We start from the raw sequence: 57,126 nt of genomic DNA on the forward strand, positions 1-57,126 counted from the left end.
TCTCATTTAATATGTTTCTTCCTTTGAGAGGGAAACGAAATCAAAATAATACTGATATTAAATCAGGTATTAAAGACGCTTGGAGTGGGAAATAGCTTCCTGCAATTTGACACGAGGTTTAACCCTTCAATTTCCTAATAGTCACATACTCAATCATCGCATTATAGTTGCATCTTTCGAGGAAAAGGGGAGCGGTAATCAAAAAGAGGTCTAAATGACCTCTTTTTTTGTTTAAAAACCACGTCCACATTCGTTAAACGGATATTATTTGTGGTTGCAACTTTTTCATTTCCAACATCACTTTTTTAGTAAAAGTTACAACCCTACATCACAAGGATTAGGAGAAATGTTGTCTATTGAATTTATATGGAAGATTTAATGTTGGTTTTTGTGGTTCGAGTTCAGTAGAGGTTTTTGTAAAATTTTCTTTGTCTATCAGTGAGCTAGAGGAGCTTAGTTTTTCCACGTAAATGCTTCGTAATTAGATAAAAATAGCCAGCCTTTTTCTCTTCTGTTTGTATATTTGATAAAATAATTTTAACATAAATGGAGATACAAAATAGTACAATAGACGATTTGGAATTCATACTTGATTTATACAGGTCTGCTACAGCATATCAAAAAGAAAGATTCATTGTTCATTGGCCGGAGTTTGATAGAGACATGGTTATAAATGAAATTGCCGAAAAAAGACAATGGAAGTTAATAATTGAAGGAGAAATAGTTTGTATTTGGGCGACTACTTTTTCTGACCCATTAATTTGGGTCGATAAAGACGCAGACCCATCTGTCTATGTCCATAGAATATCAACAAATCCTAATTGTCGCGGCAAGGCTTATGTTAAGCAAATTGTAGAATGGGCTAAATTATATGCAATTCAAAACAACAAAAAGTTTATCCGCTTGGATACGGTAGGCGAGAATCAGAAATTGATACAACATTACACTAGTTTTGGGTTCAATTTCTTAGGCCTTTCACAATTAACAAATACAGCGGATTTACCGATGCACTACCATAACGCAACGGTAAGTTTGTTTGAGTTAAGTGTCTAGCTATTTATATTTTTCACAAGTTATACCGATATCAAGTCAGGTATAATGAACGCTTGGAGGGTAAAGTAGATTCTTGCAATTTGACACTAAGTTCAACCCTTCAATTTCCAGATTTTGGCAAGTTCAAACAAAGAAAACGGCTGCAACATTCCACTTATTAAGGGAGCGCAAATCAAAAAGAGGTCATTTCGACCTCTTTTTTTGTTTAAAAACCCCTATTAATTTCTGTAAAGAGACATTTTTGGCTTTGGCGGGGTAATTTTTATTTACGTGCCAGTAAATAAAAACGAGGATTGATTGCGACCTATCTACAAAAATGCGCATCAAAAATACAGGCATTGGTTTTTATGATATATTTGGTGAAAATTTATTCTATAATATTTTTTTATAACTTCAATAAAGAAAATTTTAATCGTCAAATCAATGCATATTATCTCCATACTACTTATCGAAGACGAGCCGGATGTGGTCGATTTTGTTAAAAAGGGCTTGGGGGAAGAATCTTTCGAAGTGTCTGTGGCGCTAAATGGTAAAGATGGCCTTGAAATGGTATTAAACAACCCATATGACATCGTTTTGCTAGATATAATGATACCCGAAAAAAATGGGATAGAGGTTTGCAAGGAAATTAGAGAGCACGGAATTCAAACGCCTATACTATTTTTAACAGCATTAAATACGCCAGATAATATTGCCCTTGGGTTAAATTCGGGTGCGGACGATTACCTAGTTAAGCCTTTTAAGTTCAACGAACTGATAGCTCGTATAAACGCAATTTTAAGAAGAATTAATTTGGAAAAAATGGGTGATCAAAAGCCCCATATAAAATATTTTTTATCCAATTTAGTACTTGACGATGACGCTAAAAAGGTTACCCGAAATGGTATAGAAATTACACTTACTGCTACAGAATATCGATTGTTATTCACTCTTCTCAAAAATAAGGGCAAGGTCTTGTCAAGAATGGATCTGTTAGAAAATGCATGGGACATTAATTTCAATGTAGGAACGAATGTGGTAGACGTTTACATCAATTACCTTCGAAAAAAAATAGATACGGATTTTGAGCCAAAATTGATACATACGGCTGTAGGGATGGGCTATATTCTTAAAGAATCATGAGTAGCATACGTAAAATCACCATTCTGTTAATCATTTCAATAAGCCTGATTTTGTTTTTTTTGGGATCAAGCGTTTATTACTTTTTATCTAATTATTCATACGCAGATTTTTATAAGCGACTAGAGGCTAGAGTTAGTGTTGCAGAAAAACGCCATTTTGAATCCAATCAGAGATACGCCCAAGTATTAAAAAACATTAGGGAAGAGCATTTAGAATTACTAAGTGACGAAAAAGAATACATATTATATTGCCCTAACGCAGCTGCAATTAAACAATTAGCAGAGGCGAATTCACTTCCTATTAATTTCCTTAATTTAACTTATACGCAGCAATCTGTTAATTTTCAAAAAGAGGATGTTTTTTATTACGGAAAAAAGAGAGAAACGACGAAAGGTTTTTATTTCGTCATCGTTTCGGCAAAAAATTACTATAACACGCACCATTTAATTTTGCTGCGAAAAGTATTACTTGTGGGGGGCCTTATTTCAATTCTACTTATTATTTACCTGACCAATTTATTTTCAAAGAGATTTTTTGATCCAATAGATAATATAATTACTAAAGTAAATAGTATAAGTACAGATAATATACATTTACGATTAGATGATATTAAAAATACAGACGAAATCAAAAGGCTTACCACCACATTTAATAATCTTTTGAATAGAATAGAAATAGCTTTTGAAACCAACAAAAACTTTATTAGCAATGCTTCACACGAATTTGGTACGCCACTTACGGCTATTATTGGGGAGGCAGACGTGGCTTTATTGAAAGATAGAACTCCAGTAGAGTATAAGGAGGCCTTGCAAAAAATACTTAAACAATCAGAAAGGCTCAATAAAATAAGCCAATCCTTGCTTTTTTTAGCACAAATTGGGTACAAGAATAATAAATTCAACAATACCATTTTAAGGACGGACGAGTTGATATTGCAAGCCAATGAAATCATGAATCAACTAATTCCTAAAAATAATATAAAAATAGACTTTGAGTTGTTACCTGAAAATCCCAAAAAATTAAAAGTAATGGGGAATAAAGATTTGCTCATGTTAGCCATTACAAACATTATGACAAATGCCTGTAAATATTCGAGCAATAAACCAGTAATTGTAAGTTTGGCTTCCACAAACAATGAAATAGTCCTGATAATTAAAGACCAAGGAATTGGAATTCCTGAGTCAGAATTACCTTTTATATTTGACCCTTTCTTTCGGGCAAGTAATACGGCCGCATATGATGGCTATGGGATTGGGTTACCCCTAACCCAAAACATTATCAAAATTCACAAAGGCGAACTAATTATCAAATCTGTGCAACATAAGGGAGTTACTGTTCAAGTAAAATTACCTATAGCGGCATTCTAAGTCGCTAAAATTTCTGTCCCCCTTCAAGCCAGTTAGACCATTATCTACGACTACAATTTGGCTAGTTGCATGGCTCTATTGTGTCTAGGCTAAAAATCTAATCAAATTCTAATCTTAATCTTAATTGGCTCTAATAGCGTCAGCCTATACTTGTCGTATTATTTATTAATCGCGCAAGGCATGGACAAGAAAATACTAATTCCTATCGACTTTAGAATAGAGTCTTTAAATACGCTAAAGTATGCTCTCGAAGAGCGAAAGCAAGAAAAATCAACGATCATATTAATGTATTCAGAGCACATCAGCGATTCGATAACGGAACTATTGTTTTATGATTCAGCAAAAAAAATTAAGGCATTAGCAAGTTCAGAGTTCAATGATGCGATAGCTATCATTTTGAATACATACGAATCTAGTCTTCATGCCATTAAAATAGAACTTTTTAATGGTATGAATAAAAATGCCTTCTTAAATTTTTATACAGCACAACGAATAGATCTTATTTATTTACCCAAAGATTATCGCTTGAAACCTCATAAAAACGGTTTTGACGCAATTCCCCTTATAAAAAAATCGAAAGTTGAATATAAAGAAGTGGCCTGGGCAAGCGACCATGCTTCTGCGAGTAAAGATGAATTAAATCAATTATTTAAATAAACGAATATGAGCGAGTCAAAATTTCCAACAAGCCCATTGGGGCGAATAAAATTATTTTTTACTTTTTTTGATTCTCGATGGGAGGATTTGACGAAAGAAAATTGGTTAAATGTAGCTTATAAAGATTTGAGTGCCGGCTTAATCGTTGCCATGACAGCCATTCCGATGGCGATGGGTTTCGCTATGGCCATGGGAATGCGACCGGAACACGGCATTATAGCAGGGGCATTGGCGTGTGTAGTGGGCAGGACATTTGGCGGTTCAAAATACCAGGTTTACGGTCCTACTGCTGCTTTTATTCCGGTTATTGCAGCTTTAATAGCGAAGTACAGTGATCCAGCAAACGGTGGAACTTTTGAACAAGCGCATGGTTTCCTTGTTTTGGTATCCATTATCTCCGGAATTATCTTACTAATAATGGGTATATATGGCGTAGGTAAATATGCCAAACTTGTCCCAAATTCAATTATTGTTGGATTTACGGTGGGCATTGCGGTGGCTATTGCTGCGACAAACTTCAAAGATATTTTGGGGCTAGATAGCTTTAAAACATTGCTTGGTGATAGTTCTAGAAGTTTGAGTGAGCGAATTAATTTTATGTCGGAACACCTCCATTTAATTAATGTATGGTCAATATTATTAGGGCTAATAACGTTTATTTTAGCAAAATATCTCTTGAAAATATCTATTTATATCCCTGGCCCAGTAATTGCAATGGGCACAGCCACTTTACTGGCAGCCACGTTGTTAACAGATAAAAAAATCATTTTAGTTCGCGATTTATATGGATCTATCCCAAATAATTTCTTCAAAATACAAATGCCATTTTTGCCTGCTTTGAACGGAAGTGTAATACTTGACATTGTATATTTTGTGGTTGGCATTGTATTTGTATCAGGCGTAGAAAGTGTTTTATGTTCGTCGATGGCTGACCGATTAGCTAAAAATGATAGAACGCCATTTAACCCGGACAAAGAATTTTTTGGTCAAGGGTTAGTTCAAATCATCACACCCTTGGTACAAGGATTTCCGTGTACAGGCGCATTGGCCAGAACAGCAACAAGTATAAAAGCCGGTGCTACAACTCCTTTGGCAGGTTACTTTAAAGCTATCCTAAAACTCACCATGGCATTTTATTTGGCTCAATATTTGGAGTTAATTCCGATGGCTTGTATTGGTGGTATTTTGGTTTGGGTAGCTAGCAATATGATCAAACCATCTGAAATAAAAGAGATTAAACAGGCAGGAAAATTCGAATTTTCAATGATGATTTATACGGCAGTTATGGTACCAATGACGGACTTTTTAACTGGAGTACTTTCAGCATTGGTTATTTATTTTGTGGTGAAGTATGCTTTCAAAAAAGTAAAACCAGCCACTAGTAATTAATTTTATTGGGGGCTTTAAAATCAAATTGGTTTTTTAGCATCACAATATGAAAAACGGCTGCAACATTCCACCCTTCAAGGGGGCCCCTCTGGGCAAGCCATCCGTCAACTGACGGATGGCTTTTTCTTTGTCCATCAGTCAGCTTGGGGAGTTACATCTTTTGATTTTTCCATCATGACTTTTTTAGAAATTAGGCTAAAAAAAATATCGTTCAGCGTTTAATTATAAAGTTTCTTAGATTAGAAATATGAAATTAATTAATTGTAAGTACTTTAGTAATCAAAACAAATACCTATACAATGCTCATTGGTGTATTAAAAGAAACAAAAGACTTTGAGAACAGGGTTGCAATGACCCCCGATATTGTTAAACAGCTCGTTAAAAAGGGATTTTCTATTCAAGTTGAGTCAGGGGCAGGAAATGCATCTTCCTTTGCAGATCAAGATTATTTACATGCCGGGGCGCAGGTTGTTTCCAACAAAGATGTCTTTAGTGCAACGATTTTTTTGAAAGTGAATATTTTTACGCTTGATGAAATACAACAAATACAACCAGAAAGTATTTGTATCTCCTTCATGTATGCCTATACACAACCATTAATTTTGAAGGCTTTACTGGAGAAAAAAATAAGTGCTTTTGCCATGGATGCTGTTCCCAGAATTTCAAGGGCGCAAAAAATGGATGCCTTGAGTTCTCAGGCAAATTTGGCTGGCTACAAAGCCGTATTATTAGGCGCCAATGCATTAACAAAAATATTTCCATTGATGATGACTGCAGCGGGAACAATCACACCAGCTAAAGTTTTGATATTCGGTGCTGGAGTAGCGGGCTTACAAGCTATTGCAACAGGAAAACGTTTAGGCGCCATCGTGGAAGTGAGTGATGTTAGGCCTGAAACAAAGGAACAAGTTGAATCATTGGGGGGGCGTTTTTTAAGTGTCGAAGGTGCAGATGCCGTGAAAGTAGAGGGAGGATATGCGAGTGAAATTTCGGCTGAATTTTTAGCAAAGCAAAAAGAACTGATTGAAGATAAAATTAAAGATGCAGATTTGGTGATCACCACGGCGCTTGTCATAGGCAAAAAAGCACCTATTCTAATTACAGAGGAGATGGTAAAGTCGATGAAAACAGGCGCTGTCATTGTTGATTTGGCCGTCGAATCTGGCGGAAATTGTAGCTTATCTGAATTTAGTAAAACGGTCGAGAAACATAGTGTGACCATCATTGGCGAAGCCAATTTACCTTCGTTGTTATCCACCAATGCAAGCCAATTATATGCGACTAATATTAGTGCCTTATTACTTCATTTAGCCAATAACGAAACTTTTCATTGGGATATGGAAGAAGAAATTACGTCAGGTGCTTTAATTACGCATCAAGGCAATTTAGTACATGCCTTCACAAAACAAATTGTAAATTTTTAAAGGATATTTTTTATGAATATTGAATCATTAATTATATTACTCTACGTGCTTGTTCTGGCAAGTTATCTAGGGTTTGAATTAATTGCCAAAGTTCCCCCTACGTTACACACACCGTTAATGTCAGGTTCTAATGCTATTTCAGGAATTACCATTGTAGGTGCTTTATTGGCTTGTAATGAGCTTGGGTACACTACATTGAGTAAATGGCTAGGTATGTTAGCCTTGGTACTTGCCGTCATAAATGTAGTGGGCGGGTACGCAGTTACAGATCGGATGTTAAAAATGTTTAAGAAAAAATAATGATTTTAATTCAAGTTTTATATCTAATAGCTTCTGTATTATTCATCATTGGTATCAAGATGATGAATAAAACGAAAGAGGCACGCTCGGGTAATTTAGTCTCATCTGTTGGGATGCTTATTGCCATAATAGCAACATTACTGCAAATTAATATCGTATCCATCACGGAAATATTGGCTTGTATGGCAATAGGCTCAGCGATTGGTTTATATTATGCATACAAAGTTGAGATGACCAAAATCCCAGAAATGGTTAGTTTATTTAATGGTTTTGGGGGATTGGCATCGGTGGCTGTAGCTGTTTCTGATTTTTGGCTTAAAACAAATGTTACCATGGTACAAATGGGGATCATCATAACCATTAGTATTGTTTTAAGCGTATTTATAGGGGCAATTACGTTTACCGGATCAATGGTTGCATTTTTAAAGCTAAATGGAAAGGTAACGGGCAACCCTATCACCTTTAAAGGACAGCATTTAATTAATTTAATTTTATTGCTTGTTTTCATTGGTGCCTCTATTTTTGCCGTAGTGAATCAACTAGATACGTCCATTATAATTGTTTTAACAGCTATTTCATTACTACTTGGCGTATTAACCGTTTTGCCCATTGGAGGAGCAGATATGCCCGTGGTAATTTCCTTGCTTAATTCATATTCAGGTATGGCAGCGTGTGCTACAGGCTTTATATTGAATAATAATGTATTGATTGTAGCGGGCTCCTTGGTAGGTGCGTCTGGAATTATACTTACACAAATTATGTGTAAGGCCATGAATCGGTCATTGATCAATGTTTTACTAGGTGGGTTTGGACAGACAATTACTAAATTAGAGGCCGATGGCCCAGAAATTATTGTCAAAGAAGTAGGTGTAGAAGAAGCCGCGATGTTATTTGATGGGGCGTCTTCTGTCATTGTTGTTCCAGGATATGGTATGGCCGTAGCACAGGCGCAGCACGTAGTTCGTGAACTGTATGAATTGTGTGAAAAAAGAAATATTGACTTCAAATTTGCCATCCATCCCGTAGCAGGCAGAATGCCAGGTCATATGAATGTATTATTGGCCGAAGCCAATATATCCTATGATAAACTTGTTGAAATGGATCAGATCAATGATGAGTTTTCAAATACAGATTTAGTATTTGTTGTAGGCGCAAATGATGTGGTTAATCCTGCAGCGCAGACCAATCCAAAGAGCCCTATTTATGGAATGCCTATTTTAAATGCAAGTAAAGCAAGAACAGTCATCGTAAGTAAGAGAAGTATGGGGAAAGGATATGCAGGAGTGGAAAATGAATTATTTGGTTACCCTAATTGCTTAATGTTATTTGGAGATGCCAAACAGACAATTGCGAAACTAGTGATGGAGCTTAAAGAACTTTAGTGCCCTTTAGATTAATCGTTTATCCATAACGGCTCGGATCCGGGCAGTTATGGGCATAAAATTCGACATCCCGCTGCGAACAAACGCCCGGATAATCACCTTTTAAGTCTTGCATATCACGAATCAATTGGAAATGCAGATGTGGCGGCCATCCCCCATTTTCATTCGAATTACCCAGGTGGCAAAGCTTTTGTCCAGCACTTATCGGTAATCCTATTTCTAGTTGGCTTAAATCACCCATCGACAGGTGCCCATATAAACTGTAGATATTTTCCGCCGGGTGATGTAAAATGATCGTTGGCCCATAATTACCAGCCCCATGATTCACCTGAAAACTATGCACTACACCATCTAATGGCGCAAAAACAGGGGTTCCTGCTTTCGTCCAAAAATCCATGCCTAGGTGAATGTTCCTAAAATCAGCTGAAGATGTTGCGAAATTATCGAAAGTCTCATAGATGACCCGGTGTTCTAGATAGCCGCCAAAACCAATCTTATCACCAATCTTCGCTTCGATGTACGCGTTAAATGCGGAGGCATTCCCATAGATTGATGGAAGTAAGTCCAAATTCGTAGCACTTAAATCAAGTGCGACACAAGTGCTATCAGATAGGGCTTTCCCAAAAAGTCGGTCAATCATGCGGGTATAAATATCTCATATGTACCTATTTTCTTATGCTCCATATTTCATGGATGGGATCTCCTTTACTTGATAAGCCGGAGTGTTCCCAATCACCATCTTTTAATGCATAATTGAATTTTAAACGAAGGCCTACGCGCGTCTCGTCTTTCGAAAAGAACTCAATACGCTCGGCATATTCACCTTGTTGGGTCGTGTAGGTGCCACCCCCAGTTCCCAGGAATTGTTTTGTATCGGTATCGTATGCGATCCATTGAAATCGAGTTCCCGATAAAATTTTCATCGTTTTTCTGGCTACGCTGGTGTCGCGTTTTTGCACTTTACCATCCGTGATTCTTCCCGACATCAGCCATGCGCCTTGAAGTACACCAGGCTTGCCGTCATCGATTCTTCTAAATTTTTTCTTGCTGCCTACGATGGAGAGGGAATCATGTGTAATGGCTATTTTAAAGCTGACCTCTGTGCCAACGAGCGCAGCATTATCCGTGTGAAATTCTCGTTTTTCGGTCATGACGTCCCCATTTAACTTCCATGTTCCACCATTGGCATGGATAAACTTGCCGTTACTTGCATTGTATATGGTCAATACCTGATAGCCATCGGCAAAAATGACAACACTTTTTAGCGTGTCTCCACGTTCAGAAATTGATTTGGATTCCCACGCGCCTAACGGGCTTTGGGCATGAACGCCGATCGACAAGGCGGCGCAGATCATTAGTAGTATGATTTTTTTCATTGTCTTTAAGTTAGGGGATTGAATGTTCCCAATAATTTTTCAAATATATAGCTTGGAATTTGTGAAACACGGGAATTCCGAAAAATTATATTGGCTTGTTCATTTTTCGGAATCTGTTTGTATTATTGCCCTAGACACAGAAAATGTCGTTCAAATGACGCTATCATTTCTGAAATAAATTCGTGTAGACCTATCATATTTGTAAATGGAATTTGGTGCAAGATTAAAAGAGCTAAGAACACGGTTGAATATCTCGCAAAAAGAACTTTCCGAGCAGACGGGTTTAACCCTCAGAACGATTCAACGAATCGAGAATAATGAGGTAAAACCAAGTCTTTATTCCGTAAAAGTTCTGGGGGAAGTATTGCAGGCCGACTTATCTCCATTCGTTAAGCCATCCGAAGCCAAGCCCTATGAGTTTAATCTAACCCTTAAAATCACAGATATGAATCAATTCTTACATGACTTAACGGTATTGTTTAAAACACATTGGAAAACGATCTTCCTTATTGTTTTGTTTATTTGGTTATTTACGAGTTACACAGATATCAAATCGGGCATTATGGACGGGTGGAATGGAAAGTAGTTTGGGGCCTTTATTTCGCCACCAAAAACTTATTCACATCCAACCAGTGAACAAACGCATCAAACCATTTATTACTTGTTCTATTCGGATTACCTAAACCAAAGCCGTGCCCTCCGTTTTGATATAAATGAAACTCTACAGGTCTACCCGCTTTAAACCAAGATTCAATCACCCCAAATTGAGAGTTAAACAAGAAATCATCTGAGGCGATGGCATTAAACATCGGGGGAGCATTTTTAGGCACTTTTACGGGCCCCATCCCCCCATATATCGGACCAATAAATGCGAGCGTCATCGTTTTTGAATGTAAGGTAGCGTGCATCGTTAAACCCGCTCCAGCAGAGAATCCAATCATGCCAATGCGTTCCTTATCCACGCCCCAGGCTGCGGCATTTTTTAGGATCATCGCATAGGCCGCCTCAGCATCTGCGAGCTGGTTGGTTAAATCCATTTGAGCCATTGGATTGGTATTCTTTGCCGTGCTATCTGATTTTTGAGGAGCTGGGCGTGGGCGGTTCATCCAAGCGGTAAAATCAACTAATTTTTCTGGGGTTGGGAATAAGCGGTATTTTAGGACGAAAGCGGTAATTCCTTTTTTGGCAAGGGCTTCGGCCACTTCCCAACCTTCATTTCCCATGGAAAGCCAACGGTACCCCCCGCCTGGAGCAACGATAACAGCGGCGCCATTTGCCTTACCCTTTTCTGGAAAGAAGGGCGTTAATGTGGCAGTTGATATATTGCGGGCCATCGGATCTCCCCACTGGCGAAACCACGTTTCCGGCGCAGACTGGTCCTTTACGGAGCCCGTATTTAGGGGAATGGCATTGGGTTCTTTGGGAGTTTCAAGCGGATAAATGGTTCCATCTTGAGCGATAGCAGTAAATGCCAGACAGGCGATAAGGGCAAAAAATAGCGATTTCATCGATTTTGTCAGGTTTAGATTATCAAGATAAATACTTTATCGGGTAAGTTTTGTCATTATTTATCAGGCAATGATCTAAAACTTGATAATTAGTTGGGCGACGTAGTTAACAAGGAATTTAATGTCTAATTTGCCCCTGCAATGAACCAGGTAAAAATCCACACGAAAAAAGAGCTATTAGCGGCACTCTCTAAAAACAGCGAGATGATTAAGTCGTATGGGGTGAAAAGTCTTGGAATTTTTGGATCATTCAGAAAGGGAAAAATTCATGAATCGAGTGATGTGGATTTATTAGTGGATTTTGACCCCAGCAAAAAGAGTTTTGACAATTTCATGGATCTGTCCTTCTTTCTAGAAGAGTTATTTGGCAGAAAAGTCGAGATTGTTACGAATCAATCATTAAGCAAGTTTATCGGACCTCATATTTTAAATGAGGTTCTTCATGTTAGCCTCTAATATCGAATTGGTTCAACATATTCTAGTTGAAACAGCCTTCATTTTACAGCATACCCATGAGAAATCAAAAGCGGATGTAGTCAACGACGAAGTTCTTTGTCGTGCGGTCGTTAGAAGTCTCGAAATTGTAGGTGAAGCTACTAAAAAATTGGACGACGAATTTAAGTCTAGCCATAACCACATTGAGTGGAAAAAACTTGCCGGAACACGTGATAAATTGATACACGATTATTTTGGAATTGACTATGATATTGTCTGGGATATCATCGAATCAAAAATTCAGGATCTAGATTATTTCTTACGGCAAATCGTATAGCTCAAGTATAATTTTTGGTTTTATAGGGCTTTATCATTTATTTTGACACATAATCCGTTTTTACCTATGAAACTTGGAACGTTTGTTACGTGGAGTTTTTTCATCAGCCTGGCTACGTCGCTTGTAGGCGCATTGATGAAGATTTTACATTTGCCAGGAGCGGACCAACTGCTCATCGCGGGTATCGTATCGAATGGAGTATTTGTTGTCACATCTTTGTATGAAATTTGGAATTCCTACAGGATAAACAAAAATGAAAAAATCATGTGGACAATCGCCTTTGTTTTTATGGGAATTTTAGGCGCGATTGCGGGGATTGTTTATTTATTTATGGGCAGAAAACGCGTAGTTTAATTTATGATGAAACAATTCTTGACCAAATATCGAAATGAAGTAATTGTGGGCGTAATAGTCTTTCTCTTCTTAGTTTTCAGAGACGCAATCAAATCCTTTTAAGCTAATTTCAATTTCGAATAGTAAATAACGTAATGAACGACTTTTACAAACAGCCAAAAGCATTCGTCTGGATAGAAGCTATATTGTTTTTTTGCAGGTATATTCCTCGCGATTCTTATCATTGAACAAGGGTATGCTAACTCATTCTTTTATTTAGCCTTCATCTTATACGTTCCGATTAGTCAATTTTATATACCCCGCTATTTACGTTGACCGGCGGATATACCTATTACTCGCCGATGCTTTTAGGCTATATGGCGAACGATAAACAAATAGATTTGCATAGCGGAACAGGCTTTGACCACTTATTTGTTTTGCGGAAAATTAAGCCTGGAGTTGAATTGAGAAATAGGCTGCTTTCGTACCATTTGGTAGGCTTACTACACCTAATTTCACAAATCGAAAATAAGCAGATTCCTGAGTCAGTTACGATTGTGGGAACGTCGTATTTTTTCAATGCTAGGACGCTACATAAATTAGGGTTCCAAGTAGAAAATGCCACGGTATTTTATCGAGCGAACCTCTTCCTCAACTTCATCGATTTAACGTGGATGTATTCTCTTTCGCGTGGGAAGTTCTCCATTCCCTCCGTATGGGACGCTAAAAAAGCGCGGATTCAAGGCAGCGATCTGGTCGCACAGAAAAATAATTTAGCTGCCCTTTATCGTACCTTGAATACAAAAAAGGGCTGAAATGTCAGCCCTTTTGAAAATCGGTTACGCAATAACTCCCAGCTCTTTGCCTACCTCCGTAAAGGAAGCAATCGCGTGATCTAATTGTTCCCGAGTATGCCCTGCAGAGATTTGGACGCGTATTCTCGCCTGACCTTTAGCAACCACCGGATAGTAAAAACCAATCACGTAAATCCCTTTTTCCAAGAGTTTTTCGGCCATTTTTTGGGAGGTAACCGCATCATATAACATGATCGGAATAATCGGGTGTTCGCCAGGTTTGATATCGAAACCGGCAGCAACAATCCGCTCCCGGAAATATGCCGCGTTTTCCTCTAGCTTATCGCGCAATTCTGTCGTTTTAGACAATAGATCAAAAACAGCAATTGACGCGCCAGTAATGGATGGAGCTAAGGTGTTCGAAAATAAGTAAGGTCTAGATCGCTGTCTTAATAGGTCGATGATTTCCTTACGGCCCGATGTAAATCCGCCCGATGCTCCGCCCAACGCTTTGCCCAAGGTACCTGTAATGATATCAATTTTACCCATCACCCCTTTTAGTTCGTGCACGCCACGTCCCGTTTTTCCCATAAAGCCAGACGAGTGACATTCGTCGATCATGATCAGAGCTTCATATTTTTCCGCTAAGGCTACAATTTTATCCAATTGCGCAATGGTGCCATCCATTGAAAAAACGCTGTCGGTGACAATCATTTTTTGTTGGGCCCCATCCGCCACCGCCTGCTTTAACTTCGCCTCTAAATCCTCCATCGAATTGTGCTCATAGCGGTAGCGCATCGACTTACATAATCGAATCCCATCGATGATGGAAGCATGGTTTAATGCATCAGAAATAATCGCATCTTTTTCACCTAATAAGGGCTCAAATACGCCCCCATTGGCATCAAAAGCAGCGGCATATAAGATGGTATCTTCAGTCCCCAAAAAGGTAGCAATTTTTTCTTCCAAGGTTTTGTGAATATCCTGTGTTCCACAAATAAAGCGAACCGAAGATAGGCCAAATCCATGGGTATCAATAGCGTCTTTCGCTGCTTGAATTACGGCAGGATGTGAGGAAAGGCCCAGGTAATTATTCGCGCAAAAATTATACACTTTCTCTCCGCCCTGAATCGTAATTTCCGCCCCTTGCGGCGAGGTGATGACGCGCTCTTTTTTAAATAATCCAGCCTCTTTAATAGACTCAATTTCTTTCGTGATGATTGGTTTATATTGTTCGTACATAAACTTATAGGTTGTGGATATAGGAAGGTAATTTAGTTAAAATTTCAGCGGTCATTTCAGTTAAGCCAAAAGAGGCTTTCCATCCCCAGTCGTTTCTAGCGCTGTCATCATTGATACTTGATGGCCACGAATCTGCAATTTTTTGTCTGAAATCTGGTGCGTACTGAATACTAAATTCTGGATAATGAGAACGAATACGTTCCGCTATTTCTTGTGGTGAAAAACTCATTCCAGATAGATTATAGCTAGTTCTAATTTGGATATCAGAAGACGGAGCGGCCATTAATTGCAAGGTAGCTTGAACAGCATCCTCCATGTACATCATAGGCAAGGCAGTATCCTCTTGTAGAAAGCAGGTAAATGGTTCTTCGTTTATGGCCTTGTGATAAATGTCAACGGCATAATCGGTTGTGCCCCCACCCGGAAGTGATTTATAGCCTATTAGCCCCGGGAAACGCAGACTTCGAACGTCTACACCGTAGGTAGTATAATAATATTCACACCAATGTTCACCGGCTAGCTTGGAGATACCATACACCGTGGTAGGGTTTTTAAAGGCGTCTTGAGGGGTGTTTGTTTTAGGGGAATTTGGACCAAAAACAGCAATAGAACTAGGCCAAAACACTTTATCTAACTTAAATTCTTTTGCTAAATCCAATACATTTAATAAACCTTTCATATTAATATCCCAGGCCTGAACGGGATTTTTCTCACCGTTAGCCGAAAGAATCGCAGCTAAATGATAGATCTGCGTAATCTTTTCTGCTTGTATTAAATTCGAGATAGCGTCTTTGTCTAATACATCAAGGGTTTTAAAGCGGCAATACGCAAATTTAGATTTTACACTTTCTTGAAAATCTGTCGCAATGACCGCATCGCTACCATGTGTATTGACTAAGGCTTTGGTGAGCTCGGATCCTAATTGACCACCCGCACCAATCACCAATAGTTTATTCATTTATAGTTTGTTGTTTCGTGTATAAAATTACCAATGTTGATTTAATTAGGCTACTATTGAATCAAAAACTATTTAATTTCTTTTTGGCCCCGTTTCTGTTTTCATTATTTTTGACCAAAATCAAGATTTACCTATTTAGAATGGAACAACTGTTTAGAGACCTCCTCGAGCAAAATAAACTAAGCTGCAGTTTTGCTTTCAACGAAGTGAATCAGGCAAATGCAGCGCTAAAGCTTAATGCAAATACATCGTCTGTTGGGTTTGTGTACCGACATGTAGCAGAGACCATGCTGATGTTTGGGTATTTTTTCGGAATGCCGAGTGATGTGGCGAACACGACGATGGGCCAACCAGATATAGGCCAAGGCGACGATGTAGAAGCAACAAAAGCCCTATTGGATAAAGGCTTTGCGATGCTTGAGCAACTGATTGAAAATACACCCGCTGGTGGATGGAATGAGCCAATTGATACACCATTCTTTGGCACCGTTTCGAAGGCTAAATTATTTGCACATATTCTGTATCACAATGCGTATCACGCAGGCCAAATTGGCTTGACACTAAAGCGCGCTTAGCATTAGCACCGGTCATGAATTACGTCATCCTTGAATTGAAGGAGCTGCTTTTTCATATCTTTCATCTCCTTCATTTTTTGTTCTAAGGAGATTAACTTTTCGTCTAGGATATCCAGCTTTTGTGATTTGCTATACTTATTGTTATACCAAGCGTCAATCATTTGGCCTATTTCTTTAATCGTGAATCCAACAGATTTTGCGTCACTAATGAATTCTAGTTTTTCAACAGCTACGTCATCATAATGGAAATAGTTGTTGGACTTAACGGCTTCATCTTGTTTTCCTTCAAGAAGCCCCGACTTTTCATAAAAGCGGATTGTGTGAACAGAAAGCCCTGATTTTTTAGATAGTTCGTTTATTAGCATGTTTCAAATATAGGCAGGATAAAAATAAATATCAACCATAGACTATACTCTACTGTTGTGGGTTTAGAAATAAGCCGATATGTTTGTCAAAAAAACAACAGGATGAACAAAACAGTATTGATTACAGGAACCTCAAGCGGGATAGGAAAGGCTGCCGTATTAGAATTTGCTCGTAACGGATGGAATGTGGCGGCGACGCAACGAAGCCCCGAGAAAGAAACGGATTTTGCGAACTTCGCTAATGTAAAACTATATGCATTGGATGTGACAAATTTATTCAGTGTAGAGCAAGCGATAGACCGGGCTATATCAGATTTCGGCCAGGTAGATGTGGTGATTAACAATGCTGGCTATGGAGTTGACGGAACTTTCGAGGCGATGTCCGATGAGATTATTGAAAAGCAATTCAGCACCAATGTGTTCGGTTTAATGCGTGTGACCCGCGAAGCAATTAAGCGGATGCGCCCACAAGGCGGCGGTATGATCATTCAAATTTCTAGTATGGGAGGTAAAATTACATTTCCATTGTATAGCATTTACCATGCGACAAAGTTTGCCGTTGAAGGTTTCACCGAATCGTTGCACTATGAATTAGCGCAATTTAATATCCAACTGAAATTGATTGAACCAGGTCCGATTGTCACCGACTTTTATGGTAGAAGTAGACAATTTGTTAAATCTTCAACCACGAATCAATACGATGGGTTTATTCAAAAATTTAATCAAGCTGCTGAAAAAGTAATGAAGGATGCGGAAGGGCCAGAAGTTGTTGCTAAAACCATTTTTCAAGCAGCAACTGACAACACAAGCCAAATGCGGTATGCGGTTGGAAAACCTGGTCCCTTGTTGTTACTGCTTAGGAAAATACTTTCGGATAAGTTATACTTTTTGATGGTTAGAAAAAGTTATAATTTGTAATTAAACGTATTCCAAATTAAATGTCCTATTGTTCAATTGATGGAGAGAGCACAAATCAAAAAGAGGTCAATTAAAGACCTCTTTTTTGGTTTAAGCCACGTCCTATTTCTGGACGAATAGTTTATTCTTTCGACTTAGTTAGGTCTAGATTTAAGGTAGCATTGAGAATTAGGCCATTGTTATTTTGAAAAATATTTTGACCGTTTATTTGTCTTCCCAATTGCAACGTTTGATTTATATACCCTCCTTCAATTCTCACGTTTTTGGTGAAACGATAACCAAGTAAAATGCCAATTCTATTTTGGTCAAAAATATTGGTATTTACATTTTTCCCAAAGCCGATCAATATTTCATCATAAGCCGCTAGGTAAGCCGTCTTATCTTTGATTTCTCGACCATTTAATGGGACTTGTAGGCGAATCATATATCTCGCTCTGTGAGCTAGTGGAAACTCGTCTTCGCTCATCACATTGACCGAACTATATCTTCCGATAAACCTTTGCTCCAACATAAATCGGTGAGAAATTTCGACAACACCTTCCTTTTGAGACAGCTGGACCATTTCGAAAATTCGATGTTCCGTAAAATCTCTACCCATTTTATTAAGCGGATATTCTCCATAAGGATAGGTTTCCGCCCAGGCGTAACCCCCTCTTAGTAGAACTCGAGGGGTTAAATTGTAATTTAGCCCAACTCGTAATAGGCCTTGCTGCCAGCTAGTAAGCAGGTCATTTCGACGCCATTGGTATTCTGTGTGCATCCCTGTCTTTTCTGATAACTTGAAGGTGCCTAAATAATTGTACCAACCAATGGTATTGGTCGTGAATAAGCGACTGTTTTGCGCAAATGAAATTTGACAGCTAATGGCTAGAATTGCGATAAAAAGTTTACACTTCATACAAATGGATTACAAATCAAAAGAGATATGATGGGGGGGGCAAATTTAAGGCTAAGTTTTCAATTTCAGTTACATGCCTATTTTATATGTTTTTGACAACCAAACTGTCCTAATAAAAATAATTCAAAACGTTATTATAATATTTTAATAATAAATTTAACTATCCTATGCTCACATAAGGATAGTTGCCGCACGCTTAGGTGTTATACTTGTGTCCAAAGTAGTATTATTAACGTATATAGGTATCTTTTTCAAATCCTTTAAACCTTAAACTTTTAACTATGAAAAACATTTCAACGATTCATCGAATTGGAATTCGGTCAATGGGAATATTCCTAGGGCTGTTTTTAATTCTATCGAGTACCTTGATGGCGCAGCAGCAAGCCGCCACAGGAAAAGTGAAAGGAACAGATGGAGAACCGGTTATCGGGGCCTCTGTTTCAGTAGTCGGAACTTCCCGCGGTGCATCCACTGACGGAGAAGGTAATTTTAAAATCACGGTGAGTAGAAATGAAACCTTACGCATAAGTTCCGTGGGTTTCAACACAACGGATGTGGTTTACACCGGGCAGAAGTCGGTGGACGTAATCTTAACTGTTGACAACAAAACCTTAAACGAAATCGTCGTAGTAGGTTACGGTAGCCAAAGTAAGAAAGAAATCACCGGTGCTGTTCAAACGATTTCTTACAAGGACCTAAAAGATTTGCCCGTTACGCAGATCGGCCAGAAATTACAGGGCCAATTAGCCGGTGTTCAAATTAACCAAACCACTGGTCGCCCTGGACAAGGAATGAACATTCGTATTCGTGGACAATTGTCGGTTTCAGCAGGTTCTGATCCATTGTATGTTGTCGATGGCTTTCCTATTACAGGCTCCATCGGTGCCATGAACCCGGATGAAATTGAAGACATCTCCGTTTTAAAGGATGCATCTTCTACCTCACTTTACGGTTCACGTGCGGCAAATGGTGTCGTGTTGATTACGACGAAGAAAGGAAAAGGCTCAGGAATGTCTGTAAGTTTCAATACGTTCACGGGTATGCAACAAGTTCCGATGAAAGGCCGTCTAAAAATGATGAATGCGGAGGAATTTGCACAATTTAAGAAGGAGTCTTTTGAAGATGCGAAACAACCCGTACCAGCGGAATTTCAAAATCCATCTCAATACAAAGACAAAAACAACGATTGGTATGGTGCATTACTTCGTACATCACCAATTACTAGCCATAACTTAACCATCACGTCCAACACGCCAAAGTCAAGAACTTCGTTGGTTGCTGGTGTATTAGATCAAAAGGGTGTTGTTAGAAATACGGACTATCAGCGGTATTCATTACGTTTAAATTCTACCTATGACATTTCTGATAAGGTAACTGTTGGGTTTAACCTAGCACCACAATTGGTATATGACAATACGCCAAGAACTGACGGTGATCGTGGAACAGGTATTTTGTTTAATGCATTACATACGTGGCCAATCATGCCTATTTATGAGGCTGACGGAAAAACGTTGACCAAGTTCAATAGATTCCCTGCGAGTACGGGTAATATATTTGCGTATGCCAACTGGGTTCGTTCGGCGGATCAGTTAATCAATGAAACAACAGCGACAAATTTATTGTCTAATGCGTTCGTTGAGTATGAGCCAATCAAAGGCTTAAAAGTACGTTCATCTATGAATGGAGAAATTTTAAGAACTAAATTCTTTTTCTTTAATCCATCAGAAGCTACTTCTGCAATTAATACGCCTATTCCAACAACCGCCGCTTCAATCCGTGAAAACATTGAAAACTTATCATGGTTAAATGAAAATACGGTAACATACGGAAAGACGCTTTGGGATGACCATAAATTTGAAATTTTAGGAGGTTATACGAATCAATATTTCCGTCAAGAATCGACAAGAATTCAAGCGGATACGTACGCCGATGATCGCCTTCCTACAATTCAAGGAGCGATTAATATCGCGCGTGGAGGAACGAACTCGGGTGTACAAGAGTGGTCATTAACATCCTATTTAGCTCGTTTGAACTATAACTATAAAGGTAAATACTTATTTAATGCGGCTATTCGTAGTGATGGATCGTCTCGTTTTGGAGCAGATAATCGCTGGGGAACCTTCCCTTCTGTAGGCGCAGGTTGGGTTGTTTCAGATGAACCATTCATGCGCGATTTACCAATGGTTTCATTCATGAAATTGAGAGGAAGCTGGGGAATTATTGGAAATAATAACTTAGGAAACTATACCTCATATGCCTTAATTAATAATACAGTTAACGGCGTATTTGGTAATACGGTTGCAACAGGAGCTGCGGTAAGTTCACTAGCAAATCCTAATTTAGGTTGGGAGACAACGCAGCAATTAGATTTGGGAGTTGATATTAATATGTTTGATGATCGCATCAACTTTGCGTATGACTATTACAAAAAGAATACAACGAATCTATTGTATGCAGTTCAAATTGCACAAGAATCGGGTTTCGGAAATTTCAATGATAACATCGGAGAAATTAAGTTCTGGGGTCACGAGTTTTCTGTGAATACAAAAAATACGACAGGGAAATTGAAGTGGACAACAAACGCAAATATTTCGTTTAACCGAAACGTTGTGGTTGCGTTAGCTCCAGGTATTGACCGTGTGTACGGAACGTTTCACATTACGCAAGTAGGCAAGCCATTTGGACAATTTTATGGTTTGATCTCAGAGGGTATGTATAAAAATGCGGCAGATTTAGCTAATTCCCCTAACGTACCAGGACGTTCCACAGTAGGAAGTATCAAACTTAGAGATATTAACGGCAACGGGAGGATTGATTTTGGCGGAAATAACGATGACCGGACGATTATGGGAAATCCTTTTCCTGATTTTGTCTATGGAATTACGAATAACATAACCTATGGTGATTGGGATTTTAATATTATCGGATCAGGATCACAAGGCAATCAATTGCTAGTGAGACATATTTATTCCACAGCTAATTTAGATGGGGTATTTAACATGGTAGAAGGCGCTAAATACCGTTTCCGTTCGGAGGCTAACCCAGGTATGGGTATGTACGGAACGACTGTTGGTGGTGGTAACGTAACCGGTATCGAGCGTGATTGGATGAACAGCCGTTTTGTTGCGGATGCGTCTTATTTCACGATTCGTAACATCACGTTGGGTTACACATTTACGAAGCCAACTAAAGTTTACAAGTCACTTCGTGTGTATACGTCTTGCCAACAAGCTTACGTATTTACCAAATATTGGGGAGGACCTAATCCAGAAACCTCGGCTCAAAGTAATGGTCAAGGTGATGGCGGTAACTTGAGCCCAGGTGTAGATTTATCAAACTACCCAGTTCCAAGAACTTTCACGGTAGGCGCAAACTTCAATTTTTAACTAGCTAACTATCAAACGTTTATTTTAGAAAAAATGAAAAATAAAATCATATTAAGCTGTTTGTTGGCCATAGGACTATCTGGTTGCACAGCTGAATTTTTGGAAATAACACCAGAAACGAGTTTAAGTTCGGTCACGTTTTTCAAAACGGAGGCGGATTTTACGCAAGCGGTGAACGCTTGTTACGTACCATTACGTACGATATACAATGATCGTTCGTATTTATTGTCGGAGATGCACTCGGATAATACGTATTATTTTCGAAATACGGCATTTGGTGCTACTGAGCAACAAGAGGATTTGGCAGATTTTTCAATCCCAGTATCAAATGGTCTAACTACAAATACACACGTACTTAATCAGTATCGTCAAGATTATTTGATCATTGCACGGGCGAATCAAATTTTAGATCTTATTGATAAGGCTGATTTTGATGCTGCAGCCAAAGGTAACCTGAAGGGTCAAGCACAGTTTATGCGTGCTTTCGCTTATTTTGAAATTTATCGTTATTTCAATAAAGGGCCTCTTCAATTAACCGCTGTGGCTAATCGTGAACAAGCTGCTGCTAAGTTGGGCACTGCCGCTGATTTAGAAAAAATCATCATTGGTGATTTGACGGCTGCTGCCGCAACATTAAAGTCTAAATCAACGCAAGAGCCAGGTCGCGCAACCTCTGCTGCAGCTAAAACACTTTTGGCAAATATGTACTTGATTCAGAAAAACTGGGCAGCAGTGGAAAAACTATGTAAAGAAATTATTGCAGAAGGGCAGCATTCATTGATGCCAAACTACAATGATGCCTTTACAACAAGTACAGGAAATAAGAATAATGCAGAAAGCATTTTTCAGGTTCAGTATCAAGAGGGAGCGAATGGGTTTCAAGGAAGTTTTATGTATAACTTTTTACCTCGCCCGATGTCTGCAAGTGAATTGGTGACTTTATCTCAAACCTCAAATCCACAGCCACAAACTGGGGAGGGTAATAACGCTCCAATGCCTGAACTTATCGCTGCGTATGAGCCTGGTGACTTACGGAAAGATGCATCCATAGGATACATTACTTGTGCAAGTACACTTTGGGAAGCCAAAACGTATCCTTATATCAAGAAGTTCGTGAGACCACATTCATTGAATGGTAACCACGGAATGAACTGGCCTATTTTCCGGTACTCAGAAGTTCTTTTATTCTTGGCGGAGGCCTTGAACGAACAAGGAAAAACGGCTGAAGCAGCTCCATTCATGAACCAAGTGCGTAAGCGTGCAGGATTGGCGGAGACGACTGCTACAACTCAAGCGGATTTTCGTACAGCTTTAATGAAGGAGCGTCGTATGGAATTAGCGTTTGAGAATAAGCGCTGGCATGACTTAACGAGAACGGATACTTTTAAAGAAGTAATTACAGCAAAAGGAAATAGAATCAAAGCAGATCCATTTGCACATTACTATCAAAGAGGTTTCACACTTCGGAGTAACTCATTTACTGTAATTGAGAAATACTATCCGATGCCTGCTGATGAGGCGGCATTGAATCCGAATATTAAATAAGTCAATTTTCTTTTTAGAGCTGCCGTTAACTCGGCAGCTCTATTTTTTCTCGCACATGCCTATCCGTCAAATTTTTTTAGCCGTTTGTTTTTTTTTCAGCACGAATATTTTTGCTGCGAATCCACCAAGGTTTAAAAAAATTACGCTTACGTCTACATTCGTTTCAGAGGGTGTTTGCATAGGAGATGTGAATCGTGACGGGAAAAAAGATATCATTGCCGGTGCTTTTTGGTTCGAAGCTCCGCGTTGGACCCAACACACATTTACCACAGAAGTTCGCTACAATAAATCGTTACAAAAATTTCCTGCAGGATATCCCTTTAAAGTTGATGAAGGATATGCGGATTCATTCGCTCAATTTGCGGCTGATATTAATCACGATGGTTGGATTGATATTATCAAAATTGGGTTGCCTGGCGAAGCAATTCATTGGTTGGAAAATAACCAAAATAAGCCAGGACTTTGGAAAAGGCATGAATTGTACAGCTCGTTTGGGAATGAATCGCCTTTATTTGAAGACGTTAATGGGGATGGTCGTCAGGATTTAATTGGTAACGACTCTAAAAATAAGCAAGTGATTTGGCTAGAGGCACCTGGAAAGAAAGATACCACGTGGGTGGCTCATGTCATTTCTTCTAACCCAACATTAGGTACGCATAAATATACGCATGGTTTGGGTTTTGGAGATTTAAATAAAGATGGGCGCAAAGATGTAATTATTAAAGAAGGTTGGTGGGAAATGCCTAGCGATTTAACTCAAGCTTGGACTTTCCATCCTTTAAATTTATCCTATGACGCATCGCAAATCTATGTGCAAGATTTTGATGGTGATGGGGACATGGATATTTTGAGTTCTTCCGCGCATGATTATGGTACGTGGTGGCATGAGGTGAAAGATTTAGCCAAAGGCGATGTGGAGACACACCTAATTCAAAAGGAATTATCGCAGACACATGCGCTTCAGCAGCATGATGTAAATCGAGATGGGCACGCAGATTTTATTACGGGTAAACGCTACATGGCGCACAATGGAAAAGACCCGGGAGAATTTGAAAAGGCGTTACTTGTTTGGTACGAATTGATTCCAAGTCATTCACCTAAATGGAAAGCCCACGTCATCGATGAAGATTCTGGTTCTGGCATTCACTTTTTTGTACAGGACATGAATCGAGATAAAAAAGAAGACCTTGTTCTATCAAATAAAAAGGGGGTTTTTCTATTTGAAAAATTATAGTGAAAAATTTCATACCTACTAAACCATTTTTTAAACTTTTTAAACTAATTTAAAATTCTAAACCAATACATATGAAAACTTATTACCATCGATTCATATGGCTATTTGTCTCCTTACTGGCTCTTCAAGCTCCTAGCTTTGGCCAGAAAAACAAACAGTCAGAGAAGGGGTTTAAATCCATTTTTAACGGAACATCCTTACAGGGATGGGAAGGAGATCCTACCTACTGGCGGGTGGAAAATGGCAGTATTGTTGGTGAAATCACGCCGGCAACGCTATTAAAGCGCAATACCTTTATTATTTACCGGGATGCCAAACCATCTGATTTCGAATTGAAATGTGAGGTTAAAATCTCGAAAGAGGGTAATACAGGAATCAATTATCGTTCTGAGGAGTTATTGCCCGATTTGCCATTTGCATTAAAAGGATATCAGGCCGACATCGATGGTGCGATTCGTTATACGGGTCAAAACTACGAGGAACGTGGCCGGACAACCCTAGGATACCGTGGTGAGATTGTGAATGTGAACGAGCAAACGGATCCAGAAGTTAAAAACAACCTTCGTGCTTATTCAGCTCGTAATGCCTGGTTGCCTCGTAAGGTAACAGGGTCATTAGGAAATTCAGATACGTTGAAAACGAAGATTAAATCAGAGGATTGGAATGAAGTACATTTGATTGTTAAAGGAAATCGCCTTTTACATTATGTCAATGGAGTTTTAATGAGTGACGTCACGGACTTGGATAAAGTTAATGGCAAATCAGAAGGTTGGTTAGGCGTTCAAGTACACGTAGGCCCTCCGATGAAAGTAGCGTACAGGAATATTCGTATCAAAAACCTAAAATAACATGAAACCAATTTTTAAGTATTTATTAGCGCTCGTTGCGGTAGTTGGCCTAGGAAGTGCTGGCTACAACAGTTTATTTAAGATTGAACCTGCTCAAGTGGAAGGGGCAAATCCTAAGTTGGATAAAATCAGATTACAACCTGGTTTTAAAATTGAACACTTAATAAGCCCATCTGATGAAAACATGGGTTCTTGGGTTTCGATGACTTTTGATGATAAAGGTCGCATGATTTGTTCAGATCAATATGGTGGTTTATATCGTTTAACGATTCCTGCGATCGGAGCGGCCAGCGTGAAGCCAAAGGTAGAGAAATTGAAATTTGGCAAAGGCGTTGATACCTTAGGTATTGGAAACGCGCATGGAATGCTTTACGCATTCAATAGTTTGTATGTGATGGTTAATGCGCGTGCAACTAGACCTGGCGCTTCGGCTCCTTCGGGTCGTGGACCTGCTCCTGGCTATACTCCTAGAGGAAGTGGTTTGTACCGAGTTCAGGATTTAGACGGAGATGATCAATTTGACAAAATCACGTTGATGAAAGAATTTAAAGGAGAAGGCGAACATGGTCCACACAGTATCATTTTATCTCCTGATAAGAAATCTATTTTCTTGATTTCAGGAAATCATACTGATGTACCTGAAATGGATGCATATCGTCTGCCTAAAAACTGGCAAGAAGATAACATTTTCCCATTGATCAAAGATCCACGTGGACATGCGAATGACCGTATGGCTCCGGGTGGTTGGATTGCCAACATAGATCCAGAGGGTAAAAAATGGGAATTGGTTTCTGCTGGATATCGTAATGCTTTTGATATAGCTTTTAATGAGACAGGAGATTTATTTGCGTATGATGCGGATATGGAGTGGGATTTTGGTTTACCTTGGTATCGTCCAACACGTATTTGCCATGTAACGAGTGGTAGTGAGTATGGTTGGAGAACAGGTAATAGCAAATGGTCAACAACTTATCCAGATAATTTACCTCCAGTATTGAATATTGGACAAGGATCACCTACCAGTTTATTGTCTTTGAAGGATGCTAAGTTTCCAGCTAAATACAAGAAATCTTTGTTGGCTTTTGACTGGACATTTGGTATTGGTCACTTAATTAAATTAAAATCTTCTGGATCTACTTTCTTGGCAGATCGCGAAGAGTTTATTTCAGGTATTCCATTGCCTTTGACAGATGGTGTTATTGGACCGGATGGAGCACTTTACTTTATGGCCGGTGGTCGTCGTTTAGAATCTGATGTATATCGTGTAAGTTATGTAGGGACAGAAGAAGCTAGTGCAAAAACATTAGTGGCAGCTCCTAATGCATTAAACGAAACTCGTCGTAAGATTGAGCAATTTCACCAAGGAGCAAATCCAGCAGCCGTTGCATTTGCTTGGCCTTATTTAAAGCACCCAGATCGTTTTATTCGCTATGCAGCTCGAATGGCATTGGAGCACCAGCCAGTTGCTGAGTGGAAAGATAAAGCTATGTCGGAAAAAGATCCGATTGCCGCAACGCAGGCACTTATCGGTCTAATTCGTCAAAGCAAGCCTGAATTTAAATCAGGGATTTATGCAGCTTTATTGGCAATCGACAACAAAGCATTTACGGAATCTCAAACGCTAGATATCTTGCGTGCATATGAATTAGCAATGTTGCGTTTAGGTATGCCGGATGCATCGATGTCATCAAAAATCATTGCGAAATTTGATGCCAAATATCCATCAAACCGCATGAATATGGACCGAGCATTGAGTCGCTTACTTGTTCCTTTGGAGGCGCCTAATGTAATTGAGCGTACCTTAAAATTAATGCAAACGAAGGATACGGCTAGCGCAACAGCATACCGTGTTGAATCTGCAACTTCATCCGCAGATTTAATTATGCGTAACCCACAATATGGAACGGATATTGCGAAGATGTTGGAGAAAATTCCACCTGCACAGCAAACCTACATGGCCACAATGTTGTCTGCGGCTAAAAATAATTGGACTCCTGCGTTGCACGAACAATATTTCAATTGGTTCAAAAGTTCATTCCAATTTTCAGGCGGACGTAGTTATGTTGGCTTCATCGATCGGGCACGAAAATTAGCTCTAAAAAATGTGGCTGAAAGTAAGCGCGCTTATTATGACAAATTGGGCGGTGCAGATATGTTAACTTCGAATGGGAATGATGTTATGAATATCAATTATCCGAAAGGACCTGGAAAGCAATGGAAGTTGGATGATGCGGTAGCGTTATTGGATGCTCCATTAACTGACCGTGATTTCCAAAATGGAAAATCAATGTACGCCGCGACTACTTGTATTCGTTGCCATGCTTTAGGAAGCGAAGGCGGCGGAAACGTGGGACCAGATCTAACTAATTTAGGTACGCGATTCTCGAAAAAAGATATGTTGGAGTCCATCATAAATCCAAACAAAACTGTTTCGGATCAATATGCCGCGACGCAAATTATGCTACGCAATGGAACTTCGGTCATAGGCCGATTAACCAATCAGGATAAAATGGCCTACTACATTTCTCAAAATCCATACGCTCCGGATGATGTTGAAAAGATTTTGAAGAAGAATGTATTAAGCATGAAATATTCGCCGGTATCAAGTATGTTGCCAGGTTTGATTAACAGCTTAAATGGCGAAGAATTAAAAGATTTAATGGCTTATTTGATGTCAGGCGGAAGCGAAAGTAACGCCATGTTTAAGAAAAAGTAAAATGAATTATGCCAGAATGGACCGATAAAATATCGAATCACAAGCAATTAGGAGGAATTGAGACGTCCGTTTTAGATAACGGTGCAGGTAAAGGAGTCCGAATTGCTTGGATTGATACGGGTTCAGGATTTCGTTATAAAGTGGTACTTGATCGTGCCATGGATATTGCGGAGGCATTTTTCAACCAGCATAGTCTTGCGTGGATAAGTCACGTAGGAGTTTTAGGGCCTCAACCTATGTCGAACCAAGGAATTGATTGGCTTCGTACATTTGGTGGAGGCCTTTTGGTTACGTGTGGTTTAGATCATGTAGGTGGACCTGATGAAGATGCGCATGGTACGCGTGGCGTGCATGGTTTAATCAGTAACATACCCGCAGAAATCATTTCTATTCAGCAACCAGATATACGTGCAGGTAATTTAGATATGTCGATTACAGGAATTATACGCCAACATAAAATTTTTGGACCGTGTTTGACACTGAAGCGAACCATATCGGGTCGTTTGGGACAAGCAGGTTTAACGATTAAAGATGAGGTGATGAATGAGGGTAATACGCCGGCTCCTTTCATGCTTTTATATCATTTTAATTTCGGTTGGCCTTTGGTCGACGAAGGAACGGACATCATTTGGAAAGGGAAGCACCGCGTCGCGTCAGATCCCAATTTACTGGGTAGCACGAACATCAAAAAATGCCCGAATCCTTTGTCCGTTCATGATGGACCTGGTGAATCTGTGGTATTTATAGAGCCCGAGGCAAATTCAGATCATCAGGTATATTGTGGTTTATGGAATGAAAAAAAGCAATTGGGGGTTCAGATTTCTTTTGATAAGAGGGAATTACCGTGGTTGACCAACTGGCAACATTTTGCCAAAAATGAATATGTGACCGGCATTGAGCCAGGAACAAATCCACCGATTGGCCAGAAGGCAGCTAGAGAATCAAACGCATTGACTTTCTTAGCCCCAGGAGAAAAAAAATCAATTGAAGTGAATTTATCCGTGTTGGGACCCGAAGTAGGCCCTTACACAACTTATACTAATTTTATCAATTTAATTAACGAATAATGAGCAATAATGCAGCTAAAGCGCTAGAGCAAGGAAAAGGAATTTTACGATTAGCCCCTACATGGGTTCCGAGGTCTTTTTGCGTGCCAGGTAGAAGAATAAAATTACATCCAGATGATTATTACGTTTTGGGTGGCGTCCGCGGTGGAATCGATGAGCGTTGGTTATCGTCAACGACTCCTGCTAAAAATGGTCCATTGACCGGTGAAAATGAAGGCTTAAGTGCAGTTGTTTATTCCGAAGGTGGAAAAGAAGAGCAGATTCTATTGATTGATGTAATCGAAGCATTGAAAGGTGAGGTGATCGGTGATCGTTTATGGAATGAATACAAATCTTGGCCGATGTACTCCAAGTTTTTTGATAACATGGGGCCTTTGCCACATCACATTCACCACAATGATGAGCATGCCGCTAAGATAGGTCAATTGGGAAAACCAGAAGCCTATTATTTCCCACCGCAACTAAATAACCATGGGGGTGATTTTCCCTATACGTTTTTTGGAATCGCACCGGGAACAACTAAAGAGCAAATAAAAGAGTGTTTGATGAACTTTACGAAGGGGGATAACAAAATCACCATGTATTCTCAAGCATTTCCTTTAATCCCGGGCACAGGCTGGGATGTTCCTCCGGGGATGTTGCACGCTCCGGGAAGCATGTGTACGTATGAGCCACAAAAAGCTTCAGACGTATTTGCGATGTATCAATCATTAGTAAATGAAGCCGTAATTCCTGAAGAATTATTGTGGAATGGTACTCCAAAAGATGAAATTGGGAATTATGACCAGTTGATGGAAGTGATTGACTGGGATTTAAATACCAATCCAAATTTATTGGAAACTCGTTTTATGCAACCTATTCCAGTTTCAGATGAGGCGGAAATGGAAGCCAACGGATATTCTGAAAAGTGGATTTGCTACCGTTCAGATGCGTTCTCAGCAAAAGAATTAACTGTTTTCCCAGGACAAACAGTGACGATTACGGATGCTGCTGCCTATGGATTAATCATGATGCAAGGTCATGGTAAAATGGGCGTTTGGAATATTGAAACACCTTCATTGATTCGTTATGGACAATTGACCAACGATGAGTTTTTTGTTACTGAGAAAGCAGCAAAAGCTGGCGTTCAAATTACCAATCATTCAACGACGGATCCTATTGTGATGTTGAAGCACTTTGGTCCATCAAATCCAGATTTAAAATTCTAAACTTCTTAATTTTTTTAAAATGAATACTTATCCAAAATTACACAATGCCACATGGCCTGGTATTGTAGGAAAAGGTCCAGATTCCGAGCCGGTTATTTCGTTGGACAAAATGTTAGCCATGACTGCTGCCGCTGAGGTGGATGGTGTGAAATTTGATGGAGTGGATATAGGTTTATTGCCTCCTCATTTTGATATCGAAAGTGGTAAAGAAGGAGCGAAAGCGTTAGCTGATAAAGTAGCAGCGCACGGATTAGAAATAGGAAGTTTAGTAGCACCTATTTGGGCTGGAAATGCGATGGGAGATAAGGATGCACGTGACACGTTTGTCGATATGGTGCGTCGCTCTTGTGAAATTGGTGCTGAATTACGCAAAATAGGTATTCGTCCTAATGGCATTGTTCGTATTGATTCTGCTGCTGGAGTAGCGGATTGGGCTAAGGATCCAAAAGGAAATTCGAAATTGATTGTTGACACATTCCAAAGAGCTTGTGACGTCGCCGCAGATTTCGGTGAAAGATTAGCTGCCGAAGGAGAAATTTGTTGGGGTGGCATGCACTCATGGCGCAATATGATTCAGACTTTAGAAGCCGTAGACCGTCCAAACATTGGTTTCCAAGCGGATATGTCGCATACTTTACTCTACACGATGGGATATAACTGTCCTGAGGATCGTATTTTACCTATTGATTATCAGTGGGATGATCGCGAGGTATTGAAAGCTTCGTTAAAAGAATTGACTGCTGCTCTTCGTCCATGGACGATTGATTTTCACGTAGCTCAAAATGACGGTACGGTTCATGGAACGGGAAGTCATGATAAGACCGGTCGTCACTGCCAAGCGACGGATCCCAACGGTAAGTTGGTGATTTCTGAAGATGCAGGTTTCTGGCTTCGTGATGAAAAAGGAGAATTAACCAAGGCGTTCAAGCATATTTGTTGGGACGGTTGCATGTTCTCAAATTCTGTGATGGAACAACAAAAAACTTGGAATGATATTTTAGCCGCAATGATTCAAGTGCGCAATGCGCATGGTTGGTCATAATAAACCTATTAACTATGAAACAAATACGAATTGGATTAATTGGCACTGGATTTATGGGAAGAACCCATTCCAATGGATATAACCGTATCCAAAACTTTTTCCCAGAGTTAACCTGCAAGCCTGTTTTACAAGCGGTTTGCTCGCGCAATGAGGCAAGTGTTAAGCAATTTGCCGAACAATGGGGATACGCATCTTACGAGACCGATTGGCGTAAATTAATTGCCCGCGATGACATCGATGCGGTGGATATTTGTACACCGAATGACACACATGCTGAAATCGCTATTGCTGCGGCCAAGGCTGGGAAAATGATTTTGTGCGAAAAGCCTCTATCAAGAACGTTAGCAGAGGGCGAAGAAATGGTCAAAGAGATTGAGAAATCTGGTGTGGCGAATACGGTTTGGTATAATTACCGACGTTTACCTGCGGTTAGCTTAGCGAAGCAAATCATAGATTCGGGAAAACTGGGACGGATTTTTCACTACCGGGCTAATTTTCTTCAAGATTGGACTATTTCACCTGATTTACCGCAGGGAGGTGCTGGAACTTGGCGATTGGATGTTGAGGCGGCCGGTTCAGGAGTTACGGGTGATTTATTAGCCCACTGCATTGACACAGCCATGTGGTTAAATGGTGGCATTGCCGATGTATCCGCGATGACGGAAACCTTTATTAAAGAACGTGTTCACGTTGGTTCAGGCGCAGTGAAAAAAGTAGGCATTGATGATGCATGTATTTTCCATTGCCACTTTGATAATGGCTCGTTAGGCCTTTTTGAATCTACCCGTTATGCACGTGGCCACAAGGCCCTTTATACATTTGAAATAAACGGCGAGCATGCTTCATTGCGTTGGGATTTGCATGATTTAAATCGCTTGGAAATGTATGACCATGCAGATGCATCAATTACCCGTGGTTGGAAGTCTATTTTAGTCACCGATGGCGATCAGCCTTACATGGACAAGTGGTGGGTTCCTGGTTTAATTATTGGCTATGAGCATAGTTTTGTTCATCAAGCGGCTGATTTTTTCAAAGCTTTAGGCGAAAATACACCTTGTGCACCTACATTTAGAGACGCGTTACAAACACAACGTGTTTGCGAAGCCGTGATTGAATCGGCGAATACAAAGTCTTGGAAAGATACGCATGTTGAATGGCCTTGAGTACGAGTTTACTCGTAATTGAGGACCTCTCGCTATCTTTTTCCGAGTCTCAGGTCCTTAAATCAATTTGTTTGACCTTAGAAAAAGGCCAAATACAGGCTATTGTAGGGGAAAATGGAGCGGGTAAATCTTCTTTATTTAAATGCATCATGGGAATTATATCCCCTAGTTCAGGGGATATTTCCTTTTTAGGCAATAAAATTCAGAACAGCTCAATTCGGGAAATTTTAACAGCAGGAATCTCCATGATTCACCAAGAGCTGTTATTGATTCCCGAATTGACCGTGGCTGAAAATATCTATTTGGGAAGGGAATTTTCGGAGGGCCAATTTTGGGGCATTTCTGATATCAATGGCCGCGTTCAGCAGCTATTTGATCAATATGGGTTGGATATTCCCGTGGATATGCCGGTGAAGGAATTGTCGATTGCGAACCAACAAATTGTTGAGATCATGCGGGCGGTATCCCAAGGGGCTCAGGTCATTCTGATGGATGAGCCAACGTCCTCATTGACGGATATTGAAGTGAAATTTTTTGGCCAATTGATTCGCACGCTACGGGATGCACACGTAGGCATCTTATTTACCTCGCACAAACTAGAAGAGATTTTTGAATTTGCTGATGTGATTTCAGTTCTTCGTGATGGCGAGATGGTAGGAACCTATGACGTTCATGCGTTAAATGCACGATCTTTAGTTCAAAAAATGGTGGGCAGAGACATGGCCGATTTTTATCCTTTTTCGGAAACGATTCCCGGAGCCGTATTATTGGAATTGGAAAATGTAGGACTTTCTGGAGTCTTTGAAGGCATTAATTTACAGGTTAGAGCAGGCGAGGTTCTTGGTTTAGCAGGGTTGGTTGGCGCAGGGCGCACAGATATCGGTCAAAGTATGTTGGGAATCAAACCACATACGGAGGGGAAAATGACGTATTTGGGGAAGGAATTTACCCCGAAACATCCCGCTGAAGCAATTGCATTAGGCATGGGATATTTAGGAGAAGACCGAAAACAATTGGGCATGATTCCCGAAATGTCTGTTGGCGAAAACATGACCTTAGGGCTTATGCAGTTTTTCCAAAAATTTCAGTGGATCTTAACAAATCCGGAACAAGCCAAGACCAAAGAGCTGCAAACGAAATTCAATATTCGGGTGAAAAGTGGCCAACAAAAAATGGAACAATTGAGTGGAGGGAACCAACAAAAAGTTTTATTTGGCCGGATGCTCATTAATAATCCGGCTTGTATGGTTTTGGATGAGCCCACGCGCGGGATTGATGTCGTTTCGAAATTTGATATGTATCAATTGATACAGGAAATGAAAAAAGAAGGGAAAGGCATCGTATTGATTTCATCGGATATGACGGAATTATTACAGATGAGCGATCGAATTGTGGTTATTTCGAAAGGCAAACAGCGTGGGGAGCTTTTGCGGAAAGATGCCACCGCTGAACGTGTTTTACAACTAGCATTATAAAGGGGTACATGAAAAATATTTTTTTTAAGAGTCCTACGGGAGGAATATTTGTTGCGTTAGTTTTTGTCTGCCTCTTGTTTAGTGGCCTGACGTCCAAATTTTTTACCCCCATGAACCTTTCGGTTATCTTAAACCAGGTCTCGGTCAATGCAATTTTGGCTTTTGGCGTTACGTTTGTGATTATTTCAGGCGGAATAGATTTATCACTGGGATCTTTACTAGCTGTTTGTGGCGTTGTGGTGGCTTTGTTGTCCCAGCAAGGCGGATTTCCAATTGCATTCGCATTTTTATTAACACTTGTGGTGGGTGTTTTGATGGGAGCATTTAATGGGGTTATTGTTGTACTTACAAAAGTTCCCCCCTTTATTGTAACGTTGGGAACGATGACAATTGGCCGCGGCCTCGCGTTGCTATTAAGTAACGGTCGGCCTATTTCAGATCTAAACGAAACACTGAATGTATTGGGCAATGGAACCGTGGGAGGAATTCCGATTCCCATCTTATTTTTGATTGGGTCCTTTATTATTTGCCAACTCATTTTATCAAAAACTGTTTTTGGGCGCTATGTTAAGGCGATTGGGGGAAACGAAATGGCCGCTTTTGTCTCTGGCGTTCGCGTGAATCGAATCAAAATATATGTGTATATGTTGAGTGGATTTTTTGCGGCTTTGGCAGGTATTTTGTTAACGGCCCGCATTAATACAGGTCAGCCGAACGCGGGTTTGGGATTTGAACTTGATGCCATTGCCGCGGTGATTATCGGAGGTACAAGTACGCGTGGAGGCAAAGGAACGATTACGGGGACTTTATTGGGGGTGTTGTTTATTGGTGTCATCAACAATGGATTGGATTTAATTAACGTCTCTGCATACTGGCAGCAGGTTATTATGGGGGGAATAATTATTTTAGCGGTGGTTTTAGATTTAGTGTACCAAAAATTAAAAAAATAATGAATATAAAGTCGGTTTTCGCGCTATTGCTTTTTGTTGGCTGTATGGCCTGCTCGGAAAAGAAAAATGACAAGTTGGTGATCGGAGTCTCCATGTTAAGCATGCAAAATGAGTTCATCCAACAGGTAGCGGATGCCATTGAGAAATCGGGGAAAACGGCGGATGTGGAAATAATTATTGTGGATGCAGAGCGGTCTTCTTTAAAGCAAGTGGAACAGGTGGAGAGTTTCATAAGCCAACAAGTCGATGCGATCATTCTGAATCCGTGTGAATTTGAGGCGAGTTCTCCTGCGGTTGAAAAAGCCCAACAAGCGAAGATTCCAATTGTCAATGTTAACTCGTCTACCAAGTCGAAGCCTGATGCATTTGTGGGTTCAGATGATGCTGAATCGGCGAAGATGGCGATGGAATTAATCGCGAAACATGTTCAGGGAAAGGGAAATATTTTGATGATACAAGGCTACATGGGACAAGCGGCTCAATTGGACCGGGAACGAGGGGCGAAAGCGGTATTAGCGAAATATCCGGATCTAAGATTACTAGCTTCCCAAACGGGGGAATGGGATCGTGCCAAATCCATGTCGCTCATGGAAAATTGGATTCAATCCTATGGAAATGATGTGCAAGCAGTGTTTGCACAGAATGATGAAATGGGGATGGGAGCTGTGCAAGCTTTGATGGATGCTAAAATCAAGCCAAAGGTTTATGTGGTCAGTATTGATGGAATTCAGGATGCCCGCAAATCGGTCGATCAAGGATTTTTAAATGCGACGATTATTCAAAATGCGGAGAAGCAAGGTTCGGAGTCGTTGCGTTTGGCAATTGCCTTAGCTAAAAAGCAGAAAATTTCGCAGTCAACGATGTTGATTCCCTTTGAAATATATACGAGTAAGTAATGTAAGCGATTTGGAACAGGCTTTGTGATGTAAAGATGTTTTAATTCATGAATTTATTAGAATAAAACAAGGTGATTTTTTGAAAAAAGTATACATTTAAAAAAATAAATTTTCGCTATGAAAAGCTCAAACTCAAATTCGATTAATAGACGTGATTTCCTGACTAAATCGAGCCTTGCCATTGGCTCTTTTTTCATCGTTCCCCGACATGTTTTGGGGGGAACTCGTCCAGATGGATCTCCTTATATAGCGCCAAGTGATCTCATTAATTTAGGATTTATTGGAACAGGAAAGCAGGGAAGAGGGTTATCCAATTCGTTTTTGAGCACAGGTGAGGTTCGCATAGCGGCTATTTCTGAGGTCTATCAAGCAAAGACTAACCTGTTTTTGGATCGGGTCAAAGAAATTTATTCCAAATCATCTTCGCTTGGATCTTATTCCGAAATAGCCCAATATCAAGACTTTACAGAGTTATTGGCACTGAAAAACATCGATGCGGTTGTAATTGCTAGCCCAGACCACTGGCATGCGGCGATGTCTGTGCGCGCTGCAGCTGCAGGCAAAGATATTTATTGCGAAAAGCCACTTTCATTGACTGTAAAAGAAGGTCGTGCCATGGTGGATGCGACGCGAAAATATAAACGTGTTTTTCAAACAGGATCCATGCAACGCTCATGGCCAGAATTTAGACAAGCAGCCGAGTTAATTCGTAATGGCTACATAGGGGAAGTGAAATCGATTAAAGTGAATGTTGGTCCCCCACCCATAGCCTATGATTTAACGGCTGAAGAATTACCAACGGGCTTAGACTTTGAGAAGTGGCTAGGACCGAATGATGCAGTTGCGTTTAATTCGGAATTGGCTCCTCCAATTTCAAAAGATGTGTTTCCGAATTGGCGGAAATACAAGGAATTTGGTGGTGGCGGTATGACGGATTGGGGCGCTCACATGTTTGATATTGTTCAATGGGCACTGGATATGGACGGAAGCGGACCGGTTCAAGTAGATGCACCAAAAACCAATGGCAATGAATTTTTGACCTATACGTACGCGAATGGAATTAAGATGACACACCAGCCTTGGGAGTGGAATAATGCCATCGAGTTTGTGGGTACGGAGGGAACGCTACGTGTGCAAAGAAAGAAATTGGAAACATCGAATGCGGCCTTGAAGGATCGTGTTATTGGGCCGAATGAAAAGCATGTTTACGAAAGTACGAATCACTACAAAGACTTCTTGTCGGCCATGCGCAATCGCACGCGTCCTGTATGCGATGTGGAGATTGGTCACAGAACAGCCTCTGTTTGTAACATCGGAAACATTGCCTATGAGGTTAATAAATCATTGACCTGGAATCCAAAATCTGAAAAATTCAATGACGCTGGCGCAAACGCATTGCTTGGCCGAAAATTGAATAAAACATGGGGGATTAAGTTATAAATGAAAGGGGCGTAATGACCTCTCCCCAATTTAAATTGGCATTGAGGTGGAGGGTGGCTTTATTGAACGTATTCCACCATCCACTCAATGCCATATTTTTCTCGCAAAGTGCCTAAATTGGACCTCCAAGGCCCCTTATCCATAGGCATTTCTACTACACCACCTGTGGATAGACCAAGGAATATAGCCTCTGCTTCTTCTTTTGAATCTGCGCTAACGGTAATCTTACTTCGATTTTCCTCCTCGTTCACCACGCCTAAAAAATTAGCCACATCACTCCCTGATAAAACACAGGAAGTTCCGATGGGTAAACGAACTAACATGATTTTGTGTTGCTCTTCCTCAGGGAATGAGAATTCAGGACTATTCAATTCGCTGAATCGCATTAGGCGTGAAAATTCTCCGCCAAAAATAGAGCGATAAAATTCAAATGCTTCTTCTGTATTTCCGTTAAAATGAATATGGGGGCGTATCCTTGCCATAGTTATTATAGGTGTAAAATTTTCTTACGTCCTATTGAAATTTCAAAACAAACTAATAAAAATAAGCAGAATTAGCCCATTCAATTTTATCAAATTATTGGACCTATTCTAGTTAACAATTCTTATCATAAATGGTAGTAATACGACCATTAGATAATTTTAAAACTTAATATAAATGAATTTGAAAAATCCCCAATACCTTTAATTAATCAAGTTCTTTTTTGTTTGCTCTATTGATTTAAGTACAATTTATTCCCTAATGATTTAGCGTCCAAATTAGGAACTATTGTAAAGAAGTTGATTGCTCATTCACCCTTAGACTACACATTAATAATAAATAAGAAGCTAGGGTCAAAATATTTGTGATTAGTAATGTAATGCTAAAATTTAAATCTATTTATTACTTCGGATTAATTGCTTTAGCTTTGTTTATTAGATCTTTAACATGGAATAGCAATTTCCTTAATATTGACGAACTAGAATGGATTTACTTATTGCAAAGGATAAAAGTAAATGCAATTCCGTTTGAAGGCTTTGTAGCTCATACAACAGGTCCGTTAGCAATATATTTTCTTTCTTTTTTAAATTTTTTTCAGGAAAATCCAACATTATCAGGACTGAGGCAATTTCAATTTTTTATTTGTATTGTCCCCTCGTTTTACCTGTTGTATAAATCGGTATCGGCTGGTGGTAAATGGATTTCTATTCTAATATTTTTTTTATTTATAATAACCAACGATTCTAAATATTCTCTAACTGCCTCTGTTAACGATTTTTTTGCATATAATACTGAGTATATGCTAATGATTGCAATAGCTATAATCTATTATCTTCAACAGGCAGGGACTCACAAAAATGCAAGAATATTTATTATAGCTTTAATGTGTTTCGGGTTATTTTTTATTAAATCTCAAGCAATTGTATTTTCAGGCTATTTTTTGTGCATATATTTTATTCAATTGTATTTATATGACATTAAAAAAGCGTATTTATTGATTTTATATACATCGATAATTACCATTTTAATTATTTTTTTTCTGTTTATAAACGATATATGGGATTCGTTTTTAGTGGAGTATTTGCATAAGAATTTTTTATATGCTCAATCAAATAAGTCTAATTTACTATCTCAATTAGTCAATGTTAACCAAGTATTTTTAGAATCAATATTGTATTTCTGGATTTTATTTGTGGCGTTTGTGGTCTATTTGTTGTGGAGGATATTTAGGTTAAATGACTTAGTATTTTTATCAAATAGGTCTTTAAAAGCAGTTTTACTCCTCTTTGTTTCCCTTTTTGTCGTTTTTGTCTCTACAAATAATTTCAACCATTATAAGGTTTTTTTATTTTTTCCAATGAGTTTGACTTTAGGGGAAGTATTTGCAAGTTTTCGTATTCAATTAGTGCAACATAAAGTACAAGTAGCGGCATTAATAATTCTATCTTATGTAATTTTTTATCGATCTGTATTATTAGAGGTTTATCAATATATTTCAAACAATAAATTGGAAGAATATAGAAATAGCATAGGTGTTAATCCACTTTACGTTAAAGGGGCAAACCCATTTTGGTCAACTAATAATAATTTGAATAAAAAGGAAAGGATTCGTGTTTTCCAATTTCTTCGTAAAAAATTGAATTCTGATAATTATAAAAGCAAAATTTATATTTTCGGCTGGTTTGTTGGACAAGGGTATTATTATGAGCTATTGAAATTTGGTATACCCGTAAGTAAATCGGCACAAAATCAATATTTATTAGATTGGTTTTTTGCCAAAGACTATAATAATTATCAAAAAGAAGAAAATCAGTTAATTTCAGAACTGAAAAAGAATAAACCAGAATGGATTGTTGATTCAGAACGTGTACTATTTTCTTTGAAAAATCTACCAATTGAAAGATTTGTAATTAGTAATTACATCATTGCCTATAAATCTGAAAATTTTATAATTTATAGATCTCGAGCAACACTTTGACACCACTTGATTTCGCATAATCGCCTAATTCAACTAAGCTTGAAATGATGGCGCCGACAGTCGCTTTTTCATCTTGATCTTTGGGGAGGTCATTCGGAAATACCCGTATAAACGGACATCCTAATTGGTCTGCTAATTCAATGTATTTTTTGGCTTCATCCAGATTTTTTTGCCGTTTAGCAGGATCCAGAAAATGCATGTTGGCCGACGAACCTAAGTTGACAATTTTAAGTTTTTTATCCTCTACTTCCCGTCTTGTTGAAGCCAAATTTGACGTTGAAAAGATGGGATTTTTGGGGAGGTCTAAATCGCCTTTATGCCTCTTATTTCAATACCCTTGTAGCCATTTGCGGAGGCATGTTGTAGGGCTTGTGAGAATGTCCAAGCAGGGCAACCGAGTGTGGAAAAGGACAAAAGCGGTTTTTTCGGAGCGGTTAAATCCAAGGCGGTTAGGCCTAAGAGTCCTGAGCTTTGCATTAAAAATTCCCTACGGTTAGTCATAAATACTTGAATTTTATATGGAAAGCCAATGTAAGGTATTCAATGCAAATTGCTTCCAGTCGTAGTCTGCTACTTGCATACCCGCTGAAAATTTGACGGATTTTATCATCACATACATGGCTGTAAAACCATTGCAATCGCCTAGGGCAACTACTTTTCCTTTGCCAAATTTCCCCGCCAAACCCTGCGAATTTGCCGTGCCGGAGGGTGCACTGCCACTGTACTTTTTAATGGTGGCCGATGGCGAAAGCTTGAAAAGGTTGGTATAGCCTGCACCCGTTAATCCGCCACCGCTATATCCCATGATATTGTTTATTTGTTCGCCCGTTTTCTCGCCTTGCGTAATGGGATGATCTGTGTTTAAAAGTCCGTTGCTTCGGGTAAATTTAAGCAGCGTTTCTTTGTTGGGGATCGTAAATTTGGTCTCATAGTTGAGCGAATCGGATACAATCCCAATCGATAATTGAATCCTGAATTTATTGAACAGAGGAGTCACCGATTTATCAATAGGCGCATGTTCGTCGAACATTAAAAGCGATCCTCCTTCAGAAACCCAATCGTGTAATGCCGTTAATTCGTCAGGAGTAAATGTAGTCTCATCCGTTACCTGACTTTTTGAACCAAATTTAAAGGGCATCGCGGGAAAGATGACAATCATTTTATATTTGGCTAAATAGGCTTTGGTAAATTTCAGGGAGTCTACATGTACCCGGTATCCATCTGCCGCAGCCACATCCATCAATGGTTTTGCCAAACCCATGTCCACGATAAAATTGTAATGCCCTTTGTCGAATAAAACTTTTGGGCCCTTGCCTTTGCTATATTTAGGATGCGCGACATTTGCATCGAATGGGCTATCGTTTAACATTTGGCCTTGAGCAGCGAGGGTCACCAGTAGGCAAAAGGCCAAAAGTTTAGATTTCATAGTTTAGGTTTTATTCGAATGTGGAGTAAATTAGAAGAAATTATGATAATTTACCAATTGTCTGATTTGCAAAAGTCATTCATATTTCAAAAAGCCAAGTTGCAGGTATCTAATTTAAATTCTTATCAATATCCATATACCAATGAAGTCTATATTTTTATCCATTTTAATTCTTCTTTTTACTAGTCAAATTTACGCTCAAAATTCGAGTCAAATTTTTCGAATGGCTAAAATTAAAGTGGAACCCAAGCAGCTCGATTTGTATAAATCCCTGTTAAATGAGCAGATGCTTGCGGCGGTTAAATTGGAGCCAGGGGTTTTGTCCTATACGGTAGTCGCCGACAAGAAAGATGCGTCAAGCATAACGATATTCGAGATATATGCGAATCAAGAAGCCTATCAATCCCACATTCTTACCGCCCATTTCAAGAAATACAAAGAGGCTGTGAAGGATATGGTGCTGTCATTGGAATTGATTGATGTTGACCTAATTAAAAAGACAAAAAAGGAAAACATGTACCAGATCTAGATAGGTTTAAGGTATTTTAAAAAACGTAAAGCAATTTATTGGATGTCTGTAGTTAAAAATCAAGACGAGCGTTTTGCTAAGATGAGCTTCGCAACGGTTTATCCATTATACCTCGCCAAAGTCGAGCGTAAGGGTCGGACCGAAGCCGAATTACTCCAAGTAATTGAATGGCTCACAGGATTTAATGAGAAAGATGTAAGTCAGCTGGTTGCATCGAATGTAAACTTTGAAAGCTTTTTTAATAAAGCAATATTGAACCCAAATGCATCGCTTATTACAGGAGTTATCTGTGGGTATCGCGTGGAAGATATCGAAAATCCGATCACACAAAAAGTTCGCTATTTAGACAAAATTGTGGACGAGTTAGCCAAAGGTAAATCCATGGATAAAATATTACGAAAATCAGTATGACAATCGAATCATTTAAAGAAACGCTTGCGTTATACGCACCCGATCCGCAGCTTTCGACTATTCTAAAAAGCCTTTGGTATGATGCGAAAGGTGATTGGAAAAGAGCACATGATTTAGTGGATCAATCACCAGGCTTAGATGCAGCCTGGGTTCATGCCTATTTGCATCGCAAGGAAGGGGATATTTGGAATGCGGATTACTGGTATACGCGTGCGAAGAAAACGCGGCCTTCGTGTTCCTTGGAGGAGGAATGGGCGAATTTGGTGACACATTTTCTGAATGTTTAAGCTCCGATGTGCTTAAGTTAATTACCAAGCGTTGATTTTACCATCCATCCAAGCGGACCGGTCGGTGACAAATTGTTTAAGTTTTTGGATCGAAACGTCATGATTGATCAATATGCCTTTGTCCCAAATGGCATAATTTCGTGTCGCGGCGCCAGATTTTTTAAGGGTTTGTCCGGCTTCGTCTATGATGGCATGCATGGAAGCTGTGGCTAGTTCAGACTTGCGTAAGGATTGCCATCTAACTTTTACTGCATTTCTAAAGAGTGGATCAGCTAATAAGCGATCCCACCAAAACGGCACCATCCAGGCATCATTGGTCACAATTCGGTTGTAATTGGCCACCCAATCATTCATAGGAATTCGGCCACCATCTTCAAACCCTTGGTTTAAATCCCAAACCGGCCCCATAGCTAGGCGCCCGTCGCGGTCTTTCTCCAGAAATGTACTGATTCGGTAAGCGTCTACATTTCTGCATAATTCGCTGATAATGAAATAATCGACAAAGGAAGACAGCACAATAAAATTGGTATAGGTACGCGTATTTCCTGAAAGGTTGTCTGCTAACAGTGCCCGTTCAAATTGGTCTATGTATTTAGCGATGTATTCCTTTTGTGCTTTCGTAATCTCCTCGGCTTTCGGGTAATCGTAGGTGAAATAGGTTTCTACATATTTTTGTGGATGATAGGGTGCCAAAAACGGCGAAAACGAGATTTCCTTAGCGAAGATGTCAAATTTACTTCTGAAGCTATTGAACTCATTGTATGTGGCATCATCGTTCCAGTTGTTCATGAAGTAGCTATCGGGCTTGCCATCATATTCTGGACCAGCATCAGCTTTGTCTATTTTTAAAATATAGCCACCGCTCAGGTTTGTTGAGGTGGCATTTAATGATTTAATGTTTACCCTGTTATTGTCCCGTTTAACTTTTTCACAGAAATAATAGACGCCTTGATAAACGCCATTGACTTCGATTTCGACGAGCTGGCCGCGGCTAGCATACTTGCCTATTTTGTGGGAGAATTCATATCTTACATAGTTGTGAATTAGGCTTTTGTCAATTTGATATTTGTCCTTAAAATTGACAATATGACCAATCAATCGCCAATCTTCTTCTGCAGGCATACCTAATAAAGACACATCCACGCCATCGCCTGTTGGCGTAATCGTTTCGAGATTTTACGCTTTTTTGTCGGAGAGCCGGAAGCTTGTTTTACCCCGGTATGAAATGGAAATCCGTTGCTCTTGTGCGAGCTTTTTTTGTTTATAAATTTTCAGTTGGCCCACCACATCTGACCCATATTTCACCTCTTTTCCTTCGGTGGTAATGACGAGGTAGGGGACTTCGCTTTCGCCAACTTCAACCGCGAATCGCTGGCCTTCATCTCCTTTTGGAACAACAACTGGAATTTCAGTAGGTTTTTCACAGGATATGAAAATGACCAGGGAGAGAAAAAGTAGGCGTTTTAGCATGATGCGTTTACGGGCAAGAAAGGGTGAAATTTTGGCAAGGGTAACGGCTATTTTTCAATTATATTGGGCGGCCTAAGTGCTACGAAAAGCCATGAATCGTTTAGTTATCGGACGAACTTCAACATAGACGCAACAACTTTCTCGGGGACTTCTTCCATCGGAACATGGCCCACGTTTTGGTAGATTTCTGCCTGGCTTCCTTGTATATCGCGTAGGAAATTATCCACATTGTTTACGCCAATTAGGTTATCCTTGTCGCCCCACAAGATTAATGTAGGGGTTTTGATGTCTTTAATTTTTGGAACTGGCGAATTCAAGAATCGCTGGGAACTACCCGTAAACGAACCTTTAAAAATTTGTAATGCAGCTTCTCGGTTTCCTGCGCGAATGGCTATATCATGAAAACGCTCAACCTGCGCATTAGTCACACGTGCAGGGTCGTAGTATACGGTCTCTAAACTCTTGCGTACCAAAAATTTGGGGGTTGCGTAAAGCAATAAATTATTGATTACGGGTGTGGAGGCAATTTTGAAACCTAATGATCCACTTTCGCCTTTTTTAGGATACCCGGCGGCATCGATCAAGATCATTTTGGCAAGACCTTGTGGATTGTGCAACGCATAATTCCAAGAAATGGCGCCGCCCATGGAATTACCTGCCAGGATAAAGCGCTTGATCTTTAATCGGGTGGTGAATGAATCGATGAATTTGTTAAAATACGTAAAGTTATAGGCATTTTCAGGCGATGGACCCGTAAGTCCAAAGCCCGGTAAATCCAAACTGATTACTCTCCGCTCGGCCTTTAATCCCATGGCGACACTGTCCCAGGTATTTAATGAGGACGACATGCCATGCAGTAAAATCAAGGGAATGGAATCCGTTTGAACACCTTCGTCGCGGTAATGAACGTTCATCCCTAAGACGGGCATGAACTTGGAATCCTGATTTGCATACAAAGGAATTAGCTCGTCCACCGGCCGATCTCTTTCGCAAATGATGATTAAGACAAGAAATAAAAAAGCGAATATGCCGCCGATGATTTTACTAGCTAATTTCATGTGGGTACGTTTTGGATGGCCAAAAATACGGGATTTAAATTCTATTGAGATAGGTGGGATATTAAATTATTCTTAAACCAATTGTTTGATATTAAATCATTTAATTGTTAGATAGTCAAACAATCGAGTATCTTTGTTGCTAACCGTGTTAATCTTATTCCACATGCAGGACAAACTAACAAAAAAAGATATCGGATTCAGAGTGACCGAATTACGAAAGCGCAAAGGCTTGTCTCAGGAAGATTTAGCCAAGCAAGTGCAGATTTCCAGGTCGTCATTAACACAGATTGAATTAGGAAACAGGGGAGTGGATGTCTTAGAAATGTATAAGCTTTCGGTGCATTTAGGCTTTTCATTAGACGAATTTTTATCGCCGGATTTTGACCAGCAAGCTGACTCAGGGATTCAAGAACAGCTTCTCGAAGGAAAAAGAGAACGGATAGCTATGCCCTCAATCCCCATAGAGAAATTTAAAAATACCTTGCTTTATGTTTTGGAACGTTGTGCTGGCAAACCCAATGTGGGCGAAACGGTTTTGTACAAATTGCTTTACTTCTCAGATTTTAATTATTATGAATTGTATGAAGAGCACTTAACAGGTGCAACATATCGGAAATTGCCTTTTGGCCCAGTTCCTCAAAAGATAGATCATATAATTCAGCAAATGATTGAACAAGGGCAGCTTCAACGCGTAAAAACGGTTTATCGCGGCTTTGCCCAAACACGATATTTGCCATTAGTAAAACCGAATTTAAAAGAACTTAAGGCTAGTGAGACAGACACAATTGATGGTGTAATTGAACAAATGAGTGATTGGTCTGCGGCTGCCATTAGCCAGTATTCTCATAAAGATATGCCATGGCTAGCTTCAAAAGACGGAGAAGAAATTAACTATGAATTAGCATTTTATCGGGAGGCTCCATTTTCGGTTCGAAATTATGGAGAGGAGATGGAAGATCAATGATATTCAGTCAGTTAGATGAATTTAAGAAGGATTTAAAGTTTTTAGTAAAGAATTTCCGGTCACTTCCAGAAGACTTGGAGGTAGTTAAGCGCGTCTTGGAGGTATTCCCAAGTCGGCGACCGCCTTTTAGTTTTGAGATTTCAGATTTAGGTCTGAGTACCTGTGTTATTAAAGTCAAAAAAATAGCATGTAAATCACTGAAAGGCCGAGGTGTTAATTCGGGACTGCGATTGATTTACGCATATTTTCCTTTGGAGAATAAAATTGTATTTGTGGAGCTTTACCACAAGAACAATAAAGCAACTGAAGATCGGGGACGAATTTTGGCCAACTTTACTTAAACGATAGACCATTTCTATTTTATCAAATAAATACATTAAATTGTGCCTTTGTTGAATTTAACCTAATTGTTCATGAAAATTAAATCATTTGTAGTGGTATGTGTCCTGATGGCCGTATCCTTATTCTCTTTTGGACCGTCAAATCAAGCGATTCAATCTGAAAAACCTTTTGGCGGTTTAGCCTTGTACACCGTTCGCGATGCGATGAAAGATGCGCGTGCAACCTTAGAAAAAGTAGCACAAGCCGGTTATGTAAACGTTGAATCAGCGGGTTATAACAATGGTAAGTTTTATAATTTATCTCCAGCTGATTTTAAATCTTTGTTGGCCGAAATGAAATTAACACCGATTTCTGCCCACCAAGGATCAGCTAATTTTGAAAACATCGATCAGCAAATTGCCGATTTAAAAACCGCTGGATTCAAATACTTCGTAATTCCTGTTCCTCCAATGGGATTGTTTGGGTTTGACAATGTGAACAAACGGATGACTATGAAGGGCGGCGCGAAGAATTTGGCCGAAATCTTGGACAAATTAGGCGAGAAATGTGCTGCGGCTGGTTTGCAGTTGTTGTATCATAATCACGATTTTGAGTTTGTGAAGGATGCTGAAGGTATTGTTACCATTGATTACCTTTTGGAGCATTGCAATCCTAAGTATGTCAACTTCCAAATGGATCTATACTGGGTGACTAAAGCGGGTGCGGATCCAGTGGCGTATTTCAATCGTTACCCAGGTCGTTTTAAGATTTGGCATGTGAAAGATATGGATGATCAAGGTCGGTTTGCTCCAGTTGGGAACGGAAAGATTGATTTCAAACGTATTTTAGCCAACAAAAAATTGTCGGGCATGGAGTATTATTTCGTGGAGCAAGATGCGTGTTTCAACGAGACGGCATTAGAAGCGATCGTGATTAGCCATAAAGGATTGGAGAAAATCGGATTTAAATAAGTTCATGCATCATGATAAAAGAAAGCCTCGCAAACGCGGGGCTTTTTTATTTTGATTTAGAAAAATGTGTACATATATTTGTACACAAAATTGTACAAGATGTTAACGACAACTTTATCGGATTTTAGAAAAGATATCAAGAGTTACTTAGATAGAGTAACAGAGAGCTTTGACACATTGATCATTAATCGGGGGAAGGACACGGGAGTGGTAATTATGTCACTAGAAGAATATAATTCTTTAAAAAGCACTCAGCATGAATTGTCCTCCCGCAAAAATCAACAACGATTAGACCAATCTATTGAATCATTAAAGTCTTCAAAGAAACTTTATAAGGACCTTTTGGACTAATGAAGATTGTATTCACAGCTTTTTCTTGGGATGACTATTTGTATTGGCAGAAAATTGATAAGCATAAAATCAAGCGGATCAATGAGCTGATTAAGGATATTTCTAGAAGTCCTTTTGAAGGAATCGGCAAGCCAGAGGCGTTAAAATACAATTACACCGGTTTTTGGTCGAGAAGAATCGACGAGGAACATCGGTTAATTTATCGAATTGTGGATGACGAAATCCAAATTGCAAAATGTCGTTTTCACTACGACTAATTCACCAACTTCACATTCAAGCCCACATACCAAGTCCGACCGTCAGCCGGTAAAATACCAGGGCCCGGATATCCGCCAGACCTTCTGGTAAAATAGCGCGCATCCGTCAGGTTGTTTACCCCAAATTTCAATTGAGCATATTTCTTAAACTTATAAGATCCAGAAATATCTTGAACTTGGTAGCCCGGGATTAGTCCCGTGGTCGCAGCTGCATTCGGCGTTAAGGTGTTGCTCGCATCAGCGAAGGCTTGACTGATGTCGCTGATTTGCCAACTGACCGATAGGCCTTTTTTGGAATACGTTATTCCGTATCGATTAATCTTATCGGGCGCATTCTCTACCTGTTTGCCGGCTAGATTTCCTTCCACAATTTTGCCATTAACGACGGAAGTAGTTTTGAAGTCTAAGTAGCGCGCACGAATGGCTGCTACCGATGCAAAAATGGAAATGTTTCCCAAACGCTGGTGTTTAAACCAGGCAGTCGTAGGGCTAAATTCAATGTACGCCTCCGCCCCTTTCGAAACCGAATGCCCCAGATTCGTCCGGTATTGGTAAATTTTTCCTTCGTTATTTGTTTGCGAAATAGTCCCTACGCGATTGGCATAATCCAAATAAAAATAGTCTATATCAAAGGTCAAATAATTGCTTATTTCCCCGCGATAGCCTAGGTCAAAATTGAAACCTTTCGCGTCTGATAAATTAGGATCAATGATATCCGTTGTTGCCGGAGGTAATAAATCAGAGGACAAAACAGGGCGATATGCTTGCGCAATATTGCTGTACAATTTTGTGTTAGGACTAAGTTTATATTCGGCACCAGCGCCCAGTAAAACAAAGGATCTTCCACGGCGGCTAGGAACAGCAGCTATCGGTACGCCAGTTGCACTTAAACCGGACTGTCCAGCCATGTGCGTTTCTATTTGTTCCAAACGGGCACCCAGCGTGATGAGTAGGGGATCCGTAGGACGCAATATAGTTTCTGCGAAAGCGGCATAATTGATGTTTTGGAAATTCAAATCACGTGCATATAAGCCCTGAACGGTAAAATTCATATCATTTCCAGCGCTCCCTACCCCCACTTGCTTTCGCTTCATGTCGCCATGAAAATACCGTAGTCCGCTTGCGACCGTATTTTTCCAAGTGCCTAGATTATAATTTAGTAAGTAGCGTAATTCTAGGCCATTGGTTTGGTATAAATCTCGGTCCACTTGGCGACTTCCCAACGGATCTATTTCGGTGATAGCGCGCGTAAATCCAATGGAATTGCGCTCAGCCGTCGTGCCAAAATACTTGACGCTAAGCTTTGATTCCGTATCGATGATGTAGTCCACCGTAAGCGCATAGATAAACCAGGGATTGCTAAACCAGTTTCTAGCCCGCAAACTTTGTTGGGCATTTTGGGCAAATGCCACATCAGTTAACCCGCCGGCTTGTTGGCTTTCTGTTTGCATGTAGGTCAACTGCCCACCTACTTTTAGTTTGTTCGATATCGCATAGGAAACCTCAGCGTGCGAGTGGTCGGTATTGAAATAAGCGTTTTGGCGCCAACCATTTCCACGTCTTTTTTGGTAATACGTCGTGTAGGACAGTCGGCCCGACGTACCACCCACATAATTAAATGAACTAAACAAACCATTATTACCTGTGGTGTTTTGACTTTCTATGACCAGCTTGGTAGATAAATCGGGTTTGCGTAAAACGAAATTCATGAGTCCACCAAACTGCGGGCCGTACTGCAAGGAGCTCGCTCCACGAATAATTTCGATGCGATCTACGACCTCCATCGGTGGTGTATAATAGGCTTCTGGATAGCCCATGGGGTCAGGCGTGATGTCGTATCCGTCCATGCGCACATTAAATTCCCAGGAGCGATTGGGAGAAAGCCCTCGAGAAGCCACGCCCAATTGAATTCCGGATCCATCACTTTCCCAGACCGAGATTCCAGGAGTTCTGGAGAAAATTTGACGCGAGTTATTCATCGCTAAATTCGCCTGAAGGTTGTCGAGCACGATGACTTCGTTTTTTTTCCCGGCCGTGATGGTATATTCGTTTACCTGTGGCAAAAATGTATTGCCTTTTACTCCAGCTTGTGCGGAGACAGAGACCCCTTGTAGTTCGGTCACATCGCTTAAGTTGAAATTTACTTCACGTTGCTCTGCACCCAGGATGGTGACTTCTTTTGTACTTGGTGTATAGCCCACAAAGCTAACCTTGACGGTATAGGATCCTGGCTTTAAGCCTTTTAGGACATAATTCCCTTTAAGATTGCTTTCTACTCCCCGAACGGTACCCACCAAAACAACCGTTGCACCTGGTAGCGCCTCATTTGATTCCGAGGTAATTAACCCAGAAATCGACCCTAATTGAGCATTGGAGGGAAAGGAAAGTAGTAATACAAAGGCGAATAGCACTTTTTTCACGCAAATTTTATTTAGACTAATTTTAAATAGAGCACAAATGTAGGGAGGCGAATCTAATTCTGCAACACTATTTAGAATTATTTTAAATAAGATTATTTTACTACACTTAGATGGAAAGCAGTACTTTTGAGGACCCGACCAATCAATTCATGAAGAAGCTTTTGTTTTTAGTATTTGGCATTATACCTAGCCTATACGCACAAGACGTGACCTTAACCCAGTTGACGCAAAACACGTTTATACATACCTCTTATTTACAAACAAACGATTTCGGACATGTTCCTTGTAATGGCTTGGTCGTGCGCAATGGTCAAGAAGCGCTTGTTTTCGATACGCCTACAGATGACCAAAGTGCCCAAAAATTGATTCACTTAGTGCAGGATTCCTTGCATTGCAAAATCGTCGCTGTTATTCCTACCCACTTTCACAATGACTGTTTGGGTGGGCTGTTGGCATTTCACACGGCAGGTATCCCTTCGATTGCGCATGAAAAAACAATTGAATTGACAAAAGAAAACCAACTAATCGAACCGCAGCAAGGATTTAAAGTGTCAACGACCTTGAGGGTTGGGACACAGCAAGTACTAGTTAAGTTCTTTGGAGAAGGTCACACGCGGGATAATGTAGTTGCCTATTTCCCAAGCGAACAGGTTTTGTTTGGCGGATGTTTAATCAAAGAATTGAATGCCACAAAGGGTTATTTGGGAGATGCGAATTTGCAAGCCTGGGCTGATACAGTGAGTAAGATTCAAGTAGCCTTCCCGCATGTGAAACATGTCGTACCTGGACATGGCGCAGCTGGAGATCCCCTTCTTTTAGACTACACGAAAAAGCTATTTGAAAAATAGGTTTAGTTTTCCAGCATGGTGTATTTAGACAGACAGAAAAAGCGTATCTAAGATCTGCGCAAGTTCTCTGTCTTTTTCAGTTACCGAATTCCCAGCATCATGCGTTTGTAACAGCACATGAATACGATTGTATGTATTTGTCCACGTGGGATGGTGATCTAATTCCGAGATTTTGATGGCAGCTTGTTGCATAAACAACATCGCCGCTTCAAAGTTGGCAAATGTATACGTTTTCTCTAAGCAGTTTTCCCTTGGAAGCCAGTTGTTCATGATATGATTTTAGTTCGAAACGCCTAATCTAGCGGATTTGTTTTTAAGTGCCTTGCTTTAATCTCTAGGTGGAACTTGTTAAGATGGCCTAATTCCAAAGACTACGCACGCGAATTGAAATTATATATATGCCTAATCTGTTGAAAATGAATGCCATATAGAAATGTTTTTATGTTTTTTTTAAACAAAGCGTGTGCATGATCGTTAGTACATCGAATATATATGACATTCTTATGAAAAGAGATGAATTTTTGACGACACTGACGGGCAGTTTTTCTGCTGTGTGTTTGGCATGCATGACAACCGCATGTTCGGAAGATCAAATGGGAGCTCCCAGCGCAATGAATACGCCGGCTGGAGCCACAAGTGGGAGTACGATAAACTTAGAAACCGAATTAAAAGCGGTCAATAATTTTATTGCTAAAAATGGGTTTATTGTTATCCGCACCGCGACTGGAAATACGGCTGCTAGTTTTGTCGCCTTTTCATCTGTGTGTCCACATGCCGGGGCGACAGTTGAGTATAAAGAAAGTTCATCTTCGTTTTTGTGTGCGGCACACGGGTCAACATTCAGTTCTTCGGGAGCTCTTACGCAGGGGCCGGCTACGGTAGGCTTAACCAAATATGATGTGGAAATCACAGGTCTTATCTTGCGCGTGAAGGCCTAGGAACATTAATTTTCTTTATAAAAAGCATAATGAAATTAATTTTTTTTAATCAATTATCCCATATAAGTTTGTATCATAGACATTTGACTGTTTAGATTCAGTTGGATATTTAATTAATGAAAAAGGGGTAACATTAAAGCCAAGCAGATTTGTTTGGCTTTATTTATTAAAGTGGTTTTTTCTGATTTCATCTTTTTTAGCAATGATGTAATCCATGAATGCCTTCGCTACAGGCGACGGTTTTTTCTCTTTGTGCCAAATCAATTTCCATGTCGTACTTATTGGAAGTCCACTTCGTGGAATAATTACCAATTGACCACTTTTTAATTCATTTTTTATTCCGATCATGGGCATAATGGAATAACCTAGACCTGCCATGATGGCTTGTTTAACGGCCTCATTGGACACCAACTCAATTTTTTTCAAGATATGTATTCCTTGTTTTTTCAAATAAGTTTCCATGATCTTTCGTGTTCCTGATCCATTTTCACGAAAAATTAAAGGGAGTTCATTATTAAACTCGCGTAATGAAAAAGTGGGATTTCGTTTGGCAGTTTCTGCATTACCAATCAAGTAAAGATCGTTTTCTAGGATATCAATGTATTCAAAACTAGGGCTATTGACATCCGTTGAGATGAGACTGAAATCGACTTCATTGTTCTCCAAGTTATGAATTACTTTTTCGCGATTCGTCACATCTATACTTATCTCAACCCCTGGATTGGTATTCAAAAACTCTGTCAAAAAAAAAGGTAATACATATTTACCTGTCGACACAATTGATACTTTAAGTCGGCCCAACAATTGATCTTTAAATGCCATTGTTTTAAAATTAATCGCATATACTTGATCAATTATACCTTCAGCTGATTTCGCAATCTCCATTCCAAAATCAGTTACGTAAATTTTTTTTCCGATGATCTCAATCAAGGGGATTTCAAATTGCGCTTGAAAGTTTTTTATCTGAATAGATACCGCAGGCTGCGTCAGGTTTAATTCTTCTGACGCTTTAGTTATACTCAAGGTTTGTACAACTTTTAAATAAATCTGTAATTGATTTAGTGTATAGTTCATAAAAGAGCTTAATGTATTGTATTATAAACTTAAATAAAAATTATCATACAATGTCGCATTACTTTGTAAATAATTTCAAAATGTGAAGAAAGCTTACCGAAGCATTGTAATTTCGTTGCATATTTTAGGTATCGTAGTTGGTCTTATTTGTAGCATTCACTCACCCGATCCAATTACCGGTAAGCTTATCGTTTGTGTATTAATTATTCTTTTATTGAATCTTTTCCGCCTTTTTCTACGTTCTCATTAACGAATAGATGTCTAATTTTGAACTGTTAATTTTTAATTTAAAAAACCCAACACGCCTTTTTTTTCTGTTAGGGGTTCTCGCCAAACTAGTTAAAAGTGACTTGGAGTTCCCTGCCATTATCATGGGGGTTACCTTCCCGTTCAATAACACCATAGGGATGCCACTATTTCTTCAAATTATTCATGGATAGTGTATCCCATTTTAAAGGCCGTAGAATCGTAATTGCCACTATGCATGGCAAAGAACACGCAATTGCCCCACAGCTAACTAAAGAATTAGGCGTGTATTGCTTTGTGACAGATCAGTTGGATACGGACCAACTAGGGACATTTTCAGGAGAGATAAATCGGATAGATAGCCCGCTTGAAGCCGCCCGAAAGAAATGCCAAATGGCCATGGACATCGCTTCAGTAGACCTAGCCATCGCCTCCGAGGGTTCCTTTGGACCCCATCCCAGCATCCCGTTCATCCCCGCCCATGAGGAATTTTTACTCGTCACCGACACAAAAAACAAGTGGGAATTTGTTGTGCGAAAGCTAGAAAGCAACACCAATTACCGCCAAATTACCCTGAACTCGCTCGAACCTTTAGACGCTTTTTTAACGCAAGTAAAATTCCCGACCCACGCCCTCATTGTTAAGAAAAGCGAAAAAGACGCTTCCGTTTGTGTGAAAGGGATTCATGATAAACAGGTGCTTCTCCAAACTATTGAACACTTTTTTAGTCGGTTTGGTCAATGTACAGTTGAAACCGATATGCGGGCCATGCACAATGAAACCCGTATGGGCGTGATTGAAACGATGACAGCTTCATTGATCCAACAAATGAAAACCGTATGTCCCGCTTGTCAGGTACCCGGTTTTCGGCTTCAAGAAAAAGTGCGCGGTTTACCTTGTGCACTTTGTGGCAAACCTACACGAAGTGTCAAGGCAGAAATTTATGCCTGCCAATCATGCACCTATACCGAAAATCGCCCAGCCGGGCATAAAATGTTGAAAGAGGATCCCATGTATTGTGATTTTTGTAACCCGTAAAAAATATGATTACGACTGATATTCCGCTAATTTGTGAGCAACTAAAACAAGGGGAGCTAATCGGCTTACCCACCGAAACTGTTTATGGTTTAGCGGCCAATGTATTCAATTCAAAAGCCGTTTCTCAGATATTTGAGACAAAGAAAAGGCCAACGACAAATCCGCTTATCGTGCACGTCGCTTCCATCAGTCAAGCACGTGCTTTGGTCAAACGATTTCCAGATAAAGCGGACCAACTTGCCAAACAGTTTTGGCCTGGTCCCTTAACAATGATTTTGCCTAAAAATCAATCAGTTAGCCAATTAGTCACAGCAAATCAAGAAAATGTGGCTATTCGTATTCCGAATCACCCTTCGGCATTGAGTCTTTTAAACCAACTAGATTTTCCGCTTGTAGCGCCCAGCGCTAATCCATTTAATCGCATTAGCCCAACCACCGCTGAACATGTGGAGGCGTATTTCCCCGCTATTTATACCCTAGACGGAGGCGCTTGTCAATCGGGCGTGGAATCAACAATCGTCGGGTTCGAAGGGAATGATGTTGTTTTGCTCCGACACGGCGCGATTTCAATCGAGACAATTGAAGATTCAGTAGACCGAATATTAAATCGGACTGCGGCTACGGAACATGCTCCCCTGCCGGGCCAACATAAAAAACATTATGCCCCATCCTGTGAATTGATTGTCACCTATGAGCCGCTATTTATGCTTAGTGCCGTTAAGCAAAAAAGGGTAGGTATTCTGTGGTTTAAATCCATACAGATAGAAAGTATCCACGTGGACGTGAATCTCGTGCTTGCCCCAAGTGGCGATCCAGTAGAAGCCGCAAAAAATCTATTTGCAGCACTTCATACCTTAGATAACATGGGATTAGATTTAATTATTGTCGAACGACTTCCAGCCTATGGGTTGGGAATTACCATTAATGATCGCTTAGATCGCGCAGCCAACAAATGAAATATGTAATCACTAATGCCCTGCTTGTGAACGAGGGCCAAATAATTCAAACAGATGTACTTGTAGCTGGCGAACGAATCGAACGCATTAGTCCTTGGATTTCCGAACCCCATGCTCAGGTTATTGATCTTCATGGGAATTACTTAATTCCCGGCATGATCGATGATCAAGTCCATTTTAGAGACCCCGGCTTAACCTACAAAGCAGATATCCAAAGCGAATCCATGGCAGCCGTCGCCGGAGGAATTACGTCATTTATGGACATGCCTAACACCATTCCCAATACGCTCACCCGCGAATTGTTAGAAGAAAAGTACCAGCTCGCCGCACAAAAATCATCGGCCAATTACTCCTTTTTTATGGGCGTCACCGCCGCAAATTTGGAAGAAGCTCTTCGGGTCGATAACGAACATGTTTGCGGTATTACGGATGACGGGCTCTACCTTGAAAATCAAGAAATTCTAGCCAATAACCCGGCATACCTCGAAAAATTATTTTCACGCGCGGAAACATTAGTCGCCCTACACAGTGAAGATGATTCGATTATTCGAAAGAACTTACGTCATTACAAACAAATCTATGGGGACGATATTCCCGTGGAATACCACCCCGCCATTCGTTCATCCGAAGCCTGCGAAGTGGCGACAAAGCGGGTACTCGAAATTCAAAAGCGGCACAATAACCGCCTCCATTTCTTTCACATCTCAACCGGCGCCGAAGCAAAATTATTCAGCCCAGGACCAATCACCGATAAACGGGTAACCGCAGAAGCGTGTATTCACCATCTCTGTTTTTCGGATGCCGACTACCCTTCGTTGGGAAGCAAAATCATGTGGAATCCCTCGGTGAAATCGGAAGCCAATCGATTGGAATTGGTAAAGGCACTAGAAGATGGGCGCATAGACCTCATCGCTACGGACCATGCGCCCCACAGCCTTGAGGAGAAATCCGGTAACTATCTTCAAATCAAATCGGGTGCTCCGATGGTTCAGCACGCCCTATTAATGCTTTTCGAACTTGTTGGCCGCAGCGAGTTATCCCTCACAACCTTAGTGAACAAGACAAGTCACCGCGTCGCAGATTGCTACCGTATGGTCGATCGCGGCTACATTCGGGAAGGTTATTTCGCTGATCTCGTCGAAGTGGCTCCCTCAAATCCCTGGACCGTTACTTCGGATTCACTCGCTTATAAATGTGGGTGGGCACCTGTCGTGGGACGAACATTTGAACATGAAATTAAGCGCACGTTCGTGAGCGGTCACCTCGCATACGAGGCAGGAAAATTCAATCCAGAAAAATCTGGAAAACGCTTACAATTTGCTAAAATTAGATAATCATACAATGCAATTATTTATCACAGGAATAGGTACGGAGATTGGGAAAACCGTTGTTTCAGCCATTTTAACTGAATACCTTCAAGCGGATTATTGGAAACCCGTACAATCCGGAGATTTACATTGGACCGACACCATGAAAGTTCAATCACTAATTTCAAATACAAAATCGGTGTTTCATCCCGAGAGGCACCGACTAAACGCTCCGCTTTCTCCACACGCTTCGGCTGCGTTAGATGGAGTTCAAATTGAGCTTTCTGATTTTACATTACCGCAGACTTCTAATCATTTAATTGTCGAGGGAGCCGGCGGTTTGATGGTTCCGCTCAATGATCAAGATATAATGCTGGATCTCATCCAACAAAT

General features: G+C 40.0%; 60 protein-coding genes (1 of these 60 only partly in view). 43 read left to right on the forward strand and 17 right to left on the reverse strand.

Annotated elements, in window-relative coordinates; all coding sequences use genetic code 11:
• Positions 1-546: 546 nt before the first annotated feature.
• The 8 genes from ACIQ6T_RS01800 to ACIQ6T_RS01835 all read left to right on the forward strand — a co-directional run bounded on the left by ACIQ6T_RS01800 (position 547) and on the right by ACIQ6T_RS01835 (position 8,694).
• The gene (locus ACIQ6T_RS01800) at positions 547-1,053 is read left to right on the forward strand and encodes a GNAT family N-acetyltransferase (RefSeq protein WP_395783620.1); all 507 of its coding nucleotides are present in this window, start codon (positions 547-549) and stop codon (positions 1,051-1,053) included.
• Positions 1,054-1,476: 423 nt separating this feature from the next.
• Positions 1,477-2,175, forward strand: a complete 699-nt coding sequence (locus ACIQ6T_RS01805) for a response regulator transcription factor (RefSeq protein WP_395783622.1) — start codon at positions 1,477-1,479, stop codon at positions 2,173-2,175.
• Complete coding sequence (locus ACIQ6T_RS01810; RefSeq protein ID WP_395783624.1) at positions 2,172-3,542, forward strand: sensor histidine kinase; 1,371 nt, start codon at positions 2,172-2,174, stop codon at positions 3,540-3,542. Before ACIQ6T_RS01805 ends, ACIQ6T_RS01810 begins: the two co-directional genes overlap by 4 nt.
• 180 nt (positions 3,543-3,722) lie before the next feature.
• A complete protein-coding gene (locus ACIQ6T_RS01815) occupies positions 3,723-4,199 on the forward strand; it encodes a hypothetical protein (RefSeq protein WP_395783626.1) in 477 nt (158 codons plus the stop codon).
• Positions 4,200-4,205: 6 nt separating this feature from the next.
• Complete coding sequence (locus ACIQ6T_RS01820; protein ID WP_395783628.1) at positions 4,206-5,588, forward strand: SulP family inorganic anion transporter; 1,383 nt, start codon at positions 4,206-4,208, stop codon at positions 5,586-5,588.
• 299 nt (positions 5,589-5,887) lie between these two features.
• Complete coding sequence (locus ACIQ6T_RS01825) at positions 5,888-7,012, forward strand: Re/Si-specific NAD(P)(+) transhydrogenase subunit alpha (RefSeq protein WP_395783630.1); 1,125 nt, start codon at positions 5,888-5,890, stop codon at positions 7,010-7,012.
• Positions 7,013-7,024: 12 nt separating this feature from the next.
• Positions 7,025-7,312, forward strand: a complete 288-nt coding sequence (locus tag ACIQ6T_RS01830) for an NAD(P) transhydrogenase subunit alpha (protein ID WP_395783632.1) — start codon at positions 7,025-7,027, stop codon at positions 7,310-7,312.
• Positions 7,312-8,694 (forward strand): NAD(P)(+) transhydrogenase (Re/Si-specific) subunit beta, encoded by a 1,383-nt coding sequence (locus tag ACIQ6T_RS01835; RefSeq protein ID WP_395783634.1) that lies wholly within the window; start codon positions 7,312-7,314, stop codon positions 8,692-8,694. The genes ACIQ6T_RS01830 and ACIQ6T_RS01835 overlap by 1 nt, the downstream gene beginning before the upstream one ends.
• Before the next feature lie 19 nt (positions 8,695-8,713).
• Here the strand turns inward: ACIQ6T_RS01835 and ACIQ6T_RS01840 are convergent, their stop codons facing one another.
• On the reverse strand, positions 8,714-9,334 hold the full coding sequence (locus ACIQ6T_RS01840) for a peptidoglycan DD-metalloendopeptidase family protein (protein WP_395783636.1): 621 nt from the start codon (positions 9,332-9,334) through the stop codon (positions 8,714-8,716).
• A gap of 25 nt (positions 9,335-9,359) precedes the next feature.
• On the reverse strand, positions 9,360-10,070 hold the full coding sequence (locus tag ACIQ6T_RS01845; RefSeq protein WP_395783638.1) for a membrane or secreted protein: 711 nt from the start codon (positions 10,068-10,070) through the stop codon (positions 9,360-9,362).
• 205 nt (positions 10,071-10,275) lie between these two features.
• Here ACIQ6T_RS01845 and ACIQ6T_RS01850 point away from each other — a divergent pair, with 205 nt between their 5' ends.
• Positions 10,276-10,656, forward strand: a complete 381-nt coding sequence (locus ACIQ6T_RS01850) for a helix-turn-helix domain-containing protein (protein ID WP_395783640.1) — start codon at positions 10,276-10,278, stop codon at positions 10,654-10,656.
• Between the two features lie 10 nt (positions 10,657-10,666).
• Here ACIQ6T_RS01850 and ACIQ6T_RS01855 read toward each other — a convergent pair whose 3' ends face one another.
• On the reverse strand, positions 10,667-11,578 hold the full coding sequence (locus tag ACIQ6T_RS01855) for an alpha/beta hydrolase (RefSeq protein ID WP_395783642.1): 912 nt from the start codon (positions 11,576-11,578) through the stop codon (positions 10,667-10,669).
• A 141-nt stretch (positions 11,579-11,719) separates the two neighbouring features.
• Here ACIQ6T_RS01855 and ACIQ6T_RS01860 point away from each other — a divergent pair, with 141 nt between their 5' ends.
• The 4 genes from ACIQ6T_RS01860 (at position 11,720) to ACIQ6T_RS01875 (ending at position 13,498) form a co-directional block, all read left to right on the forward strand.
• Entirely contained in the window at positions 11,720-12,034 is a 315-nt protein-coding gene (locus ACIQ6T_RS01860; protein ID WP_395783644.1) for a nucleotidyltransferase family protein, read from the forward strand.
• The gene (locus ACIQ6T_RS01865; RefSeq protein ID WP_395783646.1) at positions 12,021-12,350 is read left to right on the forward strand and encodes a DUF86 domain-containing protein; all 330 of its coding nucleotides are present in this window, start codon (positions 12,021-12,023) and stop codon (positions 12,348-12,350) included. Before ACIQ6T_RS01860 ends, ACIQ6T_RS01865 begins: the two co-directional genes overlap by 14 nt.
• A 66-nt stretch (positions 12,351-12,416) precedes the next feature.
• Positions 12,417-12,704 (forward strand): hypothetical protein, encoded by a 288-nt coding sequence (locus ACIQ6T_RS01870; RefSeq protein WP_395783648.1) that lies wholly within the window; start codon positions 12,417-12,419, stop codon positions 12,702-12,704.
• Between the two features lie 341 nt (positions 12,705-13,045).
• The gene (locus ACIQ6T_RS01875) at positions 13,046-13,498 is read left to right on the forward strand and encodes a hypothetical protein (RefSeq protein ID WP_395783650.1); all 453 of its coding nucleotides are present in this window, start codon (positions 13,046-13,048) and stop codon (positions 13,496-13,498) included.
• A 24-nt stretch (positions 13,499-13,522) separates the two neighbouring features.
• On the opposite strand, the gene kbl is transcribed toward ACIQ6T_RS01875, so the two are convergent.
• Both kbl and ACIQ6T_RS01885 read right to left on the reverse strand, forming a co-directional pair.
• Positions 13,523-14,719 carry a glycine C-acetyltransferase gene (gene kbl / locus ACIQ6T_RS01880; RefSeq protein WP_395783652.1) on the reverse strand — a complete coding sequence of 399 codons (1,197 nt, stop codon included), beginning with the start codon at positions 14,717-14,719 and terminating at the stop codon, positions 13,523-13,525.
• Positions 14,720-14,723: 4 nt separating this feature from the next.
• Entirely contained in the window at positions 14,724-15,677 is a 954-nt protein-coding gene (locus ACIQ6T_RS01885; RefSeq protein ID WP_395783654.1) for an NAD-dependent epimerase/dehydratase family protein, read from the reverse strand.
• Positions 15,678-15,817: 140 nt separating this feature from the next.
• On the opposite strand from ACIQ6T_RS01885, the gene ACIQ6T_RS01890 reads away from it, so the two are divergent.
• Positions 15,818-16,252, forward strand: coding sequence for a DinB family protein (locus ACIQ6T_RS01890; protein WP_395783656.1), 435 nt, complete (start codon positions 15,818-15,820; stop codon positions 16,250-16,252).
• 2 nt (positions 16,253-16,254) lie between these two features.
• On the opposite strand, the gene ACIQ6T_RS01895 is transcribed toward ACIQ6T_RS01890, so the two are convergent.
• On the reverse strand, positions 16,255-16,617 hold the full coding sequence (locus tag ACIQ6T_RS01895) for a MerR family transcriptional regulator (protein WP_395783658.1): 363 nt from the start codon (positions 16,615-16,617) through the stop codon (positions 16,255-16,257).
• A 102-nt stretch (positions 16,618-16,719) separates the two neighbouring features.
• Here ACIQ6T_RS01895 and ACIQ6T_RS01900 point away from each other — a divergent pair, with 102 nt between their 5' ends.
• Positions 16,720-17,535, forward strand: a complete 816-nt coding sequence (locus tag ACIQ6T_RS01900) for an SDR family oxidoreductase (RefSeq protein WP_395783660.1) — start codon at positions 16,720-16,722, stop codon at positions 17,533-17,535.
• 121 nt (positions 17,536-17,656) lie between these two features.
• On the opposite strand, the gene ACIQ6T_RS01905 is transcribed toward ACIQ6T_RS01900, so the two are convergent.
• Positions 17,657-18,433, reverse strand: coding sequence for a DUF2490 domain-containing protein (locus ACIQ6T_RS01905; protein WP_395783662.1), 777 nt, complete (start codon positions 18,431-18,433; stop codon positions 17,657-17,659).
• Positions 18,434-18,801: 368 nt separating this feature from the next.
• Between ACIQ6T_RS01905 and ACIQ6T_RS01910 the strand changes: the two genes are divergently transcribed.
• The 13 genes from ACIQ6T_RS01910 to ACIQ6T_RS01970 all read left to right on the forward strand — a co-directional run bounded on the left by ACIQ6T_RS01910 (position 18,802) and on the right by ACIQ6T_RS01970 (position 37,403).
• The gene (locus ACIQ6T_RS01910) at positions 18,802-21,819 is read left to right on the forward strand and encodes a SusC/RagA family TonB-linked outer membrane protein (RefSeq protein WP_395783851.1); all 3,018 of its coding nucleotides are present in this window, start codon (positions 18,802-18,804) and stop codon (positions 21,817-21,819) included.
• 33 nt (positions 21,820-21,852) lie between these two features.
• On the forward strand, positions 21,853-23,364 hold the full coding sequence (locus ACIQ6T_RS01915; protein ID WP_395783664.1) for a RagB/SusD family nutrient uptake outer membrane protein: 1,512 nt from the start codon (positions 21,853-21,855) through the stop codon (positions 23,362-23,364).
• A 55-nt stretch (positions 23,365-23,419) separates the two neighbouring features.
• Entirely contained in the window at positions 23,420-24,598 is a 1,179-nt protein-coding gene (locus tag ACIQ6T_RS01920; protein WP_395783666.1) for an FG-GAP repeat domain-containing protein, read from the forward strand.
• A gap of 71 nt (positions 24,599-24,669) precedes the next feature.
• Positions 24,670-25,446 (forward strand): DUF1080 domain-containing protein, encoded by a 777-nt coding sequence (locus tag ACIQ6T_RS01925; protein WP_395783668.1) that lies wholly within the window; start codon positions 24,670-24,672, stop codon positions 25,444-25,446.
• 1 nt (position 25,447) lies between these two features.
• Positions 25,448-28,162, forward strand: coding sequence for a c-type cytochrome (locus ACIQ6T_RS01930; RefSeq protein ID WP_395783670.1), 2,715 nt, complete (start codon positions 25,448-25,450; stop codon positions 28,160-28,162).
• An 8-nt stretch (positions 28,163-28,170) separates the two neighbouring features.
• On the forward strand, positions 28,171-29,229 hold the full coding sequence (locus ACIQ6T_RS01935) for an aldose 1-epimerase family protein (RefSeq protein ID WP_395783672.1): 1,059 nt from the start codon (positions 28,171-28,173) through the stop codon (positions 29,227-29,229).
• Positions 29,229-30,437, forward strand: a complete 1,209-nt coding sequence (locus ACIQ6T_RS01940; RefSeq protein WP_395783674.1) for a class I mannose-6-phosphate isomerase — start codon at positions 29,229-29,231, stop codon at positions 30,435-30,437. The genes ACIQ6T_RS01935 and ACIQ6T_RS01940 overlap by 1 nt, the downstream gene beginning before the upstream one ends.
• 19 nt (positions 30,438-30,456) lie before the next feature.
• Positions 30,457-31,479: a sugar phosphate isomerase/epimerase family protein gene (locus ACIQ6T_RS01945; protein WP_395783676.1), complete on the forward strand. Its 1,023-nt coding sequence runs from the start codon at positions 30,457-30,459 to the stop codon at positions 31,477-31,479.
• Between the two features lie 14 nt (positions 31,480-31,493).
• The gene (locus ACIQ6T_RS01950) at positions 31,494-32,642 is read left to right on the forward strand and encodes a Gfo/Idh/MocA family protein (protein WP_395783678.1); all 1,149 of its coding nucleotides are present in this window, start codon (positions 31,494-31,496) and stop codon (positions 32,640-32,642) included.
• A complete protein-coding gene (locus ACIQ6T_RS01955) occupies positions 32,633-34,117 on the forward strand; it encodes a sugar ABC transporter ATP-binding protein (protein ID WP_395783680.1) in 1,485 nt (494 codons plus the stop codon). Before ACIQ6T_RS01950 ends, ACIQ6T_RS01955 begins: the two co-directional genes overlap by 10 nt.
• A gap of 110 nt (positions 34,118-34,227) precedes the next feature.
• Positions 34,228-35,067, forward strand: coding sequence for an ABC transporter permease (locus ACIQ6T_RS01960; protein WP_395783682.1), 840 nt, complete (start codon positions 34,228-34,230; stop codon positions 35,065-35,067).
• The gene (locus ACIQ6T_RS01965; RefSeq protein WP_395783684.1) at positions 35,067-35,963 is read left to right on the forward strand and encodes a substrate-binding domain-containing protein; all 897 of its coding nucleotides are present in this window, start codon (positions 35,067-35,069) and stop codon (positions 35,961-35,963) included. The genes ACIQ6T_RS01960 and ACIQ6T_RS01965 overlap by 1 nt, the downstream gene beginning before the upstream one ends.
• A gap of 117 nt (positions 35,964-36,080) precedes the next feature.
• Complete coding sequence (locus ACIQ6T_RS01970; protein ID WP_395783686.1) at positions 36,081-37,403, forward strand: Gfo/Idh/MocA family protein; 1,323 nt, start codon at positions 36,081-36,083, stop codon at positions 37,401-37,403.
• 59 nt (positions 37,404-37,462) lie between these two features.
• Here ACIQ6T_RS01970 and ACIQ6T_RS01975 read toward each other — a convergent pair whose 3' ends face one another.
• Positions 37,463-37,885, reverse strand: a complete 423-nt coding sequence (locus ACIQ6T_RS01975) for a VOC family protein (protein ID WP_395783688.1) — start codon at positions 37,883-37,885, stop codon at positions 37,463-37,465.
• A gap of 362 nt (positions 37,886-38,247) precedes the next feature.
• Between ACIQ6T_RS01975 and ACIQ6T_RS01980 the strand changes: the two genes are divergently transcribed.
• The gene (locus ACIQ6T_RS01980; RefSeq protein ID WP_395783690.1) at positions 38,248-39,861 is read left to right on the forward strand and encodes a hypothetical protein; all 1,614 of its coding nucleotides are present in this window, start codon (positions 38,248-38,250) and stop codon (positions 39,859-39,861) included.
• Here ACIQ6T_RS01980 and ACIQ6T_RS01985 read toward each other — a convergent pair.
• The 3 genes from ACIQ6T_RS01985 to ACIQ6T_RS01995 are packed head-to-tail and all read right to left on the reverse strand — an operon-like array spanning position 39,830 to position 41,287.
• Positions 39,830-40,129: a sugar phosphate isomerase/epimerase family protein gene (locus ACIQ6T_RS01985; RefSeq protein WP_395783692.1), complete on the reverse strand. Its 300-nt coding sequence runs from the start codon at positions 40,127-40,129 to the stop codon at positions 39,830-39,832. The two genes, ACIQ6T_RS01980 and ACIQ6T_RS01985, sit on opposite strands and share 32 nt — an antisense overlap.
• A gap of 35 nt (positions 40,130-40,164) precedes the next feature.
• Positions 40,165-40,362, reverse strand: coding sequence for a hypothetical protein (locus ACIQ6T_RS01990; protein WP_395783694.1), 198 nt, complete (start codon positions 40,360-40,362; stop codon positions 40,165-40,167).
• A 13-nt stretch (positions 40,363-40,375) separates the two neighbouring features.
• On the reverse strand, positions 40,376-41,287 hold the full coding sequence (locus ACIQ6T_RS01995) for a hypothetical protein (protein ID WP_395783696.1): 912 nt from the start codon (positions 41,285-41,287) through the stop codon (positions 40,376-40,378).
• Between the two features lie 223 nt (positions 41,288-41,510).
• Here ACIQ6T_RS01995 and ACIQ6T_RS02000 point away from each other — a divergent pair, with 223 nt between their 5' ends.
• The 3 genes from ACIQ6T_RS02000 to ACIQ6T_RS02010 are packed head-to-tail and all read left to right on the forward strand — an operon-like array spanning position 41,511 to position 42,514.
• Positions 41,511-41,816, forward strand: a complete 306-nt coding sequence (locus tag ACIQ6T_RS02000) for a putative quinol monooxygenase (RefSeq protein WP_395783698.1) — start codon at positions 41,511-41,513, stop codon at positions 41,814-41,816.
• A 42-nt stretch (positions 41,817-41,858) separates the two neighbouring features.
• On the forward strand, positions 41,859-42,227 hold the full coding sequence (locus ACIQ6T_RS02005; RefSeq protein WP_395783700.1) for a DUF2200 domain-containing protein: 369 nt from the start codon (positions 41,859-41,861) through the stop codon (positions 42,225-42,227).
• Positions 42,224-42,514 carry a hypothetical protein gene (locus ACIQ6T_RS02010; protein ID WP_395783702.1) on the forward strand — a complete coding sequence of 97 codons (291 nt, stop codon included), beginning with the start codon at positions 42,224-42,226 and terminating at the stop codon, positions 42,512-42,514. Before ACIQ6T_RS02005 ends, ACIQ6T_RS02010 begins: the two co-directional genes overlap by 4 nt.
• Positions 42,515-42,535: 21 nt before the next feature.
• Here the strand turns inward: ACIQ6T_RS02010 and ACIQ6T_RS02015 are convergent, their stop codons facing one another.
• The 3 genes from ACIQ6T_RS02015 to ACIQ6T_RS02025 all read right to left on the reverse strand — a co-directional run bounded on the left by ACIQ6T_RS02015 (position 42,536) and on the right by ACIQ6T_RS02025 (position 45,042).
• Positions 42,536-43,657, reverse strand: a complete 1,122-nt coding sequence (locus ACIQ6T_RS02015) for a CotH kinase family protein (RefSeq protein WP_395783704.1) — start codon at positions 43,655-43,657, stop codon at positions 42,536-42,538.
• Between the two features lie 33 nt (positions 43,658-43,690).
• A complete protein-coding gene (locus ACIQ6T_RS02020; RefSeq protein ID WP_395783706.1) occupies positions 43,691-43,984 on the reverse strand; it encodes a hypothetical protein in 294 nt (97 codons plus the stop codon).
• Between the two features lie 104 nt (positions 43,985-44,088).
• Positions 44,089-45,042 (reverse strand): alpha/beta fold hydrolase, encoded by a 954-nt coding sequence (locus ACIQ6T_RS02025; RefSeq protein WP_395783708.1) that lies wholly within the window; start codon positions 45,040-45,042, stop codon positions 44,089-44,091.
• A 163-nt stretch (positions 45,043-45,205) separates the two neighbouring features.
• Here ACIQ6T_RS02025 and ACIQ6T_RS02030 point away from each other — a divergent pair, with 163 nt between their 5' ends.
• From ACIQ6T_RS02030 to ACIQ6T_RS02050, 5 genes are all read left to right on the forward strand, one after another.
• Positions 45,206-46,006, forward strand: a complete 801-nt coding sequence (locus tag ACIQ6T_RS02030; protein WP_395783710.1) for a type II toxin-antitoxin system antitoxin SocA domain-containing protein — start codon at positions 45,206-45,208, stop codon at positions 46,004-46,006.
• Entirely contained in the window at positions 46,003-46,347 is a 345-nt protein-coding gene (locus ACIQ6T_RS02035) for a hypothetical protein (RefSeq protein ID WP_395783712.1), read from the forward strand. The genes ACIQ6T_RS02030 and ACIQ6T_RS02035 overlap by 4 nt, the downstream gene beginning before the upstream one ends.
• A gap of 72 nt (positions 46,348-46,419) precedes the next feature.
• Positions 46,420-47,298 (forward strand): sugar phosphate isomerase/epimerase family protein, encoded by an 879-nt coding sequence (locus ACIQ6T_RS02040; protein WP_395783714.1) that lies wholly within the window; start codon positions 46,420-46,422, stop codon positions 47,296-47,298.
• 99 nt (positions 47,299-47,397) lie between these two features.
• Positions 47,398-47,649, forward strand: coding sequence for a type II toxin-antitoxin system Phd/YefM family antitoxin (locus ACIQ6T_RS02045; protein WP_395783716.1), 252 nt, complete (start codon positions 47,398-47,400; stop codon positions 47,647-47,649).
• Positions 47,649-47,906 (forward strand): Txe/YoeB family addiction module toxin, encoded by a 258-nt coding sequence (locus ACIQ6T_RS02050; protein ID WP_395783718.1) that lies wholly within the window; start codon positions 47,649-47,651, stop codon positions 47,904-47,906. The genes ACIQ6T_RS02045 and ACIQ6T_RS02050 overlap by 1 nt, the downstream gene beginning before the upstream one ends.
• On the opposite strand, the gene ACIQ6T_RS02055 is transcribed toward ACIQ6T_RS02050, so the two are convergent.
• A complete protein-coding gene (locus tag ACIQ6T_RS02055; protein WP_395783720.1) occupies positions 47,903-50,326 on the reverse strand; it encodes a TonB-dependent receptor domain-containing protein in 2,424 nt (807 codons plus the stop codon). The genes ACIQ6T_RS02050 and ACIQ6T_RS02055 overlap by 4 nt on opposite strands.
• Positions 50,327-50,475: 149 nt before the next feature.
• Here ACIQ6T_RS02055 and bla point away from each other — a divergent pair, with 149 nt between their 5' ends.
• Positions 50,476-51,174 (forward strand): subclass B1 metallo-beta-lactamase, encoded by a 699-nt coding sequence (bla, locus tag ACIQ6T_RS02060; protein ID WP_395783853.1) that lies wholly within the window; start codon positions 50,476-50,478, stop codon positions 51,172-51,174.
• Between the two features lie 24 nt (positions 51,175-51,198).
• Here bla and ACIQ6T_RS02065 read toward each other — a convergent pair whose 3' ends face one another.
• Positions 51,199-51,444, reverse strand: a complete 246-nt coding sequence (locus tag ACIQ6T_RS02065; RefSeq protein ID WP_395783722.1) for a 4a-hydroxytetrahydrobiopterin dehydratase — start codon at positions 51,442-51,444, stop codon at positions 51,199-51,201.
• 197 nt (positions 51,445-51,641) lie between these two features.
• Here ACIQ6T_RS02065 and ACIQ6T_RS02070 point away from each other — a divergent pair, with 197 nt between their 5' ends.
• Positions 51,642-52,112 (forward strand): ubiquinol-cytochrome c reductase iron-sulfur subunit, encoded by a 471-nt coding sequence (locus ACIQ6T_RS02070; RefSeq protein ID WP_395783724.1) that lies wholly within the window; start codon positions 51,642-51,644, stop codon positions 52,110-52,112.
• A gap of 159 nt (positions 52,113-52,271) precedes the next feature.
• Here the strand turns inward: ACIQ6T_RS02070 and ACIQ6T_RS02075 are convergent, their stop codons facing one another.
• A complete protein-coding gene (locus tag ACIQ6T_RS02075) occupies positions 52,272-53,186 on the reverse strand; it encodes a LysR family transcriptional regulator (protein WP_395783726.1) in 915 nt (304 codons plus the stop codon).
• A gap of 432 nt (positions 53,187-53,618) precedes the next feature.
• Here ACIQ6T_RS02075 and ACIQ6T_RS02080 point away from each other — a divergent pair, with 432 nt between their 5' ends.
• The 4 genes in view from ACIQ6T_RS02080 to bioD are tightly spaced (at most 7 nt apart) and all read left to right on the forward strand, a layout consistent with a single transcriptional unit that may run on beyond the window.
• A complete protein-coding gene (locus tag ACIQ6T_RS02080; RefSeq protein ID WP_395783728.1) occupies positions 53,619-54,470 on the forward strand; it encodes a DUF6671 family protein in 852 nt (283 codons plus the stop codon).
• A 5-nt stretch (positions 54,471-54,475) separates the two neighbouring features.
• Entirely contained in the window at positions 54,476-55,426 is a 951-nt protein-coding gene (locus ACIQ6T_RS02085) for an L-threonylcarbamoyladenylate synthase (protein WP_395783730.1), read from the forward strand.
• A complete protein-coding gene (locus ACIQ6T_RS02090) occupies positions 55,423-56,760 on the forward strand; it encodes a dihydroorotase (RefSeq protein WP_395783732.1) in 1,338 nt (445 codons plus the stop codon). The genes ACIQ6T_RS02085 and ACIQ6T_RS02090 overlap by 4 nt, the downstream gene beginning before the upstream one ends.
• 7 nt (positions 56,761-56,767) lie before the next feature.
• Positions 56,768-57,126, forward strand: the 5' portion of a protein-coding gene (bioD, locus tag ACIQ6T_RS02095; protein ID WP_395783734.1) for a dethiobiotin synthase. 265 nt of this gene lie beyond the right edge of the window; only the first 359 of its 624 coding nucleotides appear in the window; the start codon lies at positions 56,768-56,770; its stop codon lies beyond the right edge, outside the window.

The sequence above is a fragment of the Aquirufa sp. genome (genome assembly GCF_044377215.1).
In the GTDB taxonomy this organism is placed as follows: domain Bacteria; phylum Bacteroidota; class Bacteroidia; order Cytophagales; family Spirosomataceae; genus Aquirufa.

Coding starts and splice junctions, on each gene's coding strand:
- ACIQ6T_RS01830 (WP_395783632.1), top strand. CDS start 7,025: ATGAATATTGAATCATTAATTATATTACTCTACGTGCTTGTTCTGGCA.
- ACIQ6T_RS01810 (WP_395783624.1), top strand. CDS start 2,172: ATGAGTAGCATACGTAAAATCACCATTCTGTTAATCATTTCAATAAGC.
- ACIQ6T_RS02045 (WP_395783716.1), top strand. CDS start 47,398: ATGTTAACGACAACTTTATCGGATTTTAGAAAAGATATCAAGAGTTAC.
- ACIQ6T_RS01860 (WP_395783644.1), top strand. CDS start 11,720: ATGAACCAGGTAAAAATCCACACGAAAAAAGAGCTATTAGCGGCACTC.
- ACIQ6T_RS02050 (WP_395783718.1), top strand. CDS start 47,649: ATGAAGATTGTATTCACAGCTTTTTCTTGGGATGACTATTTGTATTGG.
- ACIQ6T_RS01960 (WP_395783682.1), top strand. CDS start 34,228: ATGAACCTTTCGGTTATCTTAAACCAGGTCTCGGTCAATGCAATTTTG.
- ACIQ6T_RS01855 (WP_395783642.1), bottom strand. CDS start 11,578: ATGAAATCGCTATTTTTTGCCCTTATCGCCTGTCTGGCATTTACTGCT.
- ACIQ6T_RS01920 (WP_395783666.1), top strand. CDS start 23,420: ATGCCTATCCGTCAAATTTTTTTAGCCGTTTGTTTTTTTTTCAGCACG.
- ACIQ6T_RS02070 (WP_395783724.1), top strand. CDS start 51,642: ATGATCGTTAGTACATCGAATATATATGACATTCTTATGAAAAGAGAT.
- ACIQ6T_RS01835 (WP_395783634.1), top strand. CDS start 7,312: ATGATTTTAATTCAAGTTTTATATCTAATAGCTTCTGTATTATTCATC.
- ACIQ6T_RS01975 (WP_395783688.1), bottom strand. CDS start 37,885: ATGGCAAGGATACGCCCCCATATTCATTTTAACGGAAATACAGAAGAA.
- ACIQ6T_RS01815 (WP_395783626.1), top strand. CDS start 3,723: ATGGACAAGAAAATACTAATTCCTATCGACTTTAGAATAGAGTCTTTA.
- ACIQ6T_RS01945 (WP_395783676.1), top strand. CDS start 30,457: ATGAATACTTATCCAAAATTACACAATGCCACATGGCCTGGTATTGTA.
- ACIQ6T_RS01890 (WP_395783656.1), top strand. CDS start 15,818: ATGGAACAACTGTTTAGAGACCTCCTCGAGCAAAATAAACTAAGCTGC.
- ACIQ6T_RS01900 (WP_395783660.1), top strand. CDS start 16,720: ATGAACAAAACAGTATTGATTACAGGAACCTCAAGCGGGATAGGAAAG.
- ACIQ6T_RS01885 (WP_395783654.1), bottom strand. CDS start 15,677: ATGAATAAACTATTGGTGATTGGTGCGGGTGGTCAATTAGGATCCGAG.
- ACIQ6T_RS01930 (WP_395783670.1), top strand. CDS start 25,448: ATGAAACCAATTTTTAAGTATTTATTAGCGCTCGTTGCGGTAGTTGGC.
- ACIQ6T_RS01865 (WP_395783646.1), top strand. CDS start 12,021: ATGTTAGCCTCTAATATCGAATTGGTTCAACATATTCTAGTTGAAACA.
- ACIQ6T_RS02085 (WP_395783730.1), top strand. CDS start 54,476: ATGATTACGACTGATATTCCGCTAATTTGTGAGCAACTAAAACAAGGG.
- ACIQ6T_RS01905 (WP_395783662.1), bottom strand. CDS start 18,433: ATGAAGTGTAAACTTTTTATCGCAATTCTAGCCATTAGCTGTCAAATT.
- ACIQ6T_RS01970 (WP_395783686.1), top strand. CDS start 36,081: ATGAAAAGCTCAAACTCAAATTCGATTAATAGACGTGATTTCCTGACT.
- ACIQ6T_RS01845 (WP_395783638.1), bottom strand. CDS start 10,070: ATGAAAAAAATCATACTACTAATGATCTGCGCCGCCTTGTCGATCGGC.
- kbl (WP_395783652.1), bottom strand. CDS start 14,719: ATGTACGAACAATATAAACCAATCATCACGAAAGAAATTGAGTCTATT.
- ACIQ6T_RS01965 (WP_395783684.1), top strand. CDS start 35,067: ATGAATATAAAGTCGGTTTTCGCGCTATTGCTTTTTGTTGGCTGTATG.
- ACIQ6T_RS02035 (WP_395783712.1), top strand. CDS start 46,003: ATGATATTCAGTCAGTTAGATGAATTTAAGAAGGATTTAAAGTTTTTA.
- ACIQ6T_RS01805 (WP_395783622.1), top strand. CDS start 1,477: ATGCATATTATCTCCATACTACTTATCGAAGACGAGCCGGATGTGGTC.
- ACIQ6T_RS01955 (WP_395783680.1), top strand. CDS start 32,633: ATGGCCTTGAGTACGAGTTTACTCGTAATTGAGGACCTCTCGCTATCT.
- ACIQ6T_RS01870 (WP_395783648.1), top strand. CDS start 12,417: ATGAAACTTGGAACGTTTGTTACGTGGAGTTTTTTCATCAGCCTGGCT.
- ACIQ6T_RS01925 (WP_395783668.1), top strand. CDS start 24,670: ATGAAAACTTATTACCATCGATTCATATGGCTATTTGTCTCCTTACTG.
- ACIQ6T_RS02005 (WP_395783700.1), top strand. CDS start 41,859: ATGTCTGTAGTTAAAAATCAAGACGAGCGTTTTGCTAAGATGAGCTTC.
- ACIQ6T_RS02080 (WP_395783728.1), top strand. CDS start 53,619: ATGGATAGTGTATCCCATTTTAAAGGCCGTAGAATCGTAATTGCCACT.
- ACIQ6T_RS02065 (WP_395783722.1), bottom strand. CDS start 51,444: ATGAACAACTGGCTTCCAAGGGAAAACTGCTTAGAGAAAACGTATACA.
- ACIQ6T_RS01825 (WP_395783630.1), top strand. CDS start 5,888: ATGCTCATTGGTGTATTAAAAGAAACAAAAGACTTTGAGAACAGGGTT.
- ACIQ6T_RS01935 (WP_395783672.1), top strand. CDS start 28,171: ATGCCAGAATGGACCGATAAAATATCGAATCACAAGCAATTAGGAGGA.
- ACIQ6T_RS01990 (WP_395783694.1), bottom strand. CDS start 40,362: ATGACTAACCGTAGGGAATTTTTAATGCAAAGCTCAGGACTCTTAGGC.
- ACIQ6T_RS01895 (WP_395783658.1), bottom strand. CDS start 16,617: ATGCTAATAAACGAACTATCTAAAAAATCAGGGCTTTCTGTTCACACA.
- ACIQ6T_RS02020 (WP_395783706.1), bottom strand. CDS start 43,984: ATGCTAAAACGCCTACTTTTTCTCTCCCTGGTCATTTTCATATCCTGT.
- ACIQ6T_RS01850 (WP_395783640.1), top strand. CDS start 10,276: ATGGAATTTGGTGCAAGATTAAAAGAGCTAAGAACACGGTTGAATATC.
- ACIQ6T_RS02040 (WP_395783714.1), top strand. CDS start 46,420: ATGAAAATTAAATCATTTGTAGTGGTATGTGTCCTGATGGCCGTATCC.
- ACIQ6T_RS02000 (WP_395783698.1), top strand. CDS start 41,511: ATGGCTAAAATTAAAGTGGAACCCAAGCAGCTCGATTTGTATAAATCC.
- ACIQ6T_RS01950 (WP_395783678.1), top strand. CDS start 31,494: ATGAAACAAATACGAATTGGATTAATTGGCACTGGATTTATGGGAAGA.
- ACIQ6T_RS01940 (WP_395783674.1), top strand. CDS start 29,229: ATGAGCAATAATGCAGCTAAAGCGCTAGAGCAAGGAAAAGGAATTTTA.
- ACIQ6T_RS01840 (WP_395783636.1), bottom strand. CDS start 9,334: ATGATTGACCGACTTTTTGGGAAAGCCCTATCTGATAGCACTTGTGTC.
- ACIQ6T_RS01915 (WP_395783664.1), top strand. CDS start 21,853: ATGAAAAATAAAATCATATTAAGCTGTTTGTTGGCCATAGGACTATCT.
- ACIQ6T_RS02030 (WP_395783710.1), top strand. CDS start 45,206: ATGCAGGACAAACTAACAAAAAAAGATATCGGATTCAGAGTGACCGAA.
- ACIQ6T_RS01910 (WP_395783851.1), top strand. CDS start 18,802: ATGGCGCAGCAGCAAGCCGCCACAGGAAAAGTGAAAGGAACAGATGGA.
- ACIQ6T_RS02010 (WP_395783702.1), top strand. CDS start 42,224: ATGACAATCGAATCATTTAAAGAAACGCTTGCGTTATACGCACCCGAT.
- bla (WP_395783853.1), top strand. CDS start 50,476: ATGAAGAAGCTTTTGTTTTTAGTATTTGGCATTATACCTAGCCTATAC.
- ACIQ6T_RS01800 (WP_395783620.1), top strand. CDS start 547: ATGGAGATACAAAATAGTACAATAGACGATTTGGAATTCATACTTGAT.
- ACIQ6T_RS02025 (WP_395783708.1), bottom strand. CDS start 45,042: ATGAAATTAGCTAGTAAAATCATCGGCGGCATATTCGCTTTTTTATTT.
- ACIQ6T_RS02075 (WP_395783726.1), bottom strand. CDS start 53,186: ATGAACTATACACTAAATCAATTACAGATTTATTTAAAAGTTGTACAA.
- ACIQ6T_RS01995 (WP_395783696.1), bottom strand. CDS start 41,287: ATGAAATCTAAACTTTTGGCCTTTTGCCTACTGGTGACCCTCGCTGCT.
- ACIQ6T_RS01875 (WP_395783650.1), top strand. CDS start 13,046: ATGCTTTTAGGCTATATGGCGAACGATAAACAAATAGATTTGCATAGC.
- ACIQ6T_RS01820 (WP_395783628.1), top strand. CDS start 4,206: ATGAGCGAGTCAAAATTTCCAACAAGCCCATTGGGGCGAATAAAATTA.
- ACIQ6T_RS02090 (WP_395783732.1), top strand. CDS start 55,423: ATGAAATATGTAATCACTAATGCCCTGCTTGTGAACGAGGGCCAAATA.